Annotated in this window: 53 protein-coding genes and 2 pseudogenes (2 of these 55 cut by a window edge); 42 read left to right on the top strand and 13 right to left on the bottom strand. The window is 68.0% G+C overall.

The window, feature by feature from the left end:
* From ACAG21_RS22615 to ACAG21_RS22605, 3 genes are all read right to left on the bottom strand, one after another.
* A protein-coding gene (locus ACAG21_RS22615; protein ID WP_370498503.1) for an SDR family NAD(P)-dependent oxidoreductase crosses the window boundary here: on the bottom strand, positions 1–677 show its beginning. 5,824 nt of this gene lie to the left of the window's left edge; the window shows 677 of its 6,501 coding nt (coding positions 1–677); its start codon is at positions 675–677; its stop codon lies beyond the left edge, outside the window.
* Positions 674–5,431 carry an SDR family NAD(P)-dependent oxidoreductase gene (locus ACAG21_RS22610; RefSeq protein ID WP_370498502.1) on the bottom strand — a complete coding sequence of 1,586 codons (4,758 nt, stop codon included), beginning with the start codon at positions 5,429–5,431 and terminating at the stop codon, positions 674–676. The genes ACAG21_RS22615 and ACAG21_RS22610 overlap by 4 nt, the downstream gene beginning before the upstream one ends.
* A gap of 634 nt (positions 5,432–6,065) precedes the next feature.
* On the bottom strand, positions 6,066–6,773 hold the full coding sequence (locus ACAG21_RS22605; protein ID WP_370498501.1) for a thioesterase II family protein: 708 nt from the start codon (positions 6,771–6,773) through the stop codon (positions 6,066–6,068).
* A gap of 235 nt (positions 6,774–7,008) precedes the next feature.
* Between ACAG21_RS22605 and sepIVA the strand changes: the two genes are divergently transcribed.
* From sepIVA to ACAG21_RS22535, 14 genes are all read left to right on the top strand, one after another.
* Complete coding sequence (sepIVA, locus tag ACAG21_RS22600) at positions 7,009–7,746, top strand: cell division protein SepIVA (RefSeq protein ID WP_090608671.1); 738 nt, start codon at positions 7,009–7,011, stop codon at positions 7,744–7,746.
* Between the two features lie 97 nt (positions 7,747–7,843).
* On the top strand, positions 7,844–8,440 hold the full coding sequence (locus tag ACAG21_RS22595; RefSeq protein WP_370498500.1) for a DUF177 domain-containing protein: 597 nt from the start codon (positions 7,844–7,846) through the stop codon (positions 8,438–8,440).
* Positions 8,437–9,150 (top strand): ribonuclease III, encoded by a 714-nt coding sequence (gene rnc, locus ACAG21_RS22590; RefSeq protein WP_370498499.1) that lies wholly within the window; start codon positions 8,437–8,439, stop codon positions 9,148–9,150. Before ACAG21_RS22595 ends, rnc begins: the two co-directional genes overlap by 4 nt.
* A 15-nt stretch (positions 9,151–9,165) precedes the next feature.
* A complete protein-coding gene (mutM, locus tag ACAG21_RS22585; RefSeq protein ID WP_370498498.1) occupies positions 9,166–10,014 on the top strand; it encodes a DNA-formamidopyrimidine glycosylase in 849 nt (282 codons plus the stop codon).
* 98 nt (positions 10,015–10,112) lie between these two features.
* Positions 10,113–10,385: a ferrous iron transport protein A gene (locus tag ACAG21_RS22580; protein WP_370498497.1), complete on the top strand. Its 273-nt coding sequence runs from the start codon at positions 10,113–10,115 to the stop codon at positions 10,383–10,385.
* Complete coding sequence (locus ACAG21_RS22575) at positions 10,382–12,295, top strand: ferrous iron transporter B (protein WP_370498496.1); 1,914 nt, start codon at positions 10,382–10,384, stop codon at positions 12,293–12,295. Before ACAG21_RS22580 ends, ACAG21_RS22575 begins: the two co-directional genes overlap by 4 nt.
* On the top strand, positions 12,292–12,861 hold the full coding sequence (locus ACAG21_RS22570; protein WP_370498495.1) for a NifU family protein: 570 nt from the start codon (positions 12,292–12,294) through the stop codon (positions 12,859–12,861). The genes ACAG21_RS22575 and ACAG21_RS22570 overlap by 4 nt, the downstream gene beginning before the upstream one ends.
* Positions 12,862–12,895: 34 nt before the next feature.
* On the top strand, positions 12,896–13,321 hold the full coding sequence (locus ACAG21_RS22565) for an OsmC family protein (RefSeq protein WP_370498494.1): 426 nt from the start codon (positions 12,896–12,898) through the stop codon (positions 13,319–13,321).
* Entirely contained in the window at positions 13,308–13,601 is a 294-nt protein-coding gene (locus ACAG21_RS22560; protein ID WP_370498493.1) for an acylphosphatase, read from the top strand. The genes ACAG21_RS22565 and ACAG21_RS22560 overlap by 14 nt, the downstream gene beginning before the upstream one ends.
* 207 nt (positions 13,602–13,808) lie before the next feature.
* The gene (gene smc / locus ACAG21_RS22555) at positions 13,809–17,408 is read left to right on the top strand and encodes a chromosome segregation protein SMC (RefSeq protein WP_370498492.1); all 3,600 of its coding nucleotides are present in this window, start codon (positions 13,809–13,811) and stop codon (positions 17,406–17,408) included.
* Positions 17,409–17,466: 58 nt separating this feature from the next.
* On the top strand, positions 17,467–18,831 hold the full coding sequence (ftsY, locus tag ACAG21_RS22550) for a signal recognition particle-docking protein FtsY (protein ID WP_370498491.1): 1,365 nt from the start codon (positions 17,467–17,469) through the stop codon (positions 18,829–18,831).
* 158 nt (positions 18,832–18,989) lie between these two features.
* Positions 18,990–20,396, top strand: a complete 1,407-nt coding sequence (locus ACAG21_RS22545) for an ammonium transporter (protein WP_096286056.1) — start codon at positions 18,990–18,992, stop codon at positions 20,394–20,396.
* Positions 20,397–20,398: 2 nt separating this feature from the next.
* A complete protein-coding gene (glnB, locus tag ACAG21_RS22540; RefSeq protein WP_096286058.1) occupies positions 20,399–20,737 on the top strand; it encodes a nitrogen regulatory protein P-II in 339 nt (112 codons plus the stop codon).
* A 45-nt stretch (positions 20,738–20,782) separates the two neighbouring features.
* Positions 20,783–23,269: a [protein-PII] uridylyltransferase gene (locus ACAG21_RS22535; protein WP_370498490.1), complete on the top strand. Its 2,487-nt coding sequence runs from the start codon at positions 20,783–20,785 to the stop codon at positions 23,267–23,269.
* A gap of 1 nt (position 23,270) precedes the next feature.
* On the opposite strand, the gene ACAG21_RS22530 is transcribed toward ACAG21_RS22535, so the two are convergent.
* Together ACAG21_RS22530 and ACAG21_RS22525 are read right to left on the bottom strand one after the other, a co-directional pair.
* Complete coding sequence (locus ACAG21_RS22530; RefSeq protein ID WP_370498489.1) at positions 23,271–25,001, bottom strand: DEAD/DEAH box helicase; 1,731 nt, start codon at positions 24,999–25,001, stop codon at positions 23,271–23,273.
* A 163-nt stretch (positions 25,002–25,164) separates the two neighbouring features.
* The gene (locus ACAG21_RS22525; protein ID WP_370498488.1) at positions 25,165–25,971 is read right to left on the bottom strand and encodes an alpha/beta hydrolase; all 807 of its coding nucleotides are present in this window, start codon (positions 25,969–25,971) and stop codon (positions 25,165–25,167) included.
* A 150-nt stretch (positions 25,972–26,121) separates the two neighbouring features.
* Here ACAG21_RS22525 and ffh point away from each other — a divergent pair, with 150 nt between their 5' ends.
* The 5 genes from ffh to ACAG21_RS22500 all read left to right on the top strand — a co-directional run bounded on the left by ffh (position 26,122) and on the right by ACAG21_RS22500 (position 32,988).
* Positions 26,122–27,678, top strand: a complete 1,557-nt coding sequence (gene ffh / locus ACAG21_RS22520; RefSeq protein WP_370498487.1) for a signal recognition particle protein — start codon at positions 26,122–26,124, stop codon at positions 27,676–27,678.
* Positions 27,679–27,691: 13 nt separating this feature from the next.
* Positions 27,692–28,774: an amidohydrolase family protein gene (locus ACAG21_RS22515; RefSeq protein ID WP_370498549.1), complete on the top strand. Its 1,083-nt coding sequence runs from the start codon at positions 27,692–27,694 to the stop codon at positions 28,772–28,774.
* Between the two features lie 65 nt (positions 28,775–28,839).
* Positions 28,840–30,531, top strand: coding sequence for a serine/threonine-protein kinase (locus tag ACAG21_RS22510; RefSeq protein WP_370498486.1), 1,692 nt, complete (start codon positions 28,840–28,842; stop codon positions 30,529–30,531).
* 32 nt (positions 30,532–30,563) lie between these two features.
* Positions 30,564–32,387: an amidohydrolase family protein gene (locus ACAG21_RS22505; protein WP_370498485.1), complete on the top strand. Its 1,824-nt coding sequence runs from the start codon at positions 30,564–30,566 to the stop codon at positions 32,385–32,387.
* Between the two features lies 1 nt (position 32,388).
* Complete coding sequence (locus ACAG21_RS22500; protein WP_370498484.1) at positions 32,389–32,988, top strand: TetR/AcrR family transcriptional regulator; 600 nt, start codon at positions 32,389–32,391, stop codon at positions 32,986–32,988.
* Here the strand turns inward: ACAG21_RS22500 and ACAG21_RS22495 are convergent.
* Both ACAG21_RS22495 and ACAG21_RS22490 read right to left on the bottom strand, forming a co-directional pair.
* The gene (locus ACAG21_RS22495) at positions 32,985–33,854 is read right to left on the bottom strand and encodes a D-alanyl-D-alanine carboxypeptidase family protein (protein WP_370498483.1); all 870 of its coding nucleotides are present in this window, start codon (positions 33,852–33,854) and stop codon (positions 32,985–32,987) included. The genes ACAG21_RS22500 and ACAG21_RS22495 overlap by 4 nt on opposite strands.
* 43 nt (positions 33,855–33,897) lie before the next feature.
* Positions 33,898–34,239 carry a hypothetical protein gene (locus tag ACAG21_RS22490; RefSeq protein ID WP_370498482.1) on the bottom strand — a complete coding sequence of 114 codons (342 nt, stop codon included), beginning with the start codon at positions 34,237–34,239 and terminating at the stop codon, positions 33,898–33,900.
* 59 nt (positions 34,240–34,298) lie between these two features.
* On the opposite strand from ACAG21_RS22490, the gene ACAG21_RS22485 reads away from it, so the two are divergent.
* Positions 34,299–34,775, top strand: coding sequence for a carboxymuconolactone decarboxylase family protein (locus ACAG21_RS22485; RefSeq protein WP_370498481.1), 477 nt, complete (start codon positions 34,299–34,301; stop codon positions 34,773–34,775).
* 53 nt (positions 34,776–34,828) lie between these two features.
* Positions 34,829–35,260 (top strand): nuclear transport factor 2 family protein, encoded by a 432-nt coding sequence (locus tag ACAG21_RS22480; RefSeq protein ID WP_370498480.1) that lies wholly within the window; start codon positions 34,829–34,831, stop codon positions 35,258–35,260.
* An 18-nt stretch (positions 35,261–35,278) separates the two neighbouring features.
* On the opposite strand, the gene ACAG21_RS22475 is transcribed toward ACAG21_RS22480, so the two are convergent.
* A complete protein-coding gene (locus ACAG21_RS22475) occupies positions 35,279–35,617 on the bottom strand; it encodes a hypothetical protein (RefSeq protein ID WP_370498479.1) in 339 nt (112 codons plus the stop codon).
* 251 nt (positions 35,618–35,868) lie between these two features.
* Between ACAG21_RS22475 and rpsP the strand changes: the two genes are divergently transcribed.
* From rpsP to trmD, 4 genes are read left to right on the top strand one after another with little or no spacing between them, the layout of a single operon-like run.
* Positions 35,869–36,387 (top strand): 30S ribosomal protein S16, encoded by a 519-nt coding sequence (gene rpsP / locus ACAG21_RS22470; RefSeq protein ID WP_370498478.1) that lies wholly within the window; start codon positions 35,869–35,871, stop codon positions 36,385–36,387.
* Positions 36,388–36,395: 8 nt separating this feature from the next.
* Complete coding sequence (locus ACAG21_RS22465) at positions 36,396–36,638, top strand: RNA-binding protein (RefSeq protein ID WP_025736282.1); 243 nt, start codon at positions 36,396–36,398, stop codon at positions 36,636–36,638.
* A 12-nt stretch (positions 36,639–36,650) separates the two neighbouring features.
* Positions 36,651–37,184 carry a ribosome maturation factor RimM gene (rimM, locus tag ACAG21_RS22460; RefSeq protein ID WP_370498477.1) on the top strand — a complete coding sequence of 178 codons (534 nt, stop codon included), beginning with the start codon at positions 36,651–36,653 and terminating at the stop codon, positions 37,182–37,184.
* Positions 37,185–37,187: 3 nt separating this feature from the next.
* Complete coding sequence (gene trmD / locus ACAG21_RS22455) at positions 37,188–37,886, top strand: tRNA (guanosine(37)-N1)-methyltransferase TrmD (RefSeq protein ID WP_370498476.1); 699 nt, start codon at positions 37,188–37,190, stop codon at positions 37,884–37,886.
* On the opposite strand, the gene ACAG21_RS22450 is transcribed toward trmD, so the two are convergent.
* Positions 37,883–38,860, bottom strand: a complete 978-nt coding sequence (locus ACAG21_RS22450) for a hypothetical protein (protein ID WP_370498475.1) — start codon at positions 38,858–38,860, stop codon at positions 37,883–37,885. The genes trmD and ACAG21_RS22450 overlap by 4 nt on opposite strands.
* Before the next feature lie 341 nt (positions 38,861–39,201).
* Between ACAG21_RS22450 and rplS the strand changes: the two genes are divergently transcribed.
* The 4 genes and pseudogenes from rplS to ACAG21_RS22430 all read left to right on the top strand — a co-directional run bounded on the left by rplS (position 39,202) and on the right by ACAG21_RS22430 (position 41,684).
* Positions 39,202–39,543, top strand: a complete 342-nt coding sequence (gene rplS / locus ACAG21_RS22445; RefSeq protein WP_342929977.1) for a 50S ribosomal protein L19 — start codon at positions 39,202–39,204, stop codon at positions 39,541–39,543.
* A 90-nt stretch (positions 39,544–39,633) separates the two neighbouring features.
* Positions 39,634–40,542: a signal peptidase I gene (gene lepB, locus ACAG21_RS22440; RefSeq protein WP_370498474.1), complete on the top strand. Its 909-nt coding sequence runs from the start codon at positions 39,634–39,636 to the stop codon at positions 40,540–40,542.
* A gap of 13 nt (positions 40,543–40,555) precedes the next feature.
* Positions 40,556–41,297 (top strand): annotated as a pseudogene (locus ACAG21_RS22435) (ribonuclease HII).
* Positions 41,298–41,378: 81 nt separating this feature from the next.
* Positions 41,379–41,684: a DUF2469 domain-containing protein gene (locus ACAG21_RS22430; RefSeq protein WP_007171389.1), complete on the top strand. Its 306-nt coding sequence runs from the start codon at positions 41,379–41,381 to the stop codon at positions 41,682–41,684.
* On the opposite strand, the gene ACAG21_RS22425 is transcribed toward ACAG21_RS22430, so the two are convergent.
* A complete protein-coding gene (locus tag ACAG21_RS22425; protein ID WP_370498473.1) occupies positions 41,685–42,449 on the bottom strand; it encodes a GAF and ANTAR domain-containing protein in 765 nt (254 codons plus the stop codon).
* A 277-nt stretch (positions 42,450–42,726) separates the two neighbouring features.
* On the opposite strand from ACAG21_RS22425, the gene fdhD reads away from it, so the two are divergent.
* From fdhD to ACAG21_RS22390, 7 genes are all read left to right on the top strand, one after another.
* Positions 42,727–43,548 carry a formate dehydrogenase accessory sulfurtransferase FdhD gene (fdhD, locus tag ACAG21_RS22420; protein WP_370498472.1) on the top strand — a complete coding sequence of 274 codons (822 nt, stop codon included), beginning with the start codon at positions 42,727–42,729 and terminating at the stop codon, positions 43,546–43,548.
* A gap of 136 nt (positions 43,549–43,684) precedes the next feature.
* Positions 43,685–44,056: a YraN family protein gene (locus ACAG21_RS22415; RefSeq protein ID WP_370498471.1), complete on the top strand. Its 372-nt coding sequence runs from the start codon at positions 43,685–43,687 to the stop codon at positions 44,054–44,056.
* A complete protein-coding gene (locus tag ACAG21_RS22410; protein WP_370498470.1) occupies positions 44,056–45,567 on the top strand; it encodes a YifB family Mg chelatase-like AAA ATPase in 1,512 nt (503 codons plus the stop codon). Before ACAG21_RS22415 ends, ACAG21_RS22410 begins: the two co-directional genes overlap by 1 nt.
* Complete coding sequence (dprA, locus tag ACAG21_RS22405) at positions 45,564–46,721, top strand: DNA-processing protein DprA (protein ID WP_370498469.1); 1,158 nt, start codon at positions 45,564–45,566, stop codon at positions 46,719–46,721. The genes ACAG21_RS22410 and dprA overlap by 4 nt, the downstream gene beginning before the upstream one ends.
* Positions 46,722–46,814: 93 nt before the next feature.
* Positions 46,815–47,684 carry a siderophore-interacting protein gene (locus ACAG21_RS22400; protein ID WP_370498468.1) on the top strand — a complete coding sequence of 290 codons (870 nt, stop codon included), beginning with the start codon at positions 46,815–46,817 and terminating at the stop codon, positions 47,682–47,684.
* Between the two features lie 24 nt (positions 47,685–47,708).
* Entirely contained in the window at positions 47,709–48,869 is a 1,161-nt protein-coding gene (locus ACAG21_RS22395) for a lactate 2-monooxygenase (protein ID WP_370498467.1), read from the top strand.
* Between the two features lie 33 nt (positions 48,870–48,902).
* A complete protein-coding gene (locus ACAG21_RS22390; protein ID WP_370498466.1) occupies positions 48,903–49,799 on the top strand; it encodes a tyrosine recombinase XerC in 897 nt (298 codons plus the stop codon).
* A 157-nt stretch (positions 49,800–49,956) separates the two neighbouring features.
* Here the strand turns inward: ACAG21_RS22390 and ACAG21_RS22385 are convergent.
* Positions 49,957–50,439 (bottom strand): annotated as a pseudogene (locus ACAG21_RS22385) (M23 family metallopeptidase); the annotation flags it as partial.
* Positions 50,440–50,728: 289 nt separating this feature from the next.
* On the opposite strand from ACAG21_RS22385, the gene rpsB reads away from it, so the two are divergent.
* The 3 genes from rpsB to ACAG21_RS22370 are packed head-to-tail and all read left to right on the top strand — an operon-like array spanning position 50,729 to position 53,850.
* Positions 50,729–51,583 carry a 30S ribosomal protein S2 gene (rpsB, locus tag ACAG21_RS22380; RefSeq protein WP_370498465.1) on the top strand — a complete coding sequence of 285 codons (855 nt, stop codon included), beginning with the start codon at positions 50,729–50,731 and terminating at the stop codon, positions 51,581–51,583.
* A 1-nt stretch (position 51,584) separates the two neighbouring features.
* Positions 51,585–52,400 carry a translation elongation factor Ts gene (gene tsf / locus ACAG21_RS22375; protein ID WP_370498464.1) on the top strand — a complete coding sequence of 272 codons (816 nt, stop codon included), beginning with the start codon at positions 51,585–51,587 and terminating at the stop codon, positions 52,398–52,400.
* Positions 52,401–52,431: 31 nt separating this feature from the next.
* Positions 52,432–53,850 (top strand): amidase, encoded by a 1,419-nt coding sequence (locus tag ACAG21_RS22370; RefSeq protein ID WP_370498463.1) that lies wholly within the window; start codon positions 52,432–52,434, stop codon positions 53,848–53,850.
* Here ACAG21_RS22370 and ACAG21_RS22365 read toward each other — a convergent pair whose 3' ends face one another.
* A complete protein-coding gene (locus ACAG21_RS22365; RefSeq protein WP_370498462.1) occupies positions 53,851–54,270 on the bottom strand; it encodes a MarR family winged helix-turn-helix transcriptional regulator in 420 nt (139 codons plus the stop codon).
* A 200-nt stretch (positions 54,271–54,470) separates the two neighbouring features.
* On the opposite strand from ACAG21_RS22365, the gene ACAG21_RS22360 reads away from it, so the two are divergent.
* From ACAG21_RS22360 to ACAG21_RS22350, 3 genes are all read left to right on the top strand, one after another.
* Positions 54,471–54,944 (top strand): MPT63 family protein, encoded by a 474-nt coding sequence (locus ACAG21_RS22360; protein ID WP_370498461.1) that lies wholly within the window; start codon positions 54,471–54,473, stop codon positions 54,942–54,944.
* Positions 54,945–55,242: 298 nt separating this feature from the next.
* Positions 55,243–55,815 (top strand): MPT63 family protein, encoded by a 573-nt coding sequence (locus ACAG21_RS22355; RefSeq protein ID WP_370498460.1) that lies wholly within the window; start codon positions 55,243–55,245, stop codon positions 55,813–55,815.
* 138 nt (positions 55,816–55,953) lie between these two features.
* Positions 55,954–56,889, top strand: a complete 936-nt coding sequence (locus ACAG21_RS22350) for a lysophospholipid acyltransferase family protein (RefSeq protein ID WP_370498459.1) — start codon at positions 55,954–55,956, stop codon at positions 56,887–56,889.
* Between the two features lie 30 nt (positions 56,890–56,919).
* Here ACAG21_RS22350 and ACAG21_RS22345 read toward each other — a convergent pair whose 3' ends face one another.
* Positions 56,920–56,975 carry the 3' end of a winged helix-turn-helix domain-containing protein gene (locus ACAG21_RS22345; RefSeq protein ID WP_370498458.1) on the bottom strand. It continues 670 nt past the right edge of the window, so only the last 56 of its 726 coding nucleotides appear in the window; the start codon falls outside the window, past its right edge; its stop codon occupies positions 56,920–56,922.

Genomic DNA, 56,975 nt, shown 5'->3' with positions numbered 1-56,975 from the left:
CAGCGCAGGCTTTGGCAGGCCAAGTGGATGGTGACCAACGACGAGGAACACGCGGTGTCCAGCACCACCGCCGGACCGCGGGCGCCGAGCAGGTAGGCGGTGCGCCCCGCAGCGAAGTTCGCGGAGTTTCCAGTCAACAGGTAGGCGTCCAACTCGTCGGGTCGCACCGCGCCCGACATCTTCAGCATGTAGTCGTAGGCGGTGACGCCGACGAACACCCCGGTTTGGGTGCCGTGCAGCGTCTGCGGCGCAATCCCGGCGTTTTCCAATGCTTCCCAGGCGACTTCGAGGAACAACCGCTGTTGCGGGTCCATCGCGGCGGCCTCGCGCGGCGGGATGGCGAAGAACTCCGCGTCGAATTCGTCGGGCTGCCAGCCGGACAGGAACCCGCCCTCGCGGTTGCAGATCGTGCCTGCGACGGTGTGATCCTCGGTGTACAGCGCGTCGGCATCCCACCGCTCGGGCGGAACTTCGACGACGCCGCTTCGCCCTTCGCACAACAGGTCCCAGAACTGTTCGGGGCTGCCGATGCCTCCGGGCAGCCGACAGCCCATGCCGACGACGGCAATCGGTTCGGTGCTCGCCTGTTCGGCGATTGCCAGCCGCGCGGTCAGATCATCGATTTTGTGCAGCGCCTCGGTGATGATCGCCCGGCGGTCCGGTGTGGCGGCGGTCATCGAGAGCCTCGTAGCCTTTCGGAAAGTTCTGCCAGCAACTCGTCCTCGTCGAGCTCGTCGTAGGCGTCGATTTCGGCTTCGGCGTCGGTGTCGAGCTCGGGGAGCGCGGTGGCCAGATAGTCGGTCAGGCTGTAGACGGTCGGGTAGTCGAAGACCACGGAGACCGGCAACGGCTCGCCGAGCTCGTCGGACAGTGCGCGGCGAAGCATCGCGCTCATCAGCGAGTCCATACCGAGCTGGAAGAACCCGGTCGACGGATCGAGCGTCTCGGTAGTCGGCAGTCCCATCGCCTTGGCGGCCAGCATGGCGACTCGATCGAACAGCATCGCGTGGCGGCGCTGCGGCTCACATGAGCGCAGCGCAATACGGAACTCGCTTTCGGCCGTGGCCGTCTCACCGGGCGCCGGCAGCAGGTCGTCGACGATGTGCAGCGCTGCGCGCGCCCGATACGCGTCGGCCAGCAACGGCCAATCCGCTTGCACCACAACGGAATGCACGCCGGCAGCGGGGCTCATCAGGTACGGCAGCGTGCCGATCGCAACCTCGTTGTCCATGGGCAGCAACCCGGATCCCACACTGACCTGACTGGTCTCGTCGTTGTCGGCCAACGATTTCCACAGTCCCCAGTTGACGGTGGTCGCCGGCAATCCCATCACACGACGGCCGTATGCGAGCGCGTCCAGGTAACCACTGGTGGCGGCGTAGTGACCGAGCCAGCGTGAACCGGTCAGCCCGGAGATCGAGGAGAACAGGACGAAATGGCGCAGCGACGTGATCGGCAGCGACAGCCGGTGCAGCAGCGCGGCGGCGTCCAGCTTGGGGGCGAACATCGCCCGCACGTCGTCGTCGGTCATCTCGCTGAGCAATACGGGCTGGCCGGCAAAGGCCGCCAAGTAGATTCCCTGCAGCGGCGGCAGGTCGGCGCCGAACCGGGCGAACAGCTCGCTCATCACGGATTCGTCGGTGACGTCGGCGGCCACGGTGACGAGGTTGGTGCCTTCTGCGGCAAGGGTTTCGGTCAGCGCTTGGAGGCGCAATCCCGGGTTGCGGGACAGCGCGACGATAGTTTTGGCGCCCATCACCGCGAGTTGCCGGATCAAGTGCGGGCCGATGTTTCCGGTTGCTCCGACGACCAGCTGACTGCCGTCGGCGTCCAACGTGACCGGCGATTCCGTCGGCAGCGTCCGCCGCTGCAGCCGGGCCACGTGGCGTGCGCCGCGCCGGTAAACGACCTGGTCTTCGCCGTCGGTGCTGCCGACTTCCCCGAGTAGCTGCCTGGCCACCACCGCGGCCGGTACGGAAGCGTCGAAATCGACTATGCCACCCCAGATTTCGGGATGTTCGAGAGCAACGGTGCGACCCAGACCCCACAGCAGTCCGTGCGTGGGGTTAGCGCGATCGCCGTCGAAGACGGGCTGGGCGTTGCGAGTGACCAGGAACAACTTTTCCGAACAGTCGCCGGCCGCCAGCACTGCGACAAGCCGGCGCACCTGGTCGAACAGCTCATAGGCCAACCCGACATCGAGCGAATCGTCGGCTACCGCCGGTGCATACAGCACGTAATCGACTTCGCCGAGGGCTTCGGCCAACTCCACCGGGTCGGCATCGGCGGCCACCGTTTGCGCGTCCAATTGAGTCGCCAGCGCGGTATCGCCGATCACCAGCCATCGTCCGGAGCCGGCGGCGGCCGCGAGTTCGGCATCGGCCAAAGAAATGTCCGGCCACGCCAACCAGTAGGAACAGTCGCCGAGCGGGCCCGCCGCGGCAACCGCAGAATCGTTGCAGCCCAACACTTCCGGTGTTTTCCAGGCAATGGGGGCGGTGTCGACCCAGTGCCGGGTGTGGTGCCACGGAGTGGTGGGGATCTGGATGTGCGGCTCCGGCGGATGTGGCGTCTGGGGGGGATGCGTGCAGCGCACGGTGTTGAGGCTGGTGCGGAAGCTGATGGTGTCGTCGGTGTTGCGTTGCAAACTGCCGATGCTGACGTATTTGCTTCCGTGCTGGGCACTGTGCAGGGTTTCGCTGATCGCCTGGGTCAGCAGCGGGTGCCCGCTGATTTCGATGAAGGTGTGATGGGGTCCACCGGCCGGGCTTCCGGCATGGGCGATGGCCTGCTGGAAGTGCACCGGGTTACGCATGTTGGTGGCCCAGTGCTCGGCGTCGAAGGCCGGACGGATGTCGAGGTCTGCGTAGGTGGTGGAGATGATCGGAATCGTCGGCGTCTGCGGCGCCAGGTCGGCCAACTCCGCGCGCATCGCCGGCTGCAGCGCATCCATCGCCGGATTGTGCGGCGCCACTTCGATATTGACCCGACTGGCGAAGCGGTTCTGACCGCGCAGCCGGGTGATCAGCTCGTCGATCTGCTCGGTGGGCCCGGAGATCACGGTCTGGCTCGGCGAGTTGTAGATCCCGAGCGTCACCTGCGGGTACTCGAGGATCAATGCCTCGGTGGCGGCGACATCGAGCCCCAGCAGCGCCATCGTGCCCTGCCCCGACAACGGCGCCATCAGCCGCGAGCGCGTCGCGGTCACCCGCAGCCCTTCGGCGGGGGTGAGCACCCCGGCGACCACCGCGGCGGCGACCTCACCCATCGAGTGACCGATCACCAGGTCGGGTTCCACGCCGTAGGAGCGCCACAGCGCAGTCAAGGTCAGCTGCATGCCGATCAGACCGAGCTGGATCTGTTCGATACCGACGAGTTCCTTGCCCCCTGCCAGCACATCGTGCAGCGAGAACCCGGCCTGGCCGACGAACACCGGCTCGAGCTCGGCGACGGCCGCGGCGAAAGCGGGTTCGTCGGCCAGCAGTTGGCGGCCCATGCCGGCCCACTGCGAACCGCGGCCCGAGTACACGAACACCGTGCCCGGTCGCGGCTCGTCGCTGTCCTGCGGGCCCACCACTCCGGGTGCCTGCCGGCCCGCGGCCAGGGCCCGCAACCCGGCCACCGCCTGGGCGCGGTCGCGGGCTACCACGGTGCCGAACCTGGAGTGCCGGGCCCGGTGATGGTTGAGTGTGTGAGCCACGTCGGCCAGGGCGACCTCGGCCCCGGCGCCTTCCATCCACTCGGCCAGCGCCGACGCCGTCGCGGCGACGCGTCGCGGCGTCTTACCCGCGACGACCAGGGTCGAGATGTTCGGATCACACCTGGGCGCCGGCGGGGGCGCCAAATCTTGGCCCTGCTCGAGCACCACGTGCGCGTTGGTGCCGCCGAATCCGAAGGACGACACCCCGGCCCGGCGCGGATGCGATGTCTGCGGCCAATCCACTTGTGTGTCAACGACCTTCATACGTAGATCGGTGAACGGGATGTGCGGGTTGGGGCTTTCGAAGCGCTGGTTCGGCGGAATCTGGCCGTGCTGCAACGCCAGGACCGCCTTGATGAAGCCCGCGATCCCGGCCGCCGCCTCGGTGTGTCCGATGTTCGTCTTCACCGCGCCGATCAGCAGGGGCGAGTCTTGCGATCGCCCACGACCGAGCACCGTGCCCAGCGCCCGCGCCTCGATCGGATCTCCCAATAGTGTTCCGGTGCCGTGAGTTTCGACATAGTCGACCTCGTTCGGTTGCATGCCGGCATTGGTGTAGGCGGCCCGCAGCACCGCCATCTGGGCCGCGGGGTTGGGGGCCATCAGCCCGTTGGAGCGGCCATCCTGATTGACGGCCGAGCCGCAGATCACCGCGAGCACCCGGTCGCCGTCGCGCTGTGCGTCCGTCAGCCGCTTGAGCACGACCACCCCGGCGCCCTCGCCGCGCACGAACCCGTCGGCCGCGGCGTCGAACGCCCGGCACTTTCCGGTCGGCGACAGCGCGCCGGCCTGATCGAAACCGCGAAACACCGTGGGGGTCAGCAAAACGTTCACCCCGGCCGCGATGGCCAGGTGGGAATCCTGAGTGCGCAGACTCTGGCAGGCCAGGTGGATGGCCACCAGCGACGACGAGCAGGCGGTGTCGACCGACACCGACGGGCCGCGCAGGTCGAGGAAGTAGGAGAGCCGGTTGGCGATGATGCTCATCGCGCCGCCGGTGTTGTTCCATGCGTCGACGTGCGGCAGATCGCCCAACGTGATGGCACCGTATTCGCTCGAGCAAGCTCCGGCGAACACCCCGGTCTGCGTTCGGCTCAGCGAGCTCGGGGAGATGCCGGCGTGCTCGAGGGCCTCCCACGCGACCTCCAGCAGCAGCCGCTGCTGCGGATCCATCTTGTTCGCTTCGTGCGCGGTGATCTCGAAGAACTCTGCATCGAAGGCGTCGATGTCGGGCAGGAAGGACCCCCACCGGGTGGTGCGGGCCAGCGCGGCCGTCACCTCGGGTGAGCCGTTGTCGAACGGCCGCCAGCGCTGCGGCGGGACCTCGGAGATCGTGCAGCCGCGGTTGCTGAGGAATTCCCACAGCGCGTCCGGCCCGCTGATGTCGCCGGGGAAGCGGCATCCCATCCCGATCACGGCGATCGGCTCGTCGAGCGAGTTGGGAGCCGGGCGCTTCAGCGCGGCATCCGCGTCGGCGTCGGGCACGGGCGCGGTCAGGTGCGCGGCCAGCGCGTTGATCGTGGGGTGCTCCCAGAAGTCGACGGGCGAAACTTTGCGGCCCAGCAACTCCGACAACTCACCGGACAGCACAACCACCTCGCGCGAGCTCACGCCATGGTCTGCCAGCGACAGTTCGGGGTCGACCTCGTCGGGGGTACGACCGATGTTCGTCACCAGATAGTCGACGAGCCAGTGGCGCAGGTCGGCTTCGCCGCGGATGCTCGACGTCACGCCGCCACACCCAGGCGTGTCGAATCGGACGTCGAAACGGATGACGCCACGCAGATCCGTCGCTCGGCCGGCTCGCGCAGCAAAGCGTCGATGGAAGAGTCGGTCACCGGTGTCGCTTCACCTTCCAGGTCGCTGCGAGTGCTATCTGCACGCGCCCTGCATGACGTCCCGATCAGCAGCTTTCGCGGCCCCCTCACGGGGCGCCCCCGGTGACACGGCAGCTGCTGGCGGAAACGTCGGCGCGTAAGAGCTGGACGGCCACGGCACGACGATCGTCCACCCCGACCATCCGTCTCTTTAAGCAAGGTAAGCAATCTTTCATGGGGAAGTGTGGGGAATGGAGAAATTTGCAGATTTTGTCGCGGCGCCGTCTCGCCCTATTTAGCGCGCGTCTACTATAGTGCCAGGCCCCCACGTTACTGCAGCTCAGCATGGGTATCCACCGCAGTGACGGGCGGTGCTGGTGGGGCAGGCGTTGTGGTTGAGGTCAGGGTGAGATGAATCTCACCTGGTCACCGGGATCGCCGCAGCGTCGTGTTCTGGGACCTGCGCACCATTTCACCGGCTGCCGCAGCGAGCGCGCGACGGCGATCCGTGTGGGGTCGCGGGGACCGCCCGGTGACTGCGCGCCCAGCTAACTTTCGCCCGGGGAGTTGAGGACGACTGCCTCGATGTCTTTCACCAGCTCCGGCAAGTGGGCGTTGAGGTAGAAGTGGTCCCCGGGGAACACCCGGATGGAGAACTCCGCGGTGGTGCGATCGGCCCAGGCCGTCATGTTCTCCTCGGCCACGATCAGATCGTCGTCAGCGACGAAGGCATGGATCGGGCATGACAGCTTTATTTCCGGGGGCCGGGTATAGGCCGCAATGGTCCGGACGCTTTGTAAAGTGGGCAGGATGCTCGAGGCGAATTCGTCATTTGCCAGATGCTCGGGATTCGTCTCGGTGACCTGGGCGACCAGGCTCAATATCTCGTGGTCGGATCCCTGCAATTCCTTGTAGCGGATGTGCCCCGGCGCCGCGCAGGACGATATGAACAACGCACTGATCGGGTGTCCGGCCGATTGGAATCTCAGGGCCACCTCGAACGCGGCCAGCCCGCCCATGCTGTGTCCGAAAAACGCGATCTGACCTCCGGCTTTGGCGGCCGGCGCCATCATGTTGAAGATTTCGTCGGCAAATTCCGGAATGCTGGCGAGTTCTGTCAGCCCGCGGTCGCGCCGGCTCGGGTATTGCACGGCGACCCGTTTGATATCCGCCGAGAACGCCTTGGCAAAGGGCACGTAATAGGTCGCGGATCCGCCGGCGTGCGGAAATATGAATAACGTCGGCGGCGCGTTCACCGGCTCAGCGTATCGCGGTGCGGTTGATTGCCCGGCCGCTGCCGTGCGATCGGCTTGGGCGGGTAGCGCAACGATGCCGACCTGCGCGGGCGGGGCCGCGGAATTCCTGGAAGAATCCATTTTCGAAGCCGGGTGGCCAATGCCCGACACACCGGTGTCGCCACCGCCGTCACAGAGGTAACACCAGGCACACTGGTAACAACGATGGTTTTCCGGATGCCAGGAGGGTATGGCCGTGTACCGAGTCTTTGAAGCGCTTGATGAATTGGGCGCCATTGTCGAAGAAGCCCGCGGCGTGCCGATGACGGCGGGCTGCGTGGTGCCTCGCGGCGATGTGCTGGAGCTGATCGACGACATCAAAGACGCGATCCCCGGCGAGCTGGACGACGCCCAGGACGTGCTGGATGCCCGCGATTCGATGCTGTCCGACGCCAAGGCGCACGCCGAATCGATGGTCTCCTCGGCAACCACCGAGTCGGAGTCGATGCTGAACCACTCCCGTGCGGAGGCCGACCGGCTACTCTCCGACGCCAAGGCGCAGGCCGACCGGATGGTCAACGAGGCGCGCCAGCACAGCGAGCGGATGGTCGGCGAAGCCCGCGAGGAAGCGATGCGCATCGCCACGGCGGCCAAGCGGGAGTACGAGGCCAGCGTCAGCCGCGCCCAGGCCGAAGCCGACCGGCTGATCGAGAACGGCAACATCTCCTACGAGAAGGCCGTGCAAGAGGGCATCAAGGAGCAGCAGCGCCTGGTCTCGCAGAACGAGGTCGTGCAGGCGGCCAACGCGGAGTCGACCCGCCTGATCGACACCGCACATGCCGAGGCCGACCGGCTGCGCGGTGAGTGCGACATCTACGTCGACAACAAATTGGCCGAGTTCGAGGAGTTCCTCAACGGCACGCTTCGTTCGGTGGGGCGTGGTCGCCACCAACTCCGTACCGCCGCCGGCACCCACGACTACGCCACCCGCTAGGGACGGCAACACCCTCACCGCTGGTTGAGCGCGGCCACCTGGGCGAATGGTCGAAGTGCCGCCCGGAGCCGCTGGACGGCGCCGTAAGATTTTTTCCATGGCGCGCGAACACAGCACTACTGCGCAGCAGCATCCGGCTTCGCCGATGACGGTGGACGTCGCCCGGCTCGGGCGACGACCGGGATCGATGGTGACGTTACGTCACACCGTGCCCAGCCCGTTGCGCATCGGATTGGACATGATCGCGATCCCGCAGGGCGCTCCGCTGGACATGGAGCTACGGGTCGAATCGGTGTCGGAAGGCGTGCTTGTCACCGGGACCGTGTCGGGGCCGACGGTCGGCGAGTGCTCGAGGTGCCTGACCGAGGTGCAGGGCAGCGTGCAGGTCGGCCTGACCGAACTGTTCGCCTACCCGGACAGCACCACCGAGGCGACCACCGAGGAAGACGAGGTCGGCCGAGTCGTCGACGACCGCATCGATCTCGAGCAGTCGATCATCGATGCCGTCGGACTCGAACTTCCGTTTGCACCGGTATGCCGACCGGATTGCCCGGGGTTGTGCCCGGAGTGCGGCGTGCTGCTGGCCAATGATCCCGGCCACCACCACGACACCATCGATCCGCGATGGGCCAAGCTGGTGGACATGCTCTCCGACGATGCCGCGGACTCGGACTCCTCACGGGGTGACCGGTGACCTCGCGGCAAACTCTGCTCGACGCGCTCGGGGTCGACCTGCCCGAGGAACTGCTCTCGTTGGCGCTGACCCACCGCAGCTATGCCTACGAGCACGGCGGACTGCCGACGAACGAGCGGCTGGAATTTCTCGGCGACGCCGTGCTGGGCCTGACGGTCACCGATGAGCTCTACCACCGTCATCCCGATCGTTCCGAAGGTGACCTGGCCAAACTGCGCGCCAGTGTCGTCAACACCCAGGCGCTGGCCGACGTCGGCCGGCACCTGTGTGAAGGCGGGCTGGGCGTGCACCTGCTGCTGGGGCGCGGCGAAGCGAACACCGGCGGGGCGGACAAGTCGAGCATCCTGGCCGACGGCATGGAGTCGCTGCTCGGCGCGATCTACCTGGCGCACGGCATCGAAACCGCGCGCGAGGTGATCCTGCGGTTGTTCGGTGCGCTGCTCGACGCCGCGCCGACGCTGGGCGCCGGGCTGGACTGGAAGACCAGCCTGCAAGAGCTCACCGCGGCGCGCGGGATGGGCGCGCCGTCCTACGTGGTCACCTCCACCGGCCCGGACCACGACAAGGAATTCACCGCCGTGGTCGTCGTGATGGAGACCGAGTACGGGTCGGGTGTCGGCCGCTCGAAGAAGGAAGCCGAGCAGAAGGCGGCCGCCGCGACCTGGAAAACGCTGGAAGCGTTGGACACCGCGGGGACGACATCCATCTAGATGGTGCCCGTCTAGATGCCCGAGCTGCCCGAAGTCGAGGTGGTGCGCCGCGGCTTGCAGGCCCACGTCGTGGGCAAGACGATCACCGCCGTTCGGGTGCACCACCCCCGCGCGGTGCGCCGCCACGAGGCCGGTCCCGCCGACCTCACCGCCCGCCTGCTCGACGCGCGGATCGAGGGAACCGACCGGCGCGGCAAATACCTGTGGCTGCTGCTCGACGGTGATGTCGCGCTGGTCGTCCACCTCGGAATGAGCGGGCAGATGCTGCTCGGCACGGTGCCGCGGGCCGATCACGTCCGGATCTCGGCGCTGCTCGACGACGGCACCGTGCTGAGCTTCGCCGACCAGCGGACCTTCGGCGGCTGGATGCTGGCCGAACTCGTAGAAATCGACGGCAGCGTGGTGCCGCAGCCCGTCGCGCACCTGGCGCGCGACCCGCTGGACCCCCGATTCGACATCGACGCCGTCGTAGACGTGTTGCGGGGCAAGCATTCCGAAATCAAACGCCAGTTGCTGGATCAACAGGTGGTGTCGGGCATCGGCAATATCTACGCCGACGAAGCGTTGTGGCGGGCCAAAGTTCATGGTGCCCGGGTGGCCGACACGCTCACCCGCCGCCAGCTGACCGCCGTGCTGGATGCCGCCGCGGCCGTGATGGGCGAGGCCCTCGCCAAGGGCGGGACCTCGTTCGATTCGTTGTACGTCAACGTCAACGGCGAATCGGGCTACTTCGACCGATCGCTGGATGCCTATGGGCGCGAAGGCGAAAGCTGCCGGCGCTGCGGCGCGGTGATGCGCCGCGAGAAGTTCATGAACCGCTCGTCGTTCTACTGCCCGACGTGTCAACCGCGCCCGCGCCGTTAGGACTTTCTCTCGGAAAGCTGAGGCTATCCTCAGCATCGTGAGGTTATCCTTACCGGAATGATGAACCTCCGGCGTTGGGGCGGGTAATGCGCGATTCGGTGCGGGATGCAGACCGTATTGCGGGTTCGCCCACCGTGCTGGCGCAGCTGTCGCCGGGCGAGCGGGCGACGATCCTGGGTGTGACGGCTGCGGCCTCCGACGTGGTGGCGGGCCGGCTGCGGCAGCTGGGGTTTCGGCCGGCCTCCGCCGTCCAGGTGATCCGCCGTGCCCCGCTGGGTGACCCGACGATTTACCGGGTTCAGGACACCGAACTGTGCCTGCGCCGGCGCGAGGCGCGGCTGATCGAGGTCACCCCCGGGACCGGCGCATGACATCGTGCCACGAAGAAGGCGGCTCCGGGGTCGCCGTTGCGGGCAAGGCGCGGATCGCCCTGGTGGGAAGTCCCAATGCGGGCAAGACCTCGGTGTTCAATCACCTGACCGGATTGCGTGCCAAGACCGGCAACTACCCCGGCGTCACCGTCGGGCGCAGCGTCGGCATCACCAAGGTCGACGGCATCGAGGTCGCCATCGAGGACCTGCCGGGTACCTACAGCCTCGACCCGATCAGCCCGGACGAGCAGGTGGTATCCGACCTGTTGGGCGGCCAGGTGTACGGCGACGGCCCACCCGACGCGATCGTCATCGTCGCCGACGCCACCACGCTGCACCGCTCGGTGATCCTGCTGGCTCAGGTGCTGCGACTCGACCTGCCGTGCCTGGTGGTGCTGACCATGACCGACGAGCTGACCGCGCGCGGTGGTGGCATCTCCGTTGACGCGCTGGCGACGGCGCTGGGTGTCCCGGTGGTCGCGGTGGTGGCCAACCGCGGGGTGGGCATCGACACCCTGCGCGCCCAACTGGTGTCCTTCGACCGCTGGCTTCGGCCCCCGATTCTGCCGCCGGGTGATGACGACGCCATCGACGGCTGGGGCAAGTCGGTGCTGGATGCGGCCTATTACCATGCGCCGCAACCGGATCGGCGGACGCGACGAATCGACGCCGTGGTGCTGCACCCGCTGTGGGGGACCGTGATCTTCTTCGCGGTGATGTTCTGCTTCTTCCAGGTCGTCTTCACCGTCGCCGCGCCCCTGCAGGATCAAGTGGGCGAGTGGCTCAACTCGCTGGGCACTCTGGTCAGCAACCACGTCGGCAACTACGTCGTGCGTGGGCTGCTGGGTCAGGGACTGATCGGCGGCGTCGGTACGGTGCTGCAGTTCATCCCGCAGATCGTGTTGTTGTTCCTGCTGATCGCGCTGCTGGAGAACGTCGGCTACATGGCGCGCGCCGCATTTTTGATGGACCGGGTGATGGCCTCGACGGGGTTGGAAGGCCGCGCCTTCGTCGCGATGCTCTCGTCGTTCGCCTGCGCCATCCCGGGGATCATGGCCACCCGGACGCTGCCGTCGTCGCGGGACCGGATCGCCACTATCATCACGGCGCCGTTGATGACCTGCTCGGCCCGGCTTCCGGTGTTCACCTTGCTGGTCGGCATACTCGTGTCCCCGAAGACGCACTGGGGCGGGTTGAGCGCCCAGGGCGTCGCGATGTTCGCGCTCTATGTGTGCGGCGGCACCTCCGCGCTGATCGCCGCCGCGGTGTTCAAATCGACGATTCTGCGCAGCGATCTGCTGCCGTTCACGATGGAGCTTCCGCCGTACCGCTTCCCGTCGCCCAAGAACGTGCTGATCACGATGTGGGATTCGGCGAGGATGTTCTTACGCAAGGCCGGAACCATCATCCTGGGCACGTCGGTCGTGCTGTGGGGGCTGCTCAACCTGCCGGCGCGCGAGGCCGAGACCGCGAAGATGTCGCCGACCGACGCGACCGCCTACGTGATGGACCACAGCCTGGCCGCCGACCTCGGCAAGGCCGTCGGCCCGGTGTTCGCACCGCTCGGATTCGATTGGCACGTCAACATCGCCCTGCTCGGTTCGATGTCGGCGCGCGAAGTGTTCGTGTCCACCCTGGGTCAGGTCGCGGCGGCCGAGAGTCCCGACGATCCGCACGAAGCGCTGGTCTCGTTGACCGACGACGAAGGCCACAAGGTGTTCACCGCGCCGACGGTCATCGCGCTGATGGCGTACTTCATCTATGCGCTGCAATGCATGTCGACCGTTGCGGTGATGCGCCGCGAGACGAACTCGTGGAAGTGGCCCGCCGTCGCGTGGTCCTACATGTTTGTTCTGGCCTGGCTGATGGCCTTTGCCGCCCGATGGGTCGCGATAGCGCTGGGCGCATGATTCCGCTGCACGCCACTGCCACCGAGGATCCGCGCCGGCTGCGCTGGGTGGTCGCGGCCGATCGACTCCCGCCGCGGGGCACGGTCCGCGCCGCCCCGGGCCGGCTGGGCGCACTGCTGCGGACCCGCGTGATCGAGGAGATCGTGGTGGGGGCCGGCGGCATCCTGATCACGGTCGATGCGGCAACCGGCTGGCGTGCGGTGGGCGACGAGGTTCGCCAGGCCCTCGGCGAGGCGCTGCTGGACCCGGCGGGCTGGACGGTCGACGAAACCTCTTTTGCCGCAGGCACTTTGGTGGCCGCTGTCCAGGAGTTGCTGGCCGGCCCGGTGGGTGCACTGGCCGCCTCGCACGGCGGATCGATCGAGCTGGTCTCGGTGGTCGGCCACCAGGTGACGGTGCGGATGGCCGGCGCCTGCGACGGATGCCCGGGCGCGTCGGCCACGCTGCGCGACGCGCTGGAGCGCGAACTGCGCCGGCGCATCGACGATCAGGTGGTCGTCTCGTCCGAAAACGATTCGCCCTCACTGTCTTTCGGTAAGAAGCTGCTGTCGTTGATAGTCCGCTGATTCCGTATTCGCCCGTTCCCGGTAGAAATGAGCCATGACGGAACTGTGGGTCGAACGCACCGGGACACGCCGCTACACCGGCCATAGCTCGCGGGGCGCGCAGGTTCTGGTCGGCTCCGAGGATGTCGAGGGTGTGTTCACCCCCGGCGAGCTGCTCAAGATCGCGCTCGCCGCATGCAGCGGAATGTCCAGCGACCAGCCGCTGGCCCGCCGACTCGGCGACGACTACCACGCGGTGGTCCGGGTGTCCGGCGAGGCTGACCGTGACGAAGAGGTCTATCCGCTGCTTTCCGAAACTCTCGAGCTGGACCTGTCGGGACTGTCCACCGACGACAGGGAGCGGCTGCTGGTGGTTGTGAACCGGGCGATCGACCTGGTCTGCACCGTCGGGCGCACCCTGAAGGCAGGCACCACGGTCAAGTTCGAGATCGCCTCCGAAACCAAAAATGTCGGGTCCTGACGTCCGGCTCACCGCCTGGGTGCACGGCATGGTCCAGGGTGTGGGTTTTCGCTGGTGGACTCGCTGCCGCGCGCTGGAGCTGGGGCTGACCGGCTATGCCGCCAACCAGGCCGACGGCCGTGTCCTGGTCGTCGCCCACGGGCCGCGGGAGGCCGGCGAGAAATTGCTGGGGCTGCTCGAAGGCGATCATTGCTGGCCGCCGCGGCCCGGGCGCGTCGACAAGATCGTCGCCGAGTGGTCGCAGCCGCGGGAGCACTTCGAGGGATTCGTCGAACGGTAAGGGCGACCACATCGCGAGCGTCACACTGGCGTGGGCACCAGAGGGCGACGGTCACGCTGGCGTGACGCTCGTGGGAACGGCGTTTTCAGTGACTGAAGTGGCCACAGTGGCCAGTGCGTCAGTGGGTGAACAACGGGTGTATTTCAAGCGAGCCGACACCCCGCGGTGACGGGGAGTCCGGCGATTTGAGCGGTAGTCTGGCTCGCCGTGTACCTCAAGAGTCTGACGCTGAAGGGCTTCAAGTCCTTCGCTTCGCCGACGACTCTGCGCTTCGAGCCGGGCATCACCGCCGTCGTCGGACCCAACGGGTCCGGCAAATCCAACGTGGTGGACGCACTGGCGTGGGTGATGGGGGAGCAGGGCGCCAAGACGCTGCGCGGCGGAAAGATGGAAGACGTCATCTTCGCCGGCACCTCGTCGCGCGCCCCGCTGGGCCGCGCCGAAGTCACCGTCACGATCGACAACGCCGACAACGCGCTGCCGATCGAGTATTCCGAGGTGTCGATCACCCGGCGGATGTTCCGCGACGGCGCCAGTGAGTACGAAATCAACGGCACCAGTTGCCGTTTGATGGATGTCCAGGAGCTGCTGAGCGACTCCGGCATCGGCCGCGAGATGCACGTGATCGTCGGACAGGGCAAGCTCGACGAGATCCTGCAGTCGCGGCCCGAGGACCGCCGCGCGTTCATCGAAGAAGCCGCCGGTGTGCTCAAGCACCGCAAGCGCAAGGAAAAGGCCCTGCGCAAGCTCGACGCGATGCAGGCCAACCTGGCTCGGCTCACCGACCTGACCACCGAGCTGCGGCGCCAGCTCAAACCGCTGGGCCGCCAGGCCGAGGTGGCCCGTCGCGCGCAGACCATCCAGGCCGACCTGCGCGACGCGCGGCTGCGGCTGGCCGCCGACGACCTGGTCAACCGGCAGGTGCAGCGCGACGCGATCCTGGAGGCCGAGGCCACCATGCGCCGCGAGCACGACGAGGCCGCCGGCCGGCTGGCCGTAGCTTCCGAGGAGCTGACCGCGCACGAGACCGCGCTGGCCGAGCTGTCGGTGCGCGCCGAGTCGGTCCAGCACACCTGGTTCGGGCTGTCGGCGCTGGCCGAACGGGTGGGCGCCACGGTGCGCATCGCCAGCGAGCGCGCCCAGCACCTGGATCTCGAGCCGGTGGCGACCAGCGACACCGACCCGGACGCACTGGACGCCGAGGCCGAGCAGGTCGCGGCCGCCGAGCGCGAGCTGCTGGCTGAGCTGGAGGCCGCCCGGACCCGGCTGGAGACCGCGCGCGCCGAGTTGTCCGAGCGGGAACGTGAGGCCACCGAGGCCGACCGGGCGCATTTGGCCGCTGTGCGGGCCGAGGCCGACCGCCGCGAGGGCCTGGCCCGGCTGGCCGGTCAGGTCGAGACCATGCGGGCCCGGGTCGAATCGATCGACGACAGCGTCGCGCGGCTGTCCGAGCGCATCGAACACGGCGCCGCCCGCGCGCAACAGGCCCGCGCGGAGTTCGAGACCGTGCAGGGCCGCGTCGGCGAACTCGATCAGGGCGAGGTCGGCCTGGACGAACACCACGAGCGGACGGTCGCCGCGCTGCGGCTGGCCGACGAGCGCGTCGCCGAGCTGCAAGCCAGCGAGCGCGAGGCCGAGCGCCGGGTGGCCTCGCTGCGGGCCCGCATCGATGCGCTCTCGGTTGGGCTCGAGCGTAAGGACGGCGCCGCGTGGCTCACCCAAAACCACAGTGGCACAGGCCTTTTCGGGCCCGTCGCAAAGCTGGTCAAGGTCCGTTCCGGGTATGAAACGGCACTGGCCGCGGTGTTGGGCTCCGCGGCGGACGCGCTGGCCGTCGAAAACTTCGGCGCCGCCCGGTCCGCGGTGGCCGCGCTCAAGCAGGCCGACGGAGGCCGTGCCGCCCTGGTCCTGGGCGACTGGCCGGACGAGCAGGCCCCGCCCGCCGCGCCGCTACCCGACGGCGCGCTGTGGGCGCTCGACCTGGTCGAGGCGCCGCAGCGGCTACAGGGCGCGATGATCGCCATGCTGTCCGGCGTCGCGGTGGTCAGCGACCTGGGCGCGGCGCTGGATCTGGTTGCGGGCCGGCCGCAGCTGCGCGCGGTCACCCTCGACGGCGACCTGGTCGGCCGCGGCTGGGTGAGCGGCGGCTCGGACCGCAAGCCGTCGACCCTGGAGCTCACCTCGGAGATCGACAAGGCCGGCAGCGAGCTGGCCGCCGCGGAGTCGCAGGTGGCGCAGCTCTCCGCCGCCCTGTCCGGCGCCTTGACCGAGCAGCGCGGTCGCCAGGACTCCGCCGAGCAGGCGCTGGCCGCGCTCAACGAGTCCGACACCGAGATCTCGGCGATGTACGAGCAGCTGGGCCGGCTCGGGCAGGAGGCCCGCACCGCCGAGGAGGAGTGGAACCGGCTGCTGCGCCAGCGCGAGGAGCTGGAGGCCGGGCGCGCCCAGACCGTCGAAGAGGTCACCGAACTCGAAACCCGGCTGCGCAACGCCCAGGCCAGCCAGCTCACCCCCGCCGAAGACCCCGTCGATCGTCAGCGGATCGCCGCCGCGGCCGACACCGCCCGCGCCGTCGAGGTGGAGGCCCGGCTCGCCGTGCGCACCGCCGAGGAACGCGCCAACGCCGTGCGCGGCCGGGCCGATTCGTTGCGCCGCGCGGCCGCCGCGGAACGTGAGGCGCGGGTGCGCGCCCAGCAGGCGCACGCCGCGCGATTGCGGGCGGCCGCGGTGGCCGCGGCGGTGGCCGACGCCGGCCGGCTGCTGGCGGAGCGGCTGAACCGGGTGGTGGCCGCCGCATCGCAGATCCGCGACGCAATGGTCGCCGAACGCGAGGCGCGGTCGACGGCGATGGCGGCCGTGCGCAACGAGGTGCACACGCTGGGCACCCGGGTGGCCACGCTGACCGACTCGCTGCACCGCGACGAGGTGGCCAACGCCCAGGCGGCACTGCGCATCGAGCAGCTCGAACAAATGGTGCTCGAGCAGTTCGGCATGAGCCCGGCGGATCTGATCGCCGAGTACGGGCCGGCGATCGCGCTGCCGCCGTCGGAGCTGGAGATGGCCGAGTTCGAGCTGGCCCGCGAGCGCGGCGAGCAGGTCACCGCGCCCGCGCCGATCCCGTACGACCGGCCCACCCAGGAGCGGCGGGCCAAGCGCGCCGAGCGGGAACTGGCCGAGCTGGGCCGGGTCAACCCGCTGGCGCTCGAAGAGTTTGCCGCGCTCGAGGAGCGCTACAACTTCCTGTCCACCCAACTCGAGGATGTCAAGGCGGCCCGCAAGGATCTGCTCGACGTCGTCGCCGACGTCGACGCGCGCATCCTGCAGGTGTTCAGCGAGGCGTTCGTCGACGTAGAGCGGGAATTCCAGGAAGTCTTCACCGTGCTGTTCCCCGGCGGCGAGGGCCGGCTGCGGCTGACCAACCCGGACGACATGCTCACCACCGGCATCGAGGTCGAGGCGCGTCCGCCCGGCAAGAAGATCACCCGGTTGTCTTTGCTGTCCGGCGGTGAGAAGGCGCTGACCGCCGTCGCGATGCTGGTCGCGATCTTCCGCGCCCGCCCGTCGCCGTTCTACATCATGGACGAGGTCGAGGCCGCGCTCGACGACACCAACCTGCGCCGCCTGATCTCGCTGTTCGAGCTGCTGCGGGCGCGCTCGCAGCTGCTGATCATCACCCACCAGAAGCCGACCATGGAGGTCGCCGACGCGCTCTACGGCGTCACCATGCAGGGCGACGGCATCACCGCGGTGATCTCGCAGCGCATGCGTGGGCAAGAGGTCCAGCAGCTCGCCACCACGTCTTCTTGAGCGCCAGGCGGCGGCTGCCGCTGTCGGCTGCGCCGTGCGGCCCTGAAACAATGTCAGCGTGTCGCAAGGTCTTTGGATCGCCATCGCCGTCCTAAGCGTTCTAGCCGCCCTGGTTGTCATCGCTGCGCTGGTCCTGGGGCTGACCCGGTACCGCCGCCGGCGGATCAGCCTGAACCGGCCCGAGCCGAGCGCACTGGACCGATCCGGCGGCTACGTCGCATCGTCGGGCATCACCTTCAGTCAGGGCGCGCCGACGGTCGACACCACCGGCCTGCCCGCGGTGGGCGACGACGCGACCGTCCCGCGCGATGCGCCGCGGCGCACGATTTCCGACGTCCAGCTGCCGGCGCCGGAGGCCGAACCCGAGACCGTCACGCCGGCGCCGGTTCCGGAGCCGCCCGCCCCACCGCCAGCCCCGCCGGTTCCCGAGGCGCCCGCCGCACCCGAGGCGCCCCCGCCGCCTGAACCGCAGGCCCCCGCGACGGCCGAGATCGAGGAGATCGCGCCGACCGAGGGCCGGCTGGAACGCCTGCGTGGCCGGCTGGCGCGGTCCCAGAACGCACTCGGACGCAGCATGCTGGGCCTGATCGGCGGCGGTGACCTGGACGAGGACTCGTGGCAGGACGTCGAGGACACGCTTCTGGTCGCCGACCTGGGCCCGGTCGTCACCGAATCGGTGGTCGCGCAGCTGCGCAGCCGGCTGGCCAGCAGCAACGTCCGCACCGAGGCCGACGCCCGGGCGGTGCTGCGCGACGTGCTGATCAAAGAGCTGAAACCCGAGATGGATCGTTCGATCCGGGCACTGCCGCACGACGACCACCCGTCGGTGCTGCTGGTCGTCGGCGTCAACGGCACCGGTAAAACCACCACGGTCGGCAAACTGGCGCGGGTGCTGGTGGCCGACGGCCGGCGTGTCGTGCTGGGCGCCGCCGACACCTTCCGGGCCGCCGCCGCTGATCAACTGCAGACCTGGGCCTCTCGGGTGGGTGCCGAAGTGGTGCGCGGCGCCGAGGGCTCCGACCCGGCGGCGGTGGCCTTCGATGCCGTCGACAAGGGCATCAAGACGGGCGCCGACGTCGTGCTGATCGACACCGCGGGCCGGCTGCACACCAAAGTGGGCCTGATGGACGAGCTCGACAAGGTCAAACGCGTGGTAACCCGGCGCGCCGCCGTGGACGAGGTGTTGCTGGTTCTCGACGCCACGATCGGGCAGAACGGGCTGGCCCAGGCGAAGGTTTTCGCCGAGGTCGTCGACATCACCGGTGCGGTGCTGACCAAGCTGGACGGAACGGCCAAGGGCGGCATCGTTTTCCGGGTGCAGCAAGAACTCGGCGTGCCCGTGAAACTGGTCGGCCTCGGCGAAGGCCCCGACGATTTAGCGCCGTTCGAGCCGGCCGCGTTCGTGGACGCCCTGCTCGGCTGAAACCCCTTACACGGGGGCCGTTTCGTTAATGACGCCGAAACATGGTGGCCCCAACTCGGAAACAACCATTGCGCAAGGTTCTGGATCAGGTCATCAGGCACATGTCTGATGACCCGTTCAGGGCCGACCGGAGGTGATAGCGAGTGAGTTTCCCAGTAATGGGCCAGCCCAATACCGGCGATACCGCATGGATGCTGGCGAGTTCAGCGCTGGTGCTGTTGATGACGCCAGGTTTGGCATTCTTCTATGGCGGCATGGTGCGCGCCAGAAGTGTGCTCAACATGCTGATGATGAGCATCAGCGCCATGGGCGTGGTGACGGTGCTGTGGGTGTTATATGGCTATTCAGTTTCGTTCGGCACTGACGTTGGCAACGTCATGGGAAACCCGACGGAATACTTCGGTCTGAAGGGACTGATCGGCGGTAACGCCGTGGCCGCTGACCCCACCAAGGGCGTTGCGGCAACCGACATTCCGCTGGCCGGCACGCTGCCGGCGACCGTGTTCGTGGCGTTCCAGCTGATGTTCGCGATCATCACCGTCGCCCTGATCTCGGGCGCGGTGTCCGACCGGCTGAAGTTCAGCGCCTGGCTGGTCTTCTCCGGCCTGTGGGCGACGCTGGTCTACTTCCCGGTCGCGCACTGGGTCTTCGCGTTCGACGGCTTCGCCGCCGAGAAGGGTGGCTGGATCGCCAACAAGCTGCACGCGATCGACTTCGCCGGTGGGACCGCGGTCCATATCAACTCCGGTGCCGCGGGTCTGGCGCTGGCCCTGATTCTGGGCAAGCGCAAGGGCTGGCCCACCACGCTGTTCCGCCCGCACAACCTGCCGTTCGTGATGCTCGGCGCGGGCCTGCTGTGGTTCGGCTGGTACGGCTTCAACGCGGGGTCGGCGACCAGCTCCAACGGCGCCGCCGGGTCGACCTTCATGACGACCACGATCGCGACGGCTGCCGCGATGCTGGCCTGGTTGCTCACCGAGCGCATTCGTGACGGACACGCCACGACGCTGGGAGCGGCATCGGGCATCGTGGCCGGGCTGGTCGCGATCACGCCGTCCTGTTCGTCGGTGAACGCCCTGGGAGCGCTGATCATCGGTCTGGTGGCCGGCGTGCTGTGTGCCCTGGCGGTCGGGCTGAAGTTCAAGTTGGGCTTCGACGACTCGCTCGACGTGGTCGGTGTGCACCTGGTCGGCGGATTGGCCGGCACGCTGCTGGTGGGCCTGCTGGCCGCACCGGAGAGTGTGGCGATCAACGGCGTCACCGGCGTATCCAAGGGATTGTTCTACGGTGGCGGCTGGGATCAGCTGGAACGGCAGGCGGTCGGCGCGTTCAGCGTGCTGTTCTACTCGTTCACCGTGACGATTATCCTGGCGTTGATCCTGAAGTACACCATCGGGCTGCGGCTGAATCCTGAAGCGGAAGCTTCCGGCATCGATGAGGCCGAGCATGCGGAGAGCGGATACGATTTCGCCGTGGCCACGTCGTCAGTCCTTCCCCGTGCCACCCTGCCGGACAGCTCTAACGGACTGGACGTCGCAGTGGCCGAGAAAGTGGAGGCGGAATAATCATGAAGCTGATCACCGCGATCGTGAAGCCGTTCACCCTCGATGACGTGAAGACCAGCCTCGAAGACGCGGGCGTCCTGGGGCTGACCGTCAGCGAAGTCCAGGGTTACGGCCGCCAGAAGGGGCACACCGAGGTATACCGCGGTGCTGAATACTCGGTCGATTTCGTGCCGAAGGTCCGGATCGAGGTTGTTGTCGACGATTCCGTCGTCGACAAGGTCGTGGACAGCATCGTCCGGGCGGCCCGCACTGGCAAGATCGGTGATGGCAAGGTCTGGGTCAGTCCCGTGGAAACCATTGTGCGAGTGCGCACCGGTGAACGCGGGACCGATGCGATATGACGCTAGCCGCAAGTTGAGGTTCCACCCCGGGCGGGCCGGGAGGTTATGAAACCGACCGAGCCCGACCGGGAATCTGGAGCGGACGCCGCGCAGACTGAAATCGCCTCTGGTGCAAGCGATTTAGCCACTGCGCGGCGTACGCTGCTGTCTGAGGGCAGCGCCTTGCACGCGGCCGAACTGCGGCACGCCTGGCTGGAACTGCACGAGTCGTGGTTGGCGGCCAAGTCTGCCGAACTCGGGATCACCGATACCAGTGGCTTTGCGCTCGTCGGGGTCGGCGGCCTGGGCCGGCGCGAGCTGCTCCCTTATTCCGATCTCGACTTGATGTTGTTGCACGACAACGTGTCTGACGACGTGCTGCAGCGGGTCGCCGACGGGCTGTGGTACCCGTTGTGGGACGCCAACGTTCGGCTCGACCACAGCGTGCGCACGGTATCCGGAACACTCGGTGTCGCCAACGGCGACATGATCGCCGCCCTGGGCCTGCTGGACGCTCGCCACATCGCCGGTGATCCCGCGTTGTCCGACGAGTTGATCGCCGGTGCAAGGAAGCAGTGGCGCACCGCAATTCGCTCTCGAATGGACGAGCTGGTCGAGATGACCAACGCTCGCTGGCTGCGCTGTGGCCGGATCGCGCAACGTGCCGAGCCTGATCTGAAATCGGGCCGCGGCGGCCTGCGCGACGTCCAATTGCTCGACGCGCTGGGCGTCGCCCAACTGATCGACCGCCACGGCATGAGTCGCCCGGAGATCCCGGGCGGTTCGCTCGACGACGCGTATCTGACGCTGCTCGACGTGCGCACCGAACTGCATCGGGTGTCGGGCCGCGGACGCGACCAGCTGCTGGCTCAGTTCGCCGATGAGATCAGCGCCGCGCTGTACATGGGTGATCGATTCAGCTTGGCGCGCATGCTTTCCGACGCCGGCCGTACGATCGCGTACCACGCCGAAACCGGACTGCGGACGGCGCAAAACGCGCTGCCGCGCCGCGGCATCACCGCGTTGGTCCGACGCCCCAAGCGGCGACCGCTGGACGAGGGCGTGGTGGAGTACGACGGCGAAATAGTGCTGGCCCGCGAGGCGCAACCCCAGACCGATGCCGGACTGGTGCTGCGGGTGGCGGCCGCATCGGCCGACACGGGCCTGCCGATCGGTGCCGCGACGCTGAGCCGGCTGGCCGCCAGCGTTCCCGACTTGCCGACACCCTGGCCGCGGGAGGCGCTCGACGACCTGCTGGTGGTGCTGTTGGCCGGCCCCACGATGGTCAACACGATCGAGGCACTGGACCGTACCGGCTTGTGGAGCAGGCTCTTTCCCGAATGGGACGCGGTGCGCGACCTTCCGCCGCGCGATGTGTCCCATGTGTGGACGGTGGACCGTCATATCGTCGAGACCGCCGTCAACGCGGCACCGCTGACCACGCGCGTCGCGCGATCGGACCTGCTCGCGCTCGGCGCGCTGCTGCACGACATCGGTAAGGGCCGCGGCGTCGACCACTGTGTGGTCGGGGCGGATTTGGTGCCGCCGATCGGCGACCGGCTGGGGCTGGAACCCCGGGACATCGAGACATTGGCGGGCATGGTCCGCCACCATCTGCTGCTGCCCATCACGGCCACCCGAAGCGACCTCAACGATCCGAAAACCATTGCCTCCGTTGCGGAGGCGTTAGGCGGGGATCTGCAACTGCTGGAGCTGCTGCACGCGCTGGCCGAGGCCGACTCGAAGGCCACCGGGCCGGGGGTGTGGAGTGACTGGAAAGCCTCGCTGATGCAAGACCTGGTGCGCCGCTGTCGGTTGGTGATGGTGGGTGAGCCGCTTCCGGAAGCCGAACCGACCGCGCCCCGTTATCTTTCGCTGGCAGCCAGCCACGGCGTACACGTGGAGATCAACGGTGGGGAGTCCGAGCGGCTGCACACGGTGATGGTCGCGCCGGACAAGCGGGGACTGGTGTCCAAGGCCGCCGCGGTGCTGGCACTGAATTCGCTGCGGATCCATTCCGCGACGGTCAACATTCACGAGGGCGTCGCGATCGCCGAGTTCGTGGTGTCACCGCTGTTCGGCTCGCCGCCCGAAGCGGGCCTGCTGCGCCAGCAGTTCGTCGGCGCCCTGGCCGGCGACGTCGATGTCCTTGGCGCGCTGGAAAAGCGCGACACCGATGCCGCCAACTCGGCGATGGCCCGGGCGGGCGAGATTCAGCTGGGGGCGCCGCTGACCCGGTCCACCGCCCCGCCGCGCATCCTGTGGCTCGACGCCGCCGCGCCCGCGCACCTCGTCGTCGAGGTGCGCGCCATGGACCGGCTCGGGCTGCTCGCGCTGCTGTCCCAGGCGCTCGAACGGGCGGGAGCAGATATCGCCTGGGCGAAGGTCAATACGTTCGGATCGACGGCCGCCGACGTGTTCTGTGTGACCATGCCGGGCGACGCGGTAGACGGCGACCAGCGCACGGCTGCCCGCGCCGACGTGGAGAAGCAATTGCTGGCGGTGCTGGGCGCCTCCGCGGACGCGGTGGTCGACCAGCCCGTCACCGAGTGAACTACGCCAGCTCCGAATTCAGTTGGCGCAGCGCCACAATGCGGTCCTTGAGCTGATCGCGGGTCGCCGCGGCGATCGGCGGCCCGCCGCAGCGACGGCGCAGCTCGTTGTGGATCCAGCCGTGCGGCTTGCCGGTGCGGTGATGAGCGACCGACACCAGACTGTTGAGTTCGCGGCGCAGCTCGCGCAGCTGGCCGTGCATGCCCCCCGGCCCCGAGGGTGCCGGTGCGGATTGGCCGGAGGCGGCCCGCTTCTGCAGTTGCTCGTCCTGGCGGCGATGCAGCAACGCGCGCATCTGGGTGGCGTCCAGCAAACCCGGGATGCCGAGGTAGTCGGCCTCCTCGTCGCTTCCCGCCGCGGCGGCGGTGCCGAACGAGGACCCGTCGAAGATGACCTGATCCAATTCGGCGTCGGCGCCCAGCGACGTGAAACCCTTTTCCAGGTCCGTCTTTTCGTTCTGCTCCTGCACGGCGGGATCGGCGAGTAGGGGATCGTCGAGCGACTCGCGGTGCGGTTCGCCCAGCACGTGATTGCGCTCGGCTTCCAACTCGCTGGCCAGCATCAGCAAGTTGGGCACCGACGGCAAGAAGATGCTCGCGGTCTCGCCCGGGCGCCGCGACCGCACGAAGCGCCCGATGGCCTGGGCGAAGAACAGCGGCGTCGAGGCGCTGGTGGCGTAGATCCCGACCGACAGCCGCGGTACGTCGACACCTTCGGAGACCATCCGCACCGCGACCAGCCAGCGCGAGGTGCCCTCGGAGAATTCGGAGATCCGCTGCGACGATCCGGGATCGTCGGAGAGCACCAGCGTCGGCGCCTCGCCGGTCAGCCTGGTCAGCAGCGTCGCATACGCGCGGGCCGCGGTCTGATCCGACGCGATGATCATGCCGCCGGCGTCGGGCACATGGCTGCGCAGCAGACGCAGCCGCTGATCCGCGGCGGTGATCACCGCGGGCATCCACTCGCCGGCGGGGTCAAGCGCGGTACGCCACGCCCGTGCGGTCTGCTCGGCCGACAGCGGCTCGCCGAGGCGCGCTTCGTGCTCCTCGCCGGCGCTGTCGCGCCAGCGTGCTTGCCCGGAGTAGGCGAGGAACACCACCGGGCGCACCACCCCGTCGGCCAGCGCCTCGGCATAGCCGTAGGTGTGGTCGGCCTGCGAACGCCGGATCCCGTCGGGTCCCGACTCGTAAGTGACGAACGGGATGGGGCTGTCGTCGCTGCGAAACGGCGTGCCCGTCAACCCAAGTCGGCGTGTCGCGTCGCTGAAGGCCTCGCGGATCGCGTCGCCCCAGGTCTTGGCGTCACCACCGTGGTGGATCTCGTCGAACACGACCAGCGTCTTGCGCTGCTCGGTGCGGACCCGGTGCAGCGTCGGATGCGAGGCGACCTGGGCGTAGGTGACCATCACGCCGTGATACTCCGGCGAGGTCGTCGCGCTGGTGTTGGAGAATCGCGGGTCCAGGAATATGCCGTAGCGCAGCGCGGCCTGCGCCCACTGCACCTTGAGGTGCTCGGTGGGCACCACGACGGTGATCTGCTCGACGACACGACTGCCCAGCAGTTCGGCGATTACCCGCAGTGCGAACGTCGTCTTCCCGGATCCGGGGGTGGCCACGGCCAGGAAGTCGCGCGGCGAGTCGGCCACGTACTTCACCAGCGCGCGCCGCTGCCAGCCTCGCAGCGGTCGCGTGTCGATTCCAACGCTCGCGTCGGCGGCGCTGACCGGCTGCATCGACACGACTCCCCTCCGGCGCGCCGTTTGCAGGTCGCGCGCTCTAGTCTTAGGCCCCGGCCCGCGATGCTAACCGGCGTGAAGGCGGGTGTGAAATGTAGCATGGCAACGCTTTTCGGCGCTGGAACGACGCTGCAACGACTCGAAAGCGACGCAGGCCAGGTTATCCGGAAAACCGTGAAGGGCTCGCTAAATCGCGGGTCTGCAGCCATGAATTTATCCGCGCCGCGACGTCGGCCCAGCCCGGTTCGAGCATCATGTTGTGGCCCATCGCGAAGAACTCCGGCTCGGTGCCGTAGGCCCGCGCCGTGGCGCGCACCTCCTCGACACTGACGAACCCGTCGTACAGGGCGCCCAGGACCAGGATCGGCGTGTCCACCCGCCGGGTCCTGACGCGGCGCAACACCGGATCGGTCATCGCGGCGCGAACGCTCTCGGCCCCGGCGCGAAGACGGCAGGATTCGACGATGGCCTCGGGCGTGTCGGCGCAGAACAGGTACTCGCGGGTCAGCTGCGGGGTGGCCAGGAATTTCAGCAGCGTCGGGTCGCTCCAGGCTTCCAGGGTCATCGACGGCCGGCGCCGCCACACCCGTAGCGCCAGGCTGAGCACGCCCGTCGGCGGCACCGAGCCCAGCAGCACCGCGGCCGGGGCGCTGTGCTCTTCGAGGTAGCGCTGGATCACGAAACCGCCCAGGGAATGGCCGATCAGCACCGGCCGGCCCCCCAGGTCGTCGGCCACCGACCGGAGATCATCCATGTAGTCGGCAACGGAAACCTTGGACAACGGCTTGGCGGTGGGGCTGGCGCCGTGCCCGCGCAAGCTGATCGACACCGCGCGATAGCCCGCGTCGGAGAAGTAGTCCAGAAAGTGGTCGTCCCAGCACCACGCGCCATGCCAGCCGCCGTGCACGAAGAGCAACGGCACCGGATGGTCCCGGCTGCAGGATCCCTTGTCGATCACCTCGAGCATGTGCTGACATTTGCTGGCCGCGGCCGCGGCGTCAAGGCCTTGACCCGCTCATCGGTCGTCACGCCAGCGTGGCTTTGACCGACGACAGTCACGCCGGCGTGACGCTCGCGCCCGTGGAGGGTGCCCATCGGACTCCAGTAGCCTGTTGGGGTGTTTGAATCGCTCTCCGACCGGTTGACCGGTGCCCTTGCGGGGCTGCGCGGAAAAGGTCGACTGACCGACGCCGACATCGACGCCACCACGCGCGAAATCCGTCTCGCGCTGCTGGAAGCCGACGTCTCACTGCCCGTGGTGCGGGCCTTCGTTGCCCGGATCAAGGAGCGCGCCCGGGGCGCCGAGGTGTCCGGCGCCCTGAACCCGGCGCAGCAGGTCGTCAAGATCGTCAACGAAGAACTGATCGGCATCCTCGGCGGCGAGACCCGGCAACTGGCGTTTGCGAAGACGCCGCCGACCGTCATCATGCTCGCCGGTCTGCAGGGTTCGGGTAAGACCACGCTGGCCGGGAAGCTGGCCAACTGGCTACGTGTGCAGGGGCACACGCCGCTGCTGGTGGCCTGTGACCTGCAACGGCCCGCCGCGGTGAACCAGCTGCAGGTCGTCGGCCAGCGCGCCGGGGTGCCGGTCTTCGCGCCGCACCCGGGAGAGTCCCCGGGTTCCGGCCCCGGTGACCCGGTCGCCGTCGCGTCGGCCGGGCTCGCCGAAGCCCGCGCCAAGCACCACGACGTCGTGATCGTCGACACCGCCGGCCGTCTGGGTATCGACGACGAGCTGATGAGCCAGGCCGCGGCCATCCGCGACGCCGTCGATCCCGACGAAGTGATCTTCGTGCTCGACGCGATGATCGGTCAGGACGCGGTCACCACCGCCGAAGCGTTCCGTGAGGGCGTCGGCTTCACCGGCGTGGTGCTGACCAAGCTCGACGGCGACGCGCGCGGTGGTGCCGCGTTGTCGGTTCGCGAGGTCACCGGCGTCCCAATCCTTTTCGCGTCCACCGGCGAGAAGCTGGAAGACTTCGACGTCTTCCACCCGGACCGGATGGCCAGCCGCATCCTCGGCATGGGCGACGTGCTCAGCCTGATCGAACAGGCCGAGCAGGTCTTCGACGCCGAGCAGGCCGAGGCCGCCGCGGCCAAGATCGGGTCCGGCGAGTTGACCCTCGAGGACTTCCTCGAACAGATGCTCGCGATCCGCAAGATGGGTCCGATCGGCAACCTGCTGGGCATGCTGCCCGGCGCCGGGCAGATGAAGGATGCGCTGGCCGAGGTCGACGACCGCCAGCTCGATCGGTTGCAGGCCATCATCCGCGGGATGACGCCGCAGGAGCGCGCCGACCCCAAGATCATCAACGCCTCGCGGCGACTGCGCATCGCGAATGGATCCGGTGTCAGCGTTTCTGAAGTCAACCAGCTGGTCGACCGCTTCTTCGAAGCCCGCAAGATGATGTCGTCGATGCTGGGCGGCATGGGCATTCCGGGGATGGGCCGCAAGTCTGCGACGCGAAAAGCCAAGGGAGCCAAAGGTAAGAAAGGTAAGAAGGGGGGCCGCGGTCCGACGCCGCCCAAGGCTCGCAACCCACTGATGCAGGGGATGCCGGGCATGCCCGCCGGATTCCCCGATCTGTCCCAGATGCCCGAGGGCCTCAACGAGTTGCCGCCCGGCCTGGCGGACTTCGACCTGTCCAAGCTGAAGTTCCCGGGCAAGAAGTAGCCGCGCAGTGCCCATGCACGTGCGGGGTCGGGGCCTGCCCCCGGAAAATGGCCAAGAGGTCCCGGTCGAACTGTGGATCGTCGACGGTCAGATCAGCACCGAACGGGTCGCCGGGGCCGACACCGTTTTCGATGGGGGTTGGATCCTGCCCGGGCTGGTGGACGCCCACTGTCACGTCGGCCTCGGCCACGACGGCGAGATCCCCCTCGAGGACGCGATCGAACAGGCCGAGGCCGAGCGCGAGGTCGGCGCCCTGCTGCTGCGCGACTGCGGCTCGCCGACCGACACCCGCAGCCTCGACGACCACGACGACCTGCCGCGCATCATCCGAGCCGGCAAGCACATCGCGCGGCCCAAGCGCTATCAGGCCGGCTTCTCGGTCGAGCTCGAAGACGAGTCGCAACTGCCGGACGCGGTGGCGATCGAAGCCCAGCGCGGCGATGGCTGGATCAAGCTGGTCGGCGACTGGATCGACCGCGGTGTCGGCGATCTCGCGCCGCTGTGGTCCGACGACGTGCTCAAGGCGGCGATCGACACCGCGCACGCGCACGGTGCCCGCGTCACCGCGCACGTTTTCAGCGATGAGGCGATGCCGGGACTGATCAAGGCCGGGATCGACTGCATCGAACACGGCACCGGGCTCACCGACGAGACCATCGAGCTGATGCTCGAGCACGGAACCGTACTGGTGCCCACCCTGATCAATATCTTCGACAACTTCCCGGGCATCGCCGACGCCGCGAAGCGCTACCCGACCTACGCCGCGCACATGCGTGATCTGTATGCGCGCTGCCCCGAGCGGATCGCGGCGGCCGTGGACGCCGGCGTGCCCATCTATGCGGGAAGCGACGCCGGAACGATGATCGCCCATGGCCGGATCGTCGACGAGGTCGAGGCTCTCACGAAGGTCGGAATGAGTCCGACCGATGCGTTGGGCGCCGCGTGCTGGGATGCCCGGCGCTGGCTGGGCCGTCCCGGCCTGGAGCACGGGGCGTCCGCGGATCTGGTCTGCTACGCGCACGACCCGCGCAGCGGTCCCGGTGTTTTGTCCCAACCTGACCTGGTGATCCTGCGCGGCAACGTGTTTCGGCCCTGACGCACGCCGCGTGCCGTCAAGCCGCCTGGTCAGCGGGGCGCCGCGGCGGCGGATAGAATGACCCGATGGCGTTGGCCAGCGGCGCGGTTTTTGCCGGTTATACCGTCGCTCGAAGGCTCGGATCCGGGGTGACTGGAGATGTCTACCTTGTTCAGGATCCTCGTTCGGCGCGCTGGCAGGCACTGAAAGTTCTTTCCCCGGCGCTGTCGTCGGACCGCCAGTTCCGCCGGGAGTTTCTGTCCGAGACCCCGACGGTGTCGAGCCTGTATCACCCGCACATCGTCGAGGTGCACGACCGCGGCGACCACGACGGACGGCTGTGGGTCGCGATGGACTACGTCGAGGGCAGCAACGCCGCGCAGCTGCTCAAGGATCGATTCCCGGCGGTGTGGCCGGTCGGTGAAGTGCTGGCGATCATCACCGCGGCGGCCGACGCACTGGACTATGCGCACCAGCGCGGGTTGCTGCATCGAGACGTCAAGCCGGCCAACATTCTGCTGACCAACACCGACGACGGCGAGCAGCGGATTTTGTTGTCGGACTTCGGAGTAGCCCGCCCGCTGGGCGAGCACCCCGGCGTGGTCGGCTCGCATGTCCCGGTCGGCACGGTGGGCTACGCCGCGCCCGAGCAGTTGATGGGCGCCGACGTCGATCGGCGCGCCGACCAGTATGCGTTGGCGGCGACGGCATTTCACCTGTTGACGGGCGCGCCGCCGACCGAGTACCTCAGTCCCTCCGCCGCGCTGCGCGAGTTGCTGGACGGTGCACCGCGCAAACTCAGCGACCAGCGCCCGGAATTGGCGCAGCTGGATCGGGTGTTCGCGCGGGCCCTCGCCGCACGGCCCGCCGACCGGTTTGCGAGTTGCCGAGAGTTCGCCGACGCCGCCAACGCACTGTTCGCGACCCAGCGCAGTCCCGAGGCTGTCCTTGTACTCGACTACCCGGCCTTCGGGTGGCCCGACGACGAGGACGCCGCGAGCGCCGAACCGGCCGCATCCGATGCCGAGGCACCGGCCGCGCTGCCGACGCGGCGCAGGCCCCGCAAAATCGTGGTCGGCGCCGCCGCGATCCTGCTGCTGATCGGATTGTTCGCGTTCGGCCTGATCACCGGGCGAAAGATGGAGTCGACCGCGGCACGCGCGGCAAGTGTGCCCTCCAGCGCGCCCGCCCCGGCCGCCGTACCGCCGCCGACCACCCCGTCCGGACCGCCCGCTGCGCTGGACGGCACCTATCGCCTCGACGCGCAGCGGTCCAAGGAGACCTTCGACTACACGCCGAGCCCGCAGCCGCCCGACGTCTCGACCTGGTGGGCATTGCGCTCGTCGTGCACGCCGTCGTACTGCTCGGCCGCGGCGGTACTGCTGGACAACAACGACCACACCCAGCTGGCCAACTCCGGCGCTCGTCCCGTCATCTTTCAGTTCACCGACGGCCAATGGCAGGCGCGGCCGGAAACGGTGCCGTTTCCGTGCGTGGGACCGACCGGGTTAGTAAAGTCGCAGACCACGGTGCAGACGCTGGCGTTGCGGCCCAACCCGCAGGGGGACCTTGTCGGTGAAATGGATCTCGTCGTGCAAACCGACGAGTGCGGTCAGCGCGGATCGGTGATCCGGGTTCCCGCGACGATGGCGCGCACCGCCGATGCCCCGTCCGGCGTCTATGTGCCCGACCCCATCTCGGTCCCCGAACCCACCGGCCTGCTCACCGCCGCACCCCCAGCGCCCAGCGGCACGAAACCGCCGAAGCCCGGCGGCTAATCCCGTAGAAAGATTGTGAGCGCTCACTATCTATGATAGGTTCGCTCCAACACGACCGGGAGGCGACAATGACGTACGACGTGATCATCCGTGACGGCTTATGGTTCGACGGAACCGGCGGCACGCCGCACACCCGCACGCTAGGCATCCGCGACGGCGTGGTGGCCACCGTGTCGACCCGGCCGCTTGATGAGACGGGCTGCCCCGAGGTCATCGACGCGGCCGGCAAGTGGGTGGTGCCCGGCTTCATCGACGTGCACACCCACTACGACGCCGAGGTACTGCTGGACCCGGGCCTGCGCGAGTCGGTGCGCCACGGTGTCACCACGGTGCTGCTGGGCATGTGCTCGCTGTCGACGGTCTACGCCAACACCGAAGACGCCGCCGACCTGTTCAGCCGGGTCGAGGCGGTGCCACGCGAATATGTGCACGGCGCGCTGGAAACCAACCGGACCTGGACTAACGCCGCGGAATACATCGCGGCCGTCGACGCGTTGCCGCTCGGGCCGAATGTCAGCTCGCTGCTTGGACATTCGGACCTGCGCAGTACGGTGCTCGGGCTCGACCGGGCCACCGACTCCAGCGTCAGGCCCACCGACGCCGAACTGGACAAGATGGCGACGTTGCTCGACGAGGCGCTCGACGCCGGAATGCTCGGCATGTCGGGCATGGACGCCGCGATCGACAAACTCGACGGCGACCGCTTCCGCTCCCGGGCACTGCCGTCGACCTTCGCGACCTGGCGGGAGCGGCGCAAGCTGATCAAGGTGTTGCGCAGGCGCGGCCGGATCCTGCAGAGCGCGCCCGACGTCAACCGGGCGGCCACGGCGATCATGTTCTTCCTGGAGAGCAGCCGAATCTTCAGACGCCGCAAGGGTGTTCGGATGAGCCTGCTGGTGTCCGCGGACGCCAAGTCCAACCCGCTGGCCGTCTACGTGTTCGGGCCCGGGGTGCGGCTGATGAACAAGCTGCTGGGCGCGAGCGTGCGGTTCCAGCACCTGCCGGTGCCGTTCGAGTTGTACTCCGACGGTATCGACCTGCCGGTCTTCGAGGAGTTCGGTGCCGGCACCGCCGCCCTGCATCTGCGAGACCAGTTGCAACGCAACGAATTACTGGCCGACGAGTCTTACCGCCGGGAGTTCCGCAAGGAATTCGACCGCGTCAAGCTCGGTCCGTCGTTGTGGCACCGCGACTTCCATGACGCGGTGATCGTCGAATGTCCCGATAAGTCGTTGATCGGCAAGAGCTTTGGCGCGATCGCCGACGAGCGCGGACTGCACCCGCTGGACGCGTTTCTCGACGTGCTCGTCGAAAACGGCGAACGCAATGTGCGCTGGACGACGATCGTGGCCAACCACCGGCCCAAGCTGCTCGATGCGCTGGCCAACGAGGAGAGCGTGCACATGGGCTTCTCGGACGCGGGTGCGCACCTGCGCAATATGGCGTTCTACAACTTTCCGATCAAGCTGCTCAAACGAACTCGCGACGCCTACCGGGCCGGAGCGCCGTTCATGACCACCGAACGGGCGGTGCATCGCCTCACCGGTGAACTGGCGGACTGGTTCGGCATCGACGCCGGCACGCTGCGCCAAGGCGACCGGGCCGATTTCGTGGTGATCGACCCGGCCGGCCTGAACGACGAGGTCGAGGCCTACCACGAGGAAGAGGTCCCCTTCTACGGCGGCCTGCGGCGCATGGTCAACCGCAACGACGATGCCGTCGTCGCGACCGGGGTGGGCGGCGCCGTGGTCTTCCGCGCCGGCGAGTTCCGGGACGGCTACGGCCAGACCGTGAAGTCGGGCCGCTACCTGCGGGCGGGGCAAAAGGTGCGCAGCGCGGTCAAAGTCAGCGCCTGAGATGGCCAGAACCCAGCAGCAACGCCGCGAGGAGACGGTCGGGCGGCTCCTCGAGGCGTCCATCACCAGCATCGTCGAGGTCGGCTACGCCCGGGCATCGGCGGCCGTGATCACCAAGGCGGCCGGGGTGTCGGTCGGTGCGCTGTTCCGCCACTTCGAGACGATGAGCGACTTCATGGCGGCCACGGCGTCGGAGGTGCTGCGCCGGCAGGTGGAGTCGTTCACCAAGCAGGCCGCCCAGATCCCGGCCGACCGGCCGGCGCTGGAAGCGGCGCTGACGATTCTGCGGGACATCACCGGCGGTCCCACCAACGCGGTGCTCTACGAACTGATGATCGCCGCGCGCACCGACGAGAAGCTGGGCGCGCACCTGCGCGATGTGCTGGCCCAGTACAGCGCGAAGATTCTCGACGCGGCGCGGGCGCTGCCGGGCGCCGACGCCATCGGCGAGGAGACGTTCCCGGTGCTGGTGGCGCTGATGACCAACGTGTTCGACGGCGCGGCGATCGTGCGCGGGATTTTTCCGGAGCCCGATATCGAAGAGCAACGAATTGCGTTGCTGTCCAAGCTGATAGCCGGACTTGTCGCGAACGAGATCTAGAGTGAGCCGATGCTCGACGACGGATTGAGCGCGAAGCCCCAGTCGAACAGGCTGCCCGCCTGATCCCAGTACGTCGGTCCGCCGGGCTTCACCATCCCGTACATCATCGCGACCACCAGCCGGCGCCCACCGCGAGAAGCCGCGCCTACGAAGGTCTTTCGGGCCGCATTCGTGAAGCCCGTCTTGCCGCCGATGGCGCCGGGATAGCGGGTCAGCAGTTCGTCCTGGTTGGTGATCGGCTCGTCACCGTGGTCGCCCGGGAACGTCGCCGACGGCTCGGCGGTGATGTGGGCGAACATCGGGTTGGCCATCGCGGCCCGGAAGATGACGGCCAGGTCGTGTGCGCTGGAGGCACCGGAGCCGCCGGGGCCGTCCAGCCCGGACGGGGTCGCGGCGTGCGTGCTGGTCGCCCCGAGGGAGGCGGCCTTCGCGTTCATCTTGGCCACGGTGGCGTCGGCGCCGCCCATCAGATGCGCGAGCGTGTTGGCGGCGTCGTTGCCGGACACCAGCAGCAGGCCGTCCAGCAGCTGGCGCGCGGTGTAGACACGTCCGGGTTTGATACCGACGCAGTTGCACTCGACCTGGGTGTCTGAGACGTCGGCGACGACCGTCGAGTCCATGCTCACCTCATCGAGCGCCACCAGCGCCAGCAGCACCTTGATCGTGCTCGCGGGCGGATGAACCGCGTACTGGTCGCGACCGGCCAGCACCTGGCCGCTGTCCAGGTCGGCCAGGATCCAGGTCTGCGCCGGGCCGTCGGGGATCGGAACCGAGCCGACCGGCTGCATATCGTCGGCCCAGGAGGCGGGGGCGGTGACACCGGCGACCGTGAGCAGCGCAGCCGCTGCGGCAATGAGTTTCCGCATGGGCGCACAGTGTAACTTCCGGGCCAGGCCGACGCCTGCTGCCTCACGGGCACCAGGGCGGCACCGGACAGAACGGCAGCGGGGGCAGCGGCAGATAAGAGGTCTGGGTGGGCACCGGCCCGGGCGGTGGCGGCTGCTTGAACGGAAGCGAGGACCACGAGTAGAAGATGCCGGTGCCGGTGTCGTGCACGCCGGCGTAATCCCAGTAGAAGTCGTGGCAGACATTCGGATCCCACGGGATGGGCCGGCCCGCAGGATCGGGATCGCCGGGGCACCAGCGCTGGCAGGCGCTGCCCGGCGCGCAGCTGCCGGGGGCGGCGACGGCGACCGGCGCACCGACCCAGACCGACAAGGCCATTGCTAAGCAGGTGATTCCTGCTCTCATAGCTGGGATTATTCTCCTCGGTGGCTTTGCGTGGTATGGGAAAAGGGGAGCAGACAGCTATGAGTCGGCGAATCGACTACGAAGCCGTGGCACCGCGGGGGGTGAAGCTGCTGGGCGGCGTGCACCTTTATGTCAGCCAGTCGGGTCTGTCGCCGGTGCTGCTGACGCTGGTCTACCTGCGGGTGTCGCTGATCAACGGCTGTGCGTACTGCATCGACATGCACACCCGCGAGTTGCGCGACCTGGGGGTGTCGAACGAAAAGATCGCCTTAGTTCCGGTGTGGCCGGAAGCCGGTGAGCTGTTCGACGGTCGCGAGCGGGCCGCGCTGGCGTGGGCGGAGACCGTCACCGAAATATCGAGCACGGGCGCACCCGACAGCGCCTATCAGGCCGCGTCGGCGCAATTCGATGACAAGGAATTGGTCGATTTGACGATCGCGATCGCGACGATGAACACCTACAACCGATTGGCGATCAGCTTCCGCAACCCGCCGGCCGCAGTGCTCGCCAAAGACGCTGGAACACAAGGAAATTGACGACTGTTCGGGGTGCCTGGGTGCTCCCGGCGCCCCGGGTGTTGAATCGATGCATGTTGAGCCTGGCCGAAATTTCCGACCGTCTGGAGATCCAGCAGCTGATGGTGGACTATTCCACCGCTATTGACCAGCGGCGATTCGACGATTTAGACAAAGTATTCACCGAAGACGCCTACATCGACTACACGGCTTTGGGCGGTATCGAAGGCCGTTACCCCGAGGTCAAGAAATGGCTCTCCGAAGTGCTGCCGGGCTTTCCGGTGTATGCGCACATGCTCGGAAACTTCTCGGTCCAAATCGACGGAGACACGGCCACGTCGCGGGTGATCTGTTTCAACCCGATGGTCTTTCCGGACGGCTCCGGCAAACCGGGGGACCAGGTGATGTTCTGCGGGCTCTGGTACGACGACGAGTTCCTGCGCACGCCGCAGGGCTGGCGGATGACGCGCCGGGTCGAGACGAAGGTCTTTCAGAAGATCATGTGACGCCGCGGGCCAGGTGGGTCAGTGCCCTTGTCCGCGCGGTTGGTTGGCCTGGAAGCACTGCACGCGCTTGGCGGCATCCTGCGGCGAGACTCCCATGGTCACCAGAATCTGGGTCACTTGGGCGGCGGGAATGCCCGAGTCGAGATCGTTCTGGATGATGTGGACGCTCGGAAACCAGAATTCCGCATTGACCCCCGGCGGCGGGGGCTGTGTGTCGACGCATTGAGCGTAACCGTCGATGCCGGTCGCAGCCTGCCCCGACGGCGCCCCCAGCAGCGGCAATGGGGCGCTGAGCAGGGCGGCGACGGCGATGGGACCAATAACGCGCCGGCCCCGGCTGAAATTCAGGATCTGCATCGATCGGCTCCCTACTGTCGCCCCCGCTGAATCGTAACCAGTTTGAAGTCCCGCGTAGCCGAAAGTCGACGGTGCGGGCGAATTTCTGCCCGAGCCCCTCGTTCTGGCACAATAGGCGGCTGTCCGCCGCGCGACCCGCCCCGATGCCGGGGTGCTTGTTCGGCGGTCATACACGCGAGGCAAAACCGGATCCGGGCATCCCGCCCCGATCGCTGAATTGCAGCGTGACACCCAGGAGAATTCGCTTAAACATGGCTGTCAAGATCAAGCTCACCCGGCTTGGCAAGATCCGCAATCCCCAGTACCGCATCGCCGTCGCCGACGCGCGCAACCGCCGCGACGGCCGCTCCATCGAGGTGATCGGCCGGTACCACCCGAAGGAAGACCCCAGCCTGATCGAGATCAACTCGGAGCGGGCCCAGTACTGGCTTTCGGTGGGCGCGCAGCCGACCGAGCCCGTGCTCAAGCTGCTGAAAGTCACCGGCGACTGGCAGAAGTTCAAGGGCCTGCCCGGGGCCGAGGGCACCCTGCAGGTCGCCCCCGCCAAGCCCACCAAGCTGGAGCTGTTCAACGCCGCGCTGGCCGAGGCGGACGGCGGCCCGACCACCGAGGCCACCAAGCCGAAGAAGAAGGCCCCGGCCAAGAAGGCCGCCAAGGCCGACGAGGCGCAGGCTGAAACCGCCGAAGCCCCGGCCGAAACCGCGCAGACCCCGGCCGAGCCGGCCGCCGAAGCGCCGGCCGAAACCACCGAGCCGACCACCGAAGGCTGACGGGCGCAATGAGTACCGTCGTCGTCGACGCTGTTGAGCATCTGGTTCGCGGAATCGTGGACAACCCGGACGATGTCCGGGTGGACCTGGTGACGAGCCGGCGTGGGCGCACTGTCGAGGTGCATGTCCACCCCGAGGATCTGGGCAAGGTGATCGGTCGCGGCGGACGCACCGCGACCGCGTTGCGCACGCTGGTCGCCGGGATCGGTGGCCGCGGTATCCGCGTCGACGTGGTGGACACCGACCAGTAGGTCACCGCACTCATGGAGCTGCTCGTCGGGCGCGTCGTGAAAGCGCACGGCATCACCGGCGAGGTGGTCGTGGAAGTTCACACCGACGACCCTGCCGATCGCTTCGCGCCGGGCATTACCTTGCGCGCCAAGCCATCTCGCGGCAGCGGAGAAGAACGCAGCTACGTGGTCGCCGGTGCGCGTGAACACGGCGGCCGGCTGTTGGTGCGGTTGGCCGGCGTGGACGACCGCGACGCCGCCGACGCGCTGCGCGGCAGCCTGTTCGTGGTGGACTCCGACGACCTGCCGCCCATCGACGAGCCGGACACCTACTACGACCATCAGCTCGAGGGTCTGCGGGTGCGGACCACGACGGGGCAGGATCTCGGTGTCGTCGCCGAGGTGCTGCACACCGCCGCCGGGGAGCTGCTGGCGGTGCACCGAAGTGACGGCGCCCAAACCCGGGAAGTACTGGTGCCTTTCGTGAATGCGATCGTCACATCGGTGTCGCTGGACGACCGGATGGTGGAAATCGATCCACCCGAGGGCCTGCTGGATCTGGGGTAGCCGGTGCGCATAGACGTCGTGACGATTTTTCCGGCCTATCTGGATCCGCTGCGGCAGTCGTTGCCCGGCAAGGCAATTGCGTCGGGCTTGGTCGACCTGCGGGTGCACGACCTGCGGCGGTGGACTCACGACGTGCACCACTCGGTAGACGACTCGCCCTACGGCGGCGGGCCGGGAATGGTGATGAAGGCGCCGGTGTGGGGCGAGGCGCTGGATGAAATCTGTTCTGCCGAAACGCTATTGGTCGTTCCCACGCCGGCCGGCACGCTGTTCAAGCAAACCACCGCCCAGCGCTGGAGCGCCGAACAGCATCTGGTGTTCGCCTGCGGCCGCTACGAGGGCATCGACCATCGCGTGGTCGAGGACGCCGCGCGGCGGATGCGAGTCGAGGAAGTCTCGATCGGCGACTACGTGCTGCCGGGAGGTGAGTCGGCGGCCGTCGTGATGATCGAATCAGTGCTGCGGCTGCTGACCGGAGTACTGGGCAACCCGGCGTCCCATCGGCAGGATTCGCACTCCGACGTGCTGGGCGGCCTGCTGGAGGGGCCCAGCTACACCCGGCCGCCCAGCTGGCGGGGGCTCGACGTCCCCGACGTGTTGCTGTCCGGCGATCACGCGCGCATCGCGGCCTGGCGCCGGGAGGTTTCACTGCAGCGCACCCGCGAACGCCGGCCCGATCTCGAGCAGGGCGATTCGCCCTAGAAGGACGCCGGCCCGATCCGGCCGTTGGGGAACATCGTCTTGACGGCCTGGGTGATCGTGTCGCGGGCCGTCGCGTCGTCGGAGGACTGCAGGGACTCCACCACCACGATGTAACGGCGGTCGGCGCCCACCACGCCGGTCGACAGGTGCATCCACTCCGTGCCGATGCAGCACATCCAGCCCTGCTTGACCGCCACCGGCTCGGCGAACAGACCGTCGGGGATGCCGAACCGCTGCGGGTACCCGTCGACGCCGTTCGCGGTGGACTGGGCCAGGTCGTTGATGATGATCTTGGCCCGGTCCGCGGAGAGCCCACCGGAACCGTCCAGCAGCTTCTCGTAGTAGTGGATCACGTCGGTCAGCGAGCTCGTCGTGTTCCACCAGCGCCCGTCCGAGGGCGGAACGGTGGACGACAGCCCGTAGCGGCCCGCCACCTGCGTGATGATGTTGTCGCCGCCGCCCTGACCCCAGAACCTCTCGGCGGCGCCGTCATCGGACGACTGCAGCATCAGGTCGAGCGCCTGACGGTCGTCGGGGGACAGGGTGGTGCGGCCCTGGGATTCGGCCAGCAGCAGGTCGTCGGCGATGAACAGCTTGGCCACCGAGGCCGTGCCGATGATCTGGCTGTTGCCGTTGGAGATCAGCTCGTGGGTCTTGCGGTCCAGGATGCCCACCGAGAGGGTCGCCCCGCTGGCGGCGGCCTGTTCGGTGGCCTGCTGGATGCGGGCCTGCAACCCGCCCCATCCGGAGCCGGGCAGCGCGTCCAGGGTCTTGGGCGGCGCCGCGGGCAACCCGGGCGAGTCGATGGTGTCGAGCAGCAGCTGAATGAGTTGCGGTTGGTGATCGGGCGCGCTCGCAACGTTGCTGGACGCCTTTACCTGGGATTTTGCCGCGAGTCGTGCCTCGTCGCAGCCCGCCAGCACCAGCGTCACCGCCGCGACGGCGGCGAGTGCGGTGCGCGGGCGTACACGCATCTGTTCGTCTCCCAAAGTCCTCTGACGTAAACCTGTGTGGGCGGCCGTACCGCAATCTGCCCGGGCGTCTTCGAGTTCGGGTAGTGACTGGCGTGTGCTGACCCCAGTCATATGTACCATTCACGGCTGCCCCAGGCGCGCCATGAATCGCAGCGTTTACATGTGATTTTCAATGCACGCGGGGTGTCTGGCACAATTGACCAGTTGTCTCCAGCGGCACCCGGCCGGCCGGGCCGCATTCCGCCCGCTGCGAGATGCCACCCAAAGCCCGAATCGGCTTAACGACCACCCCTGCGTGCGGGCAGTTTCCGCACGCCGCGACCTCAAGGAAGTGTCTCCACATGAACAGGCTGGACTTCGTCGATCAGGCGTCGCTGCGCGACGGCATCCCGGCCTTCAGCCCGGGCGACACCATCAATGTGCACGTCAAGGTCATCGAGGGCGCCAAGGAGCGTATCCAGGTGTTCAAGGGCGTGGTGCTGCGCCGGCAGGGCGGAGGCATCCGCGAGACCTTCACCGTGCGCAAGGAGAGCTACGGCGTCGGCGTCGAGCGGACCTTCCCGGTGCACTCGCCGAACATCGACCACATCGAGGTGGTCACCCGTGGCGATGTCCGCCGCGCGAAGCTCTACTACCTGCGCGAACTCCGCGGCAAGAAGGCCAAGATCAAGGAAAAGCGCTGACCGCGCGCGTCTCGGCGATCGCTGCGGCACGCGCGTTCGGTTTCGAAGACGCTTTACGGTCACCCACACGGCGCTGGCTACTCTGATCTCGTGACGGATTCCACGGACTCGCCCGAGCCCCAGTCCGAGCCTGGTCAGTCGGAGCCGAAGGTCTCCACTCGCGTACCAGACGAAACCTTGAACGAAGGGGCCGACAACGCGGTCGAGCCCACCGCGGTGCCCGCACCGGATGCGGAGTCGCACGACGCAGACGAGCCGGAACCCAAGAAGAAGTCCGCGCTGCGCGAGCTGACGATCCTGGCGGTTACCGCGATCGTCCTCTACTACGTCATGTTGACGTTCGTGGCGCGTCCGTACCTGATCCCGTCCGAGTCCATGGAACCCACGCTGCACGGCTGCTCGGGTTGTGTCGGCGACCGGATCATGGTCGACAAGCTCAGTTACCGCTTCGGGTCGCCGCACCCCGGCGACGTGATCGTCTTCAAGGGACCGCCGAACTGGAACACCGGATACAAGTCGATCCGGTCTCCCAACACCGCGCTGCGCTGGCTGCAGAACACGTTGTCGTTCATCGGTTTTGTGCCCCCCGACGAGAACGATCTGGTGAAGCGGGTGATCGCGGTCGGCGGCCAGACCGTGCAGTGCCGGGCCGATACCGGGCTGACGGTCGACGGCAAGCCGCTCAAGGAGCCGTACCTGAAGCCGGCCACGATGATGGCCGACCCGGCCGTATACCCCTGCCTGGGCAGCGAATTCGGTCCGGTCACCGTCCCGCAGGGGCGGCTGTGGGTGATGGGTGACAACCGCACCCACTCGGCGGACTCGCGTGCCCACTGCACGAGCACTCCGACCGACGCGCTCAAAGGCATTCTGTGCACCGGTGATCCGATGTCGGGGACGGTGCCGGTGGCCAACGTCATCGGCAAGGCCAGGTTCATCGTCTGGCCGCCGACGCGATGGGGTGGGGTGGGTTCGGTGAACCCGCAGCAAGGCCAGTAGCCATGGCTCGGATATGACCCTGACGTGGCCGCCGCGGACGGTGATCCGCAAAGCGACGGGGCTGCGCACCCTGGAATCCGCACTGCATCGCAGTGGCCTCGGACCGGTGGCCGGGGTGGACGAGGTCGGCCGCGGCGCATGCGCGGGCCCGCTGGTGGTGGCGGCCTGCGTGCTGGGGCCAAACCGCCTGGAAAGCCTTGCCGCCCTTGATGATTCGAAGAAGCTCACCGAGAAGGCGCGGGAGAGGTTGTTCCCGCTGATCTGCCGCTACGCGGTGGCCTATCACGTGGTGTTCATCCCGTCGGTCGAGGTCGACCGGCGCGGAGTACACGTCGCCAATATCGAAGGCATGCGGCGCGCGGTGGCGGGCCTGTCGGTGCGCCCCGGTTATGTGCTGAGCGACGGCTTTCGCGTACCCGGGCTGCCGATGCCGTCGTTGCCGGTAGTCGGTGGGGACGCGGCCGCGGCCTGCATCGCCGCGGCCAGCGTCCTGGCCAAGGTCAGCCGCGACCGGCTGATGGTCGCGATGGACGCCGATCACCCCGGCTACGGCTTCGCCGACCACAAGGGCTACAGCACGCCCGCGCACAGCTCGGCGCTGACCCGGCTGGGGCCCTGCGCTGAGCACCGCTATTCCTTCATCAACGTCCGGCGGGTGGCCTCGCCGACCGGGAACGGTTCCCGCACGCGGCTGGTGGCCGAATGTAAACCGGACCCTCCGGGCGAGCGTGGCGAATGCCGGTGAGGAAAGATAGATGCGGACTGCTCACCCGGCGACCGAGCTGTTGGGAAACGGGGAGTCAGGAAAACGGGCAGGGAAAAGGACGTCTGAGCAGATGAGTGCCGAAGATCTCGAAAAGTACGAAACCGAGATGGAGCTCTCGCTCTACCGCGAATACAAGGACATCGTCGGCCAGTTCAGCTACGTGGTGGAAACCGAACGGCGCTTCTACCTGGCCAACAGTGTCGAGATGGTGCCGCGCAACGCCGACGGTGAGGTCTACTTCGAGCTACGGCTGTCGGACGCCTGGGTCTGGGACATGTACCGCCCGGCCCGGTTCGTCAAGCAGGTGCGGGTGGTCACCTTCAAAGATGTCAACATCGAAGAGGTCGAGAAGCCCGAGCTGCGGCTCCCCGAATAGCTATTTGCCGGTCGGCAGCTCTTGCTCGCCGTTCGACGGCAGGCCACCGCGCCGTTCGATGACCTCGCGCGCGACGTCGGCCAACTTGATGTTCAGCGCCTGTGAGTGCTGGCGGAGCAGGTCGAACGCCTCGTCTTCGGTCAGGTCGTGCAGCAGCATCAGCATGCCGACCGCCTTGCCGATTTCGCGGTTGCTGAGCAGTCCCCGTCGCAGGCTGGCGGCGTCTTCGCCCTTCGCTACCGCGTTGATGGCCACGCTGGCGAACGAGGCCAGCACCGCCGCGCGGCCGGCGGACTCGGCGTCGAACGTGTTCGGCGTGTCGCTGAACAGGTTCAGCGCGGCCCCCTTGCGCTTGTTGACCTGCAGCCGAAACCCCATGGCGCCGCGCACCGGGGTCTCCTCGAGCAACCGGGCCGCCAGCTTGGGCCAACGCGACGGCGTGGTCAGATCCGCGTCGATCTGCGGCGTCTCCTCCTCGATCGCGTCCAGACAGGGGCCGTCGCCGGCTTCCAGTTCCATCTGGTCGATTCGCTGGGCCAGCGCGTCGCTCGCGCCGACGGTGACATAACGATCGTTTTCGAGCATCAACAGGCTGGCGTGGTCGCAACCGCGGATGGCCAGGGTCGCCGCGACGCAGATGGCCGCGTACATCTCCTTGGCGTCCGAGCCCTGATAGATGATTTCGGCGAGGGCGGCGAACACCGTCGCCGGATCAGCCTTCTCCCCGCCCGGCATCGACGCGTCGCCTGGTGCTTCATCAGCCATGTTGTGCCTCGTCATCTCCCGCGGTATCGACGACGTGATGCTTACGCGCCGTTACCACCTACTCCCCAAACCCGCCCATTGGAGACCTGCACAGGTGCGGTGCACTGCTCAGGCGCGACGAGCCATGTCGACATTAGAGCAATCGCGACGGCACGGTGCCGGAATGGGTGCACGTCAGGCGGCTGCCGGGGCGGTTGGTCGCCGCACGGGCGGCGGGCCGCGGGCCAATGTAGTTTGGCTTAATGAGGTTTCAGCGCTCGGCCGGAGTTTCGATCCCGTGGGGAACGTAACCGCGCGTCGGCGCGCCACGCACGTCAACGCAGGTCAGGCCGTCGTCCGGCCGGAAACCCTGGCTGTCGAGGAGCCGCTGGAGATCCGCGTCAACGGCACGCCGGTCACCGTGACGATGCGGACGCCGGGCTCGGATGTCGAACTTGCGCAAGGCTTTCTGCTCACCGAGGGCGTGATCCAGCGCCGCGATGACGTGCAGACCATCCGCTACTGCGGCGGCCGCGGGGACGACGGCGCCAACACCTACAACGTGCTCGACGTGACGCTGGCCCCCGGGGTGAATCCGCCCGATCTGGACGTGACCCGCAACTTCTACACCACCTCCTCCTGTGGGGTATGCGGCAAGGCGTCACTGGATGCGGTCCGGGTGATCAGCCGCTTTACCCCCGGGGCGGATCCGGTCACCGTCGCCCCGGCCACGCTCAAGGCCATGCCCGGCCAATTGCGAAGTGCGCAAAAGGTTTTCGACAGCACCGGTGGGCTGCACGCTGCGGCGCTGTTCGACGCCGACGGCACGATGCTGGTGGTCCGCGAGGACATCGGCAGGCACAACGCCGTCGACAAGGTCGTCGGCTGGGCCCTGGAACACCAGCGGATACCGCTGGCCGGTTCGGTGCTGCTGGTCAGCGGGCGGGCGTCGTTCGAGATCACGCAGAAGGCCGTACTGGCCGGGATTCCCGTGCTGGCCGCGGTGTCGGCGCCGTCGTCGCTGGCGGTTTCGCTGGCCGAGGAATCCGGGCTCACGCTGATCGCGTTCCTGCGGGAGGACTCGATGAACGTCTACACCCGCGCGGACCGCATCACGTAGCCGATTCCGCTGCGCGGCAAACCAATTTCCCCGTGCGCTGTGGATCAACGCCCCGCTGGGGATAACCGGCCCGGATAGCGGGCATTCGGCGTCCGTCGCGGCATGCCATGTCGGGCCCGTCGGCCAGATTGGCCGCATGACGATCGCAAAGACACGCATTGAGCTGGGCGCGATGGGTGAGGCCCTGGCCGTGGAATACCTGACGCGGATGGGGTTGCGCGTCGTAGACCGCAATTGGCGCTCCCGCTACGGTGAACTCGACGTGATCGCCGCCGACGACGCCACCCGCACGGTGGTGTTCGTGGAGGTCAAGACCCGTACCGGCGACGGGTATGGGGGTTTGGCCCACGCGGTCACACCCCGCAAGGTCCGGCGGCTGCGCCGGCTGGCGGGGCTGTGGCTGGCCGCGCAGGACGGCAGGTGGTCAGCGGTCCGCATCGACGTGATCGGGATCCGTGTCGGGCGCCGGCGCACTCCGGAGATCTCACATCTGCAGGGGATCGGCTGATGGCGCTGGGACGCGCGTTCTCCGTCGCCGTCCGCGGCCTGGACGGCCACATTGTGGAGATCGAGGCAGACATCACCTCGGGGCTGCCCGGGGTACACCTCGTCGGCCTGCCCGACGCGGCGTTGCAGGAGTCGCGCGACCGGGTGCGCGCGGCGGTCACCAACTGCGGAAACAGTTGGCCCCAGGCCAGACTCACGCTTGCGCTGTCCCCGGCGACGCTGCCGAAAATGGGATCGGTCTACGACATCGCGCTCGCGGCGGCGGTGCTGTCGGCGCAGCGGAAGAACCCGTGGGAACGCCTGGAGAAGACGGTGCTGCTGGGCGAGTTGTCGCTGGACGGCCGCATCCGGCCGGTGCGCGGGGTGCTGCCCGCGGTGCTGGCCGCCAAACGTGACGGGTGGCCCGCCGTCGTCGTCCCGGTGGACAACTTGGCCGAGGCCAGCCTGGTCGACGGCATCGATGTCTGGGGCGTTCGCACGCTGGGGCAGTTGCGGAGCTGGCTCGGTGGGTCGGCCCGGTTGGACGAGCGGGTCAGCGCGACGGCCACCCGCCCGGCGCCGGTGGGGGATCTGGCCGACGTGGTGGGGCAGGCCCAGGCACGGTTCGCGGTCGAGGTGGCCGCCGCGGGAGCGCATCACCTGATGTTGACCGGGCCGCCCGGTGTGGGCAAAACGATGCTGGCGCAACGCCTTCCGGGATTGCTGCCCAGCCTGACCGACAGCGAGGCGTTGGAGGTTACCGCGATTCACTCGGTGGCCGGGTTGTTGTCCGGGGACACACCGCTGATCACCCAGCCGCCGTTTGTGGCGCCGCACCACAGTTCCAGCGTCGCCGCACTCGTCGGGGGAGGCTCGGGGATGGCCCGCCCGGGCGCTGTGAGCCGGGCGCACCGCGGTGTGCTGTTCCTCGACGAATGCGCCGAGATCAGCGTCAGCGCGCTGGAGGCGTTGCGGACACCGTTGGAGGACGGTCTCATTCGTCTGGCACGTCGCGACGGGGTGGCGTGCTACCCGGCCCGGTTTCAGCTGGTGTTGGCCGCCAACCTGTGCCCGTGCGCGCCGGCTGATCCGCAGGATTGCATCTGCCCGGCCGCGACAAAACGGCGCTATCTGGGCAAGCTTTCGGGCCCTTTGCTGGATCGGGTGGATCTGCGGGTACAGATGCATCCGGTGCGGGCCGGGGCGTTCGCCACCGTCGAGGGTGAATCCTCCGCGCAGGTGCGCGATCGGGTGGCGCAGGCCCGCGCCACGGCCGCGGCACGGTGGCGCCCACACGGTTTCAGCACCAACGCCGAAGTGAGCGGAACGCTGCTGCGGCGAAAGTTTCGGCTCAGCAGTCAGGCAATGCATCCGCTGCGCCTGGCGGTGGAGCGGGGGCTGCTCAGCATTCGCGGGCTCGATCGCACGTTGCGCGTCGCGTGGAGCCTGGCCGACCTGGCCGGCCGCAGCTCGCCCGGGCTGGACGACGTGGCCGCCGCGCTGAGCTTCCGGCAGCTGGGCGAACAACGATGACCGCGGTGTTCCATGACCCCACCTGGCCGGCCTGGGCGTACCTGTCGCGAGTGGCGGAGCCGCCGTGCCCGGAGCTCGCCGCCTTGGTGGGATGCGTTGGCCCGGTCGAGGCGGCCGACCGTGTCCGGCGCGGGCTGGTCAGCGAGGAGTTGGCGCGGCGCACCGCGGCCAGGCGGGAGATAGACCGGGCCGCAGCGGATCTCGAGGTGCTCGCTCGTCGCGGTGGCCGGTTGATCACCCCCGATTGTCCGGAGTGGCCGCTGGTCGCGTTCTCGGCATTCACCGGCGCCGGGTGCAGGCCGCGCGGCGGGGCGCCGATGGTGTTGTGGGCGTTGGGTCCGGTGCGTCTCGACGAGATTGCCCAGCGCGCGGCAGCGGTGGTCGGCACCCGTGCGGCCACGGCCTACGGCGAACAGGTGACCGCCGATCTGGCGTCCGGGCTGGCCGAGCGCGACGTCGCGGTCGTTTCGGGCGGCGCCTACGGCATCGACGGCGCGGCCCATCGCGCGGCGCTGGCCTGCGACGGAATCACGGCGGCGGTGCTGGCCGGGGGCATCGACGTCCCTTATCCGGCCGGGCATTCGGCGTTGCTGCATCGCATCGCCTCACGTGGCTTGTTGTTCAGCGAATATCCGCCTGGCCTGCGCCCCGCGCGGCATCGGTTCCTGACCCGCAATCGTCTGGTCGCCGCGGCCGCAGGGGCCGTCGTGGTGGTGGAGGCGGGTCTGCGCAGCGGCGCCGCGAACACCGCGGCCTGGGCGGGGGCGCTGGGCCGGGTGGTGGCCGCGGTGCCCGGACCGGTCACCTCGTCGGCGTCGGCGGGATGTCACGCGCTGCTGCGCAACGGGGCCGAGCTGGTCACCCGGGCCGACGACATCGTCGAACTTGTGGGAAGCATCGGTGAACTCGCGTTCGAAGAGGGCCGGCCCGCGACGGCGTTAGATGGGCTGGGCGAGGCCGAGCGTCAGGTGTACGAGGCGTTGCCCGGGCGAGGTGCCGCAACGGTCGATGAGATCGCCGTCTCCTCCGGGCTGATGCCCGAGCAGGTGCTGGGGCCGTTGGCGATCCTCGAGGTGGCCGGGCTGGCCGAGCGTGACTGCGGACAATGGCGAATCGTTCGCACCCGCACCCGGGAGGCGCGGAGGTCTAGGTAACCCAGGGGATTGCGCACCGCGGCTGGTGGCCGACCTGCGACGACGGCCCCGACTCGTATAGTCGGCTGGGGCCGGGTCTGAACAGGAGGACACGTGGCAGGTCGACCACTCCAACGTTTTGAAGTCGTCGGTACCCAACAAGTCACACCGCACATGAAGCGTGTGACGCTGGGGAGCAATCAGTTCGACACCTTCGTGCCGAGCAACTTCACCGACTCCTACGTCAAGTTGGTATTCGTCGCCGCCGACATCGACGTGGCCGCGTTGCCCCAGCCCCTGACCCAGGACAGCTTCGCTGTGCTGCCTCCGGAGAAACGGCCGGCCGTCCGGACCATCACCGTTCGCAAGGTCGACGCCGCGGCCCGCCAGATCTCGCTGGACATCGTGGTGCACGGCGAACACGGCGTGGCGGGTGTCTGGGCGGCTCACGCCCAACCCGGTCAGGTGATCTATCTGATGGGCCCCGGCGGGGCCTACACGCCCGACCCCGCGGCAGACTGGCATCTGCTGGCCGGCGACGAGTCGGCATTGCCGGCCATCGCCACTGCGCTGGAAGCATTGCCCCCCAACGCAATTGGCAAAGCCTTCATCGAAGTGGCCGGCCCCGACGACCAAATCGAGTTGACCGCGCCGGAAGGCGTTCAGGTGAACTGGGTTTATCGCGGCGCCCGCGCGGACCTTGCCTCCGACGATCGCGCCGGCGATTTCGCGCCGCTGATCGAGGCCGTCACCACCACGCTGTGGCTGCCCGGGCAGGTGCACGTCTTCATCCACGGCGAGGCTCAAGCCGTCATGCACAATTTGCGGCCCTACATCCGCAAAGAGCGTGGGGTGGACGCGAAGTGGGCGTCGTCGATCTCCGGCTACTGGCGACGCGGCCGCACCGAAGAGACATTCCGGCAGTGGAAGAAGGAACTGGCCCAGCTGGAATCCGAGGCGGAGTCGGCAAGCTCGTCAGCCTGACGGCCGGCTGGCATTCTCTATGCCATGGCATTCGGCGCTTACCAGAACGAGATCTACTTCCAGGGCCTGGCCGGGGTGGTGCCCGCGCTGCCGATGGCCTTCGCAGAGTTGGAGGCCCGCGCCGAGAAGGCGATGTCGCCGTCGGTGTGGTCCTACGTCACCGGGGGCGCCGGCGACGAACGCACCCAGCGGGCCAACCGCGAGGCGTTCGATCACTGGGGCCTGATCCCGCGCATGTTCGTCGGAGCCGCCGAGCGCGACCTGTCGGTGCAGATGTTCGGCCTGACCCTCCCGTCGCCGTTGTTCATGGCGCCGATCGGCGTGATCGGCATCTGCGCACAAGACGGCCACGGCGACCTGGCCACCGCGCGTGCGGCCGCGGCCACCGGTGTCCCGATGGTTGTTTCCACCCTGACCGCGGACCCGATGGAAGAGGTCGCCGCGCAGTTCGGCGACACCCCCGGCTTCTTCCAGCTGTACACCCCGAAGGATCGAGACCTGGCCGCCAGCCTGGTGCAGCGGGCCGAAGCGGCCGGCTACCAGGGCATCATCGTCACCCTCGACACCTGGATCCCCGGGTGGCGACCGCGCGACCTCAGCACGGCCAACTTCCCCCAGCTGCGGGGGCACTGTCTGAGCAACTACACCAGCGATCCGGTCTTTCGCGCCAGCTTGGCGCGCCCGCCCGAAGAGGACCCGCAAGGCACTGTGCTGCAGTGGATTACCACGTTCGGAAACCCGTTGACCTGGGATGACCTGCCCTGGCTGCGATCGCTGACCGACCTGCCGATGATCATCAAGGGCATCTGTCATCCCGACGACGCCCGGCGCGCCCGGGACGGCGGCGTCGACGGCATCTACTGCTCCACCCACGGCGGACGTCAGGCCAACGGCGGTCTGCCCGCGCTGGACTGCCTGCCCGGCGTGATCGAGGCGGCCGACGGCTTACCGGTCCTGTTCGACTCGGGGATCCGCAGCGGCGCCGACATCGTGAAGGCTCTGGCCCTGGGCGCGACCGCGGTCGGCGTCGGTCGGCCGTACGCCTACGGCCTGGCGCTCGGCGGCGTCGACGGGATCGTGCACGTGCTGCGCAGCCTGCTGGCCGAAGCGGATCTGATCATGGCCGTCGACGGCTATCCGACCCTGAAAGATCTCACCCCGGACACGCTTCGGCGCGTCGGCTAAGGGACAGCCGGCCGGGCCTGCGACCGTGGGGGAGTGCAGGCGATTCTCGACGAGTTCGACGAGTACCTGAATCTTCAGTGCGGCCGTTCGGCGCATACTCGGCGCGCGTATCTGGGCGACCTGCGCTCGTTGTTCGCCTTCCTCGACGAGCGCGGGGTGGCGCTGGACGCGCTGAGCCTGCCGTTGCTGCGGACCTGGCTGTCCAGCGGGGCGGTGGCCGGGGCCGCGCGCACCACACTGTCGCGGCGCACCTCGTCGATCAAGGCGTTCACCGCGTGGGCGGCGCGGCGCGGCCTGCTGACCGCCGATCCCGCCGTCCGGCTGCAGGTGCCCAAGGCGCACCGCACGCTGCCCGCCGTGCTGCGTCAGGATCAGGCGCGCGACGCCATGGCCGCCGCGAAATCCGGTGCCGAGCAAGGAGATCCGCTCGCCCTGCGGGATCGGCTGATCGTCGAGATGCTGTACGCCACCGGGATTCGGGTGAGCGAGCTGTGCGGCCTGGACATCGACGACGTAGACACCCGATACCGGACCGTGCGGGTGCTGGGCAAGGGTAATAAGCAGCGCACCGCGCCGTTCGGGGTCCCAGCCGCGGACGCGCTGCGCGCGTGGCTGACCGACGGGCGTCCGGCCCTGGTCAACGCGGACTCCGGGCCGGCGCTGCTGCTGGGCGCGCGGGGCCGCCGCCTCGATGTGCGCCAGGCCCGCACCGTCGTACACCAGACGATCGCCGCGGTGGACGGCGCGCCCGACATGGGCCCGCACGGGCTACGGCACAGCGCGGCCACCCATCTGCTGGAAGGCGGCGCCGACCTGCGCGTCGTGCAGGAGTTGCTCGGCCATTCCAGCCTGGCGACCACCCAGCTCTACACGCATGTGGCGGTCTCGCGGCTGCGAGCGGTGCACGATCAGGCCCACCCGAGGGCGTAACCGACGTCGGCGCCTCACCCGCACATGCCCGCCTCTGAGCGACAACGCAGCTCGAAAGCGATAGCGACACCGCAGCTCGAAAGCGACCGCGACGCGGATTTGTCGCTCAGAGGCGGGCAAAAGTTGTGGTCCCTTGCTTGGCTTGCTACCGCTGTTCAAGCGGCTTGAGCCGGACGGCGGTGGATGTCAGCAGTCCGAGCGGATCGACATAGTCCGCACCCGACGACGGCCCCCACATGGCGCCCCAGTGCAGGCACGCCGGGACCCGGCAGTCGCCATGCCCGGCGATCAGCTCGCCGATCAGCGTCTGAGCGCTCACGGGCTGACCGACCCGGACCGCGGCGGCGACCGGCTCGTAGCTGGTGTGCAATCCGCCGGGGTGAGCCAGGGCCACCACCGGCCGTCCCGCCAGCACCCCGGCGAACACCACGGTCGCGCTGCCGGCAGCGTACACCGGCTGACCTGCGCGTCCGGCCAGGTCCACGCCGCGGTGCCCCGGCTTCCAGTTGGGCGACGGCGCGTCAAAAGCCCGTACGACGGCCGGCGCCGGCCGCAGCGGCCAGTCCAGCCGAACACCCTCGGCCGCCGCCGGGAAGGCGCTGATCAGGCTCACGCACCCGATCAGCGCCGCCCACCGCACCCCATGAGTTCAGCGCAGCGTCGACGACACGGCCACCCGCGTTTGCCCAATCTGTGCACGCGGACCGCACTGTGGAACGTGCTGGAAAAACCACCAGCTGAGTCGGTGTAAACTGCTCGTCGCAGCTCGTTTACGGGCTGACTTCGCGCGTCTGCCTCGCGTCTCCCGTTCCACTAGGAGTTCGCAGCGTATGCCGGGCGGTCCCGAAAGGGTCCGGCAGCGCAGCAGTCGCCAGGGCCTGGCTTCACCCGATGTCAGGCGACAACCGACATAAAGGAATGGCATCACCATGGCCGTCGTGACCATGAAACAGCTGCTCGACAGCGGCACCCACTTCGGGCACCAGACCCGTCGCTGGAACCCCAAGATGAAGCGGTTCATCTTCACCGACCGCAACGGCATCTACATCATCGACCTGCAGCAGACGCTGACCTTCATCGATCAGGCGTATGAGTTCGTCAAAGAGACCGTTGCTCACGGTGGCAGCGTGCTGTTCGTCGGCACCAAGAAGCAGGCGCAGGAGTCCGTCGCCGCCGAGGCCACCCGCGTCGGCATGCCGTACGTGAACCAGCGCTGGCTGGGCGGCATGCTCACCAACTTCTCGACCGTGCACAAGCGCCTGCAGCGCCTCAAGGAGCTCGAGGCCATGGAGCAGACCGGTGGCTTCGAGGGTCGCACCAAGAAGGAAATCTTGATGCTGACCCGCGAGAAGAACAAGCTGGACCGCAGCCTCGGCGGTATCCGCGACATGTCCAAGGTGCCTTCGGCGATCTGGGTCGTGGACACCAACAAGGAGCACATCGCCGTCGGCGAGGCCCGCAAGCTCGGTATCCCGGTCATCGCGATCCTGGACACCAACTGCGACCCCGACGAGGTGGACTACCCGATCCCGGGCAACGACGACGCGATCCGCTCGGCGGCACTGCTGACCAAGGTGATCGCCTCCGCGGTCGCCGAGGGCCTGCAGGCGCGTGCCGGTGTCGGCCGCGGCGACGGCAAGCCCGAGGCCGAGTCCGCCGAGCCGCTCGCCGAGTGGGAGCAGGAGCTGCTGGCTTCCGCTACTACCGGGGCGACCACGACCGCGACCACCACAGCCACCACCGACGCCGCTGGAGCTGCAACCGAAACAAGCACGGAAGGCTGATATGGCGAACTTCACCGCTGCCGACGTCAAGCGTCTTCGTGAGCTCACCGGTGCCGGCATGCTCGATTGCAAGAACGCACTGGCCGAAAGCGACGGCGACTTCGACAAGGCCGTCGAGGCGCTGCGGATCAAGGGCGCCAAGGACGTCGGCAAGCGCGCCGAACGTGCCACGGCCGAAGGTCTGGTCGCGGCCAAGGACGGCGCGCTGATCGAGCTGAACAGCGAGACCGACTTCGTCGCCAAGAACGCCGAGTTCCAGCAGCTGGCCGACGAAATCGTCGCCGCCGCAGCCCAATCCAAGGCCACCGACGTCGACGCGCTCAAGGCCGCTTCGGCGGGGGACAAGACGGTCGAGCAGGCTGTCGCCGACCTGTCCGCCAAGATCGGCGAGAAGCTGGAGCTGCGCCGGGCCGCCTTCTTCGACGGCACCGTCGAGACCTACCTGCACAAGCGTGCCGCGGACCTGCCGCCGGCCGTTGGCGTGCTGGTCGAGTACACCGGCGACGGCGCCGAGGCAGCGCACGCCGTCGCGCTGCAGATCGCCGCGCTCAAGGCGCGCTACCTCACTCGCGAGGACGTGCCCGAGGACGTGGTGGCCAGCGAACGGCGCATCGCCGAGGAGACCGCGAAAGAAGAGGGCAAGCCGGAGCAGGCGCTGCCCAAGATCGTCGAGGGTCGGCTGAACGGCTTCTTCAAGGACGTGGTGCTGCTCGAGCAGCCGTCGGTGTCCGACAACAAGAAGACCGTCAAGGCGCTGCTCGACGAGGCCGGCGTCACGCTGACGCGGTTCGTTCGCTTCGAGGTAGGCCAGGCCTAGCCGACAAACCCGAGCGGCTAGCGTCAGTGCTATGCGACGCGTGCACGCTTTCGGTGACGACGCCCTCGGCGATCTCGACGCGACCGGCCTGGCCGAGGCTCTCCGGGCCGGATGGGTCGGCAGAACCGAGGTGGTCGAGGCGGCGATCGCTCGCACCGAGGCCGTCAACCCCGCGCTGAATGGCTTGGCTTACAAGGCATTCGAGCAGGCACGGGCGACGGCGTCGGCCAAACCCGCAAGCGGTTCTGCCCGGTTTTTCGAAGGTGTCCCGACGTTCCTCAAGGACAACGTCGACGTCGCGGGGCAGCCGACGATGCGCGGTGCCGACGCGTGGGCGCCGCGCAATGCCGTCGCCGACGGCGAGTTCACCGCGGTGTATCTGGCCACCGGGCCGACGTCGCTGGGCAAAACGCAGATGTCGGAGTTCGGGTTCAGCGCGGCCGCCGAGCATCCCCGCCTCGGGCCGGTGCGCAACCCATGGGACACCGACTACACGGCCGGGGCCTCCTCGTCGGGCTCGGGTGCGTTCGTCGCCGCCGGGGTGGTGCCGATCGCACACGCCAACGACGGTGGCGGGTCGATCCGAATTCCCGCCGCCTGCAACGGGATTGTCGGACTCAAGCCGTCACGCGGCCGGCTGCCGCTGGACGCCGAATTGCGCCGAATGCCGGTGGGCATCGTCGCCAACGGCGTGCTGAGCCGCTCCGTGCGCGACACCGCGGCGTTCTACCGGGAAGCCGAACGCATCTGGCGCAACGCCAAGCTGGCGCCCATCGGAGACGTCGCCGGGCCCGGGCGGCAGCGGTTGCGGATCGCGGTGGCTACCGGCTCGGTTCGGCGCGAGTGCGGCCCGGAACTGCGGGAGCTGACCCTCAAGACCGCCGGTGTGCTCGAAGAGCTGGGACACCGTGTCGAACACATCGACCATCATCCGGTGCCGGACAGCTTCGTCGACGACTTCATCTTGTACTGGGGATTTCTCGCGCTGATGCAGGTGCGCACCGGACGGCGCGTGTTCGGCAACACCTTTGACCGCACCCGGCTGGACGCCTTGACGCTTGGCCTGGAGCGCCACACCGGCCGCAACCTGCACCGGTTGCCGGCCGTGATCATGCGGCTGCGCAGAATGCGGCGGCGCAGCGCCGAGTTCTACCAAACCTATGACGCACTGCTCACTCCGACGCTCGCCGACCCGACGCCACGAGTGGGTCACCTGGCGCCCACCGAGTACCAGCAGGTGATGGACCGACTGATCGACTGGGTGGCGTTCACGCCGCTGCAGAACGTCACCGGAGATCCGGCGATTTCGTTGCCGCTGGCCCAATCCGCGGACGGGATGCCCGTCGGCATGATGTTCGCCGCCGACCTGGGGCAGGATGCGCTGCTGCTGGAACTGGCTTACGAACTCGAACAGGCGCGGCCCTGGGCGCGGATCCAGGCGGCCGGATAGCTAGTCGGAGCCGAGTTTTTCCAGCATCCGCTTGAACTCGCGCTGCTGTGTCGCGGTGAGCTTGGCCAGGATGCGGTCATCGGCGTTGCGGACCGCGGCTTCCGCGCGTTTCAGCAGCGTGCGCCCCTGACTGGTCAGGGTGGCCGGCAGCGCGCGCCCGGAGGACACCGATGCCGGCCGTTCCACCGCGCCAATCTCTTCCAGCCTGCGCAGCACCGTGTTCATCGCCTGCGGCGTGACGTTGGTGCTGCGGGACAGCTCGGCGCTGGACAACCCCGGCGACATGGAAATTATTCTCAGACAAACGAATTCGGGAAGTGTGAGGCCGAGCGGACTCAACACGGCCGAAACTTCGGGCCGCAGCACGGCTCCCACCCGGTAGAGCAGATAGCCCAGCGGAGCATCTTCGGTCGCACCCATGTCAGCGATACTGACATATCCCAACGGCGGGTCGGCGTAAGCACGGCCAAAGGACGGGTGATTGCGCCGCGGCGAATGCGAAGTAACAGGCGCTTGAACATCGCTCCAATTCCGGCGCTCACGCCGCGCCGCGCCGTTTGGCCCACGGACGCCGACGGGTATCGCGACTACAGGCAAGACGCGAGAGCTAGGAGGTAACAATGGCATTGCGCACGACGACACTGAAAGCGGCTCTGTGCGCCGCGGGGATTGCCGGGGCGAGCATCTTCACGGCCGGCACCGCGGGGGCCAACGTACAGAACTTCGGAGCTACCGAACAGGCCGTCGATGGTCCACTGGTCACCGACTACACGGTGACCAATCTGCGGCCGACCGACGTGGTGATACCGGGATTCCAGCCCGCCGGGAAGCTCTATCAGGCCGATGTGACGGCGAAGTCGGACGCCGGAACGGTCCAACCGCAGATCTCTCGGTTCATGGCCAGGGCGTTCAACGGCACGGTGTACCCGGTCGTCAATAAAGGGCCCGTGCCCAACGGCCTGGATCCCAGTCCGATCGATCAGGGCCGTCAGACGTCGGGCGAACTGTACTTCGACGTGACCGGCCAGCCGCCTATCGGTGTGGTGTACACCGATAAGGACGACGATTTCCTCGTCTGGACGCGCCACGTCTAGCGTGCCCGAACTGCGAATTCGCGACGAAGTTCCCCGCGCATTTTACGCGCGGGGAACTTTCGTTTGTGCGTGAGAACTCGACTGTGGCATTTGAGGCTGAACTTATGCTTTGAGGTTTATGCGCATTCTGTGGCCAATTGATTTGCGCCGATGCTCCACGGCGTTTCTGCATCTCATCGACCTGATGTTTGGGTCTGGCAGGTATTGGATATGCGGCAAGGGTGCGGTGCTAACCCGTGCCGGGGGGAAATCATCGCGAGGAAACAATGGTAACGATTGGACTGAGAGGTATTTAGCAATGAAGTTCACTTCAAACGCTATGAAATCGGTGATCGGAGCCGCCGGTATTGCTGCTGTCAGCGCTTTCACCGCGGCCACCGCGTCGGCGGCGCCGCCCAACATCCAGGGCTTCGGCACCAGCCAGCAGCTCATCGCGGGGCCGCTGATCACCAACTACACGGTGAGCAACCTGCAGCCGAGCAACGTGGTGATCCCGGGCTACACGCCGAAGGGCACGCTCTACCAGGCGGACGTCACGGCCCGGTCGGACGGTGGCCTGGTCACCCCGATGGTCAACGACTTCATCGCCCGTGGGCCCAACGGTCAGAACTACCGGGTGATCGACAAGGTCGGCGCCCCGGGCAGCCTGAACCCGGCACCGATTCCGCAGGGGAGCGAGTCGACCGGCACGCTGTACTTCGACGTGACCGGCGCACCGCCGAACGGTGTCGTCTACAACGAGGGCACCCAGGACATCCTGATCTGGACGTCGAACATGCAGGGTGGCTCGGAGCCGGGTGCGGCGCCGAACACCACCCCGGCGCCCGGTCAGCCGCCGGCCCCGGCGCCGAACGTGCGCGCGAACACCTAAGCCTGGCCTAGCCGCGTGACGGACTCCCCGCGCCACCAACCGGTGGCGCGGGGAGTTCTGCGCTTGCAGTGATTAGCCGAATTTTTTCGGCCGGCAATTCGCCGAATTGCCTGCGGCCCAATGGGGTACACCCCAAAAATGGGTTACGCAGATCACAGGCCGGCCGCGGTGCGCGAACAAGCTCAGGAGCATGCCGAACAGGCCCGCGAAATGATGGAGGAAAAGCGCGACGCGCAGCGCGGGGGACTCAGTGGCTGGGTGGCGCAACGAGCCGCCCGGTGGGATCTGCGCGGCCAGGACGAAGCCACCCTGCAACGCCAGAAGTTCGTCTGGAATCTGTTGGTCGACTACTGGTTTCGCATGGAGATCGACGGCTGGGAAAACGTGCCCGAGCCCCCGGCGCTGCTGGTCGGGATTCACTCCGGCGCCCCGTTCGTCTGGGACGCGTGGACGGTCGGTCTGCAATGGTGGCGCCGCTTCGGCCCGGACCGAACGCTGCACGGTACCGCTCACGACGCGTTGATGGCAATCCCGCTATTCGGCCGTTACTTCCGGTCGATGGGCGTGCTCCCGGCCGCCCCCGACGCCATCGCCACCGCGCTGGCCGAGGGACGAGACGTCGCGTTGTGGCCTGGCGGAGAAGTGGATTCGTTGCGTCCCTGGGCCGAACGCGACCGCGCCAATCTCGCGGGGCGCAAAGGCTTCGTCAAGATGGCGATTCGCGCCGGGGTGCCGATAGTGCCGATCGCCACGGTCGGCGGCGCGGACGCGATGCCGGTGCTGATCCGCGGTGATCGCCTCTCCAAGACGTTGCGACTGGATCGACTGTTGCGGCTCAAGGTCTTTCCGGTGGCGGTCTCGCTGCCGTGGGGTATCGCGCCGGCCGCCCTTCCGCAGTTGCCGTTACCCGCCAAGATCAGGACACGGTTCATGCCGGCGGTGGAGCTGGATCACGATCCCGCGCGCGCCGAGGACGACGATTACGTCGACGCGAAGTACCGGGAGGTCCAAGATCGCATCCAGCAGGGTATGGACGCGCTCGCACGCAGGCGTGCGCTACCGCTGTTCGCGTGAGGTTCGAAAGTGATTCGACGCCAACGCGGCTCAGTGGTGGCCGCGACCGTTGAGGTCCGGGCTCGCAGCGGCGCCGTTGACGACCC

The sequence above is a fragment of the Mycobacterium sp. pR1184 genome (assembly GCF_041287235.1).
Classification (GTDB): Bacteria; Actinomycetota; Actinomycetes; order Mycobacteriales; family Mycobacteriaceae; genus Mycobacterium.
Note: the sequence above shows the minus strand (reverse complement) of the source record. Positions and strands in the feature narration are given on the sequence as shown.

Excerpts from the sequence above, each read along its gene's own strand:
- rplS (WP_342929977.1), top strand. The coding sequence starts at position 39,202 with ATGAACAGGCTGGACTTCGTCGATCAGGCGTCGCTGCGCGACGGCATC.
- ACAG21_RS22510 (WP_370498486.1), top strand. The coding sequence starts at position 28,840 with ATGGCGTTGGCCAGCGGCGCGGTTTTTGCCGGTTATACCGTCGCTCGA.
- ACAG21_RS22475 (WP_370498479.1), bottom strand. The coding sequence starts at position 35,617 with ATGCAGATCCTGAATTTCAGCCGGGGCCGGCGCGTTATTGGTCCCATC.
- ACAG21_RS22465 (WP_025736282.1), top strand. The coding sequence starts at position 36,396 with ATGAGTACCGTCGTCGTCGACGCTGTTGAGCATCTGGTTCGCGGAATC.
- ACAG21_RS22525 (WP_370498488.1), bottom strand. The coding sequence starts at position 25,971 with ATGCTCGAGGTGATCGACAAGGGATCCTGCAGCCGGGACCATCCGGTG.
- ACAG21_RS22365 (WP_370498462.1), bottom strand. The coding sequence starts at position 54,270 with ATGGGTGCGACCGAAGATGCTCCGCTGGGCTATCTGCTCTACCGGGTG.
- rimM (WP_370498477.1), top strand. The coding sequence starts at position 36,651 with ATGGAGCTGCTCGTCGGGCGCGTCGTGAAAGCGCACGGCATCACCGGC.
- ACAG21_RS22350 (WP_370498459.1), top strand. The coding sequence starts at position 55,954 with ATGGGTTACGCAGATCACAGGCCGGCCGCGGTGCGCGAACAAGCTCAG.
- ACAG21_RS22355 (WP_370498460.1), top strand. The coding sequence starts at position 55,243 with ATGAAGTTCACTTCAAACGCTATGAAATCGGTGATCGGAGCCGCCGGT.
- ACAG21_RS22505 (WP_370498485.1), top strand. The coding sequence starts at position 30,564 with ATGATAGGTTCGCTCCAACACGACCGGGAGGCGACAATGACGTACGAC.
- ACAG21_RS22500 (WP_370498484.1), top strand. The coding sequence starts at position 32,389 with ATGGCCAGAACCCAGCAGCAACGCCGCGAGGAGACGGTCGGGCGGCTC.
- ACAG21_RS22360 (WP_370498461.1), top strand. The coding sequence starts at position 54,471 with ATGGCATTGCGCACGACGACACTGAAAGCGGCTCTGTGCGCCGCGGGG.
- ACAG21_RS22530 (WP_370498489.1), bottom strand. The coding sequence starts at position 25,001 with ATGCAGCCGGTCAGCGCCGCCGACGCGAGCGTTGGAATCGACACGCGA.
- ACAG21_RS22480 (WP_370498480.1), top strand. The coding sequence starts at position 34,829 with ATGTTGAGCCTGGCCGAAATTTCCGACCGTCTGGAGATCCAGCAGCTG.
- ACAG21_RS22490 (WP_370498482.1), bottom strand. The coding sequence starts at position 34,239 with ATGAGAGCAGGAATCACCTGCTTAGCAATGGCCTTGTCGGTCTGGGTC.
- ACAG21_RS22395 (WP_370498467.1), top strand. The coding sequence starts at position 47,709 with ATGGCATTCGGCGCTTACCAGAACGAGATCTACTTCCAGGGCCTGGCC.
- glnB (WP_096286058.1), top strand. The coding sequence starts at position 20,399 with ATGAAGCTGATCACCGCGATCGTGAAGCCGTTCACCCTCGATGACGTG.
- dprA (WP_370498469.1), top strand. The coding sequence starts at position 45,564 with ATGACCGCGGTGTTCCATGACCCCACCTGGCCGGCCTGGGCGTACCTG.
- ACAG21_RS22570 (WP_370498495.1), top strand. The coding sequence starts at position 12,292 with ATGATTCCGCTGCACGCCACTGCCACCGAGGATCCGCGCCGGCTGCGC.
- ACAG21_RS22425 (WP_370498473.1), bottom strand. The coding sequence starts at position 42,449 with ATGGCTGATGAAGCACCAGGCGACGCGTCGATGCCGGGCGGGGAGAAG.
- rpsP (WP_370498478.1), top strand. The coding sequence starts at position 35,869 with ATGGCTGTCAAGATCAAGCTCACCCGGCTTGGCAAGATCCGCAATCCC.
- ACAG21_RS22410 (WP_370498470.1), top strand. The coding sequence starts at position 44,056 with ATGGCGCTGGGACGCGCGTTCTCCGTCGCCGTCCGCGGCCTGGACGGC.
- ACAG21_RS22495 (WP_370498483.1), bottom strand. The coding sequence starts at position 33,854 with ATGCGGAAACTCATTGCCGCAGCGGCTGCGCTGCTCACGGTCGCCGGT.
- tsf (WP_370498464.1), top strand. The coding sequence starts at position 51,585 with ATGGCGAACTTCACCGCTGCCGACGTCAAGCGTCTTCGTGAGCTCACC.
- rpsB (WP_370498465.1), top strand. The coding sequence starts at position 50,729 with ATGGCCGTCGTGACCATGAAACAGCTGCTCGACAGCGGCACCCACTTC.
- ACAG21_RS22450 (WP_370498475.1), bottom strand. The coding sequence starts at position 38,860 with ATGCGTGTACGCCCGCGCACCGCACTCGCCGCCGTCGCGGCGGTGACG.
- mutM (WP_370498498.1), top strand. The coding sequence starts at position 9,166 with ATGCCCGAGCTGCCCGAAGTCGAGGTGGTGCGCCGCGGCTTGCAGGCC.
- ACAG21_RS22575 (WP_370498496.1), top strand. The coding sequence starts at position 10,382 with ATGACATCGTGCCACGAAGAAGGCGGCTCCGGGGTCGCCGTTGCGGGC.
- ACAG21_RS22370 (WP_370498463.1), top strand. The coding sequence starts at position 52,432 with ATGCGACGCGTGCACGCTTTCGGTGACGACGCCCTCGGCGATCTCGAC.
- ACAG21_RS22545 (WP_096286056.1), top strand. The coding sequence starts at position 18,990 with ATGGGCCAGCCCAATACCGGCGATACCGCATGGATGCTGGCGAGTTCA.
- ACAG21_RS22595 (WP_370498500.1), top strand. The coding sequence starts at position 7,844 with ATGGCGCGCGAACACAGCACTACTGCGCAGCAGCATCCGGCTTCGCCG.
- ACAG21_RS22430 (WP_007171389.1), top strand. The coding sequence starts at position 41,379 with ATGAGTGCCGAAGATCTCGAAAAGTACGAAACCGAGATGGAGCTCTCG.
- ACAG21_RS22515 (WP_370498549.1), top strand. The coding sequence starts at position 27,692 with ATGCACGTGCGGGGTCGGGGCCTGCCCCCGGAAAATGGCCAAGAGGTC.
- ACAG21_RS22560 (WP_370498493.1), top strand. The coding sequence starts at position 13,308 with ATGTCGGGTCCTGACGTCCGGCTCACCGCCTGGGTGCACGGCATGGTC.
- ACAG21_RS22535 (WP_370498490.1), top strand. The coding sequence starts at position 20,783 with ATGAAACCGACCGAGCCCGACCGGGAATCTGGAGCGGACGCCGCGCAG.
- ACAG21_RS22565 (WP_370498494.1), top strand. The coding sequence starts at position 12,896 with ATGACGGAACTGTGGGTCGAACGCACCGGGACACGCCGCTACACCGGC.
- ACAG21_RS22415 (WP_370498471.1), top strand. The coding sequence starts at position 43,685 with ATGACGATCGCAAAGACACGCATTGAGCTGGGCGCGATGGGTGAGGCC.
- ACAG21_RS22485 (WP_370498481.1), top strand. The coding sequence starts at position 34,299 with ATGAGTCGGCGAATCGACTACGAAGCCGTGGCACCGCGGGGGGTGAAG.